We start from the raw sequence: 56,683 nt of genomic DNA on the forward strand, positions 1-56,683 counted from the left end.
GCCAGCATACGGGACTTGGCCAAATCAAATCGTTCCTGTTCATCGGCCAAAATGACATTGCGGGCCTCGCGAGCCAGCAAGGCCGATTTGCTACCCAGGTTGGAGACCTGGGTTAACAGGGACACTTGCCTTTCCGTGTTCTCCTGATTGAACTGGTTCAGCGCATGGATTTGGTAAACAGCAAACACACTCAATGCAAGCAAGGCCGCAATGGGTATGCCCATGACAATACCGAGCCGAACATTCAGGCTGGTATTGATGATCTTGTTCATAAAAGTGGAGGACATAATTGTGTGCTCATGGAAGGGCTTGAATATTCACGCCGATGGTCAAAGTACCAATCGCTTTGCCGCCATCCATCACTGGAACGGACACCTGCGAAACCACAGCGCCAGAGCTTTCGTCCTTTTTCGCACGGGCAATGTAATCATCTCCTTTTCCAGCGGCCCATGCCTTCACAAACTTGGGTTCATCGCCTTGCCAGTAGTCCGATGTCATGGAACTGATTGCCACATTGGCCCCTTGGTTGTCAGTCAAGATGGTTTCTGTGAAATAGGGTTTTGCCTGTTCGGCGGCCAACAGCGCCTTGGAAACCGGGCTTTCCATCATGGCTTTGCCCTCAGCCAAGCCACCCGATGCAGCAATCCATTTGCTGTCCATGGCTTTGATCGCGTCCAGGGTCAGTCCTTGTGCGTTTTGTGCTTTCACTGCGGCGATCACCTCTGGCTTGGCTGCAATCGCTTTGATTTCCGGAAGCACGTCATTTGCGGTGCCTGCAAACACGGCGCTGCCTGTGGTCAAAATAAGAGTGGCCAAACTGGCCTTTGCGAAAGACTGGAATCGGTTCATTTGCTGTGCTCCATGCGACTGAGCTTGGGGTCTCAATCGGTTGTTTGTTGAATTTTTTCCACCACACGGGGGATGTATCTAGGTTAAGGAGTTGATTCGCAATGCAATTTGTCGATAAGCAGCGTGAATAGGCCTTACTAAAATTCGTTGGTTCAAATGGAGGGGGGGCTACTAGGGTAAACCCTTGCATCTGATTGAGGCTCGACTCAACAGTTGCGCAGATCAAGCGTTGGCGCTATGTTTGAGCTGGTAACAATTGTTGCGCAAACAAAAAAGGGGAAAAAATGAAGAAAATGATGCTCGCTGCTTCGGCAGTTGTGGTTCTGGCAGGTTGTGCCGCTGGCGGTATGTTTGGCCCAGCCCCTAAAGATGGTGAGTTGGCCCAGCCCACCGATTACAAATCATGGCCTGTTTTCCTGGCCGGAATCGAGAAGCCCACAGGGCACATTCGTGACATTTACATCAACCCCACTGGCGCAGCAGCCAAGAAAGGTGAGGCATTTGCCAATGGCACGGTCAGCGTGATGGAAATTTACAAGGCCACCAAAACTGGCGACAAAATGACCAAAGCCGGACTGGAAAAAGTGTTCGTGATGTACAAGGGCAATAACTGGGGCAGCACTGCACCAGAAGGCATGAAGACAGGCGATTGGGTGTACGCTGCATTTGAGCCAAATGGCCAGCCAGCCAAAGTGGATTACGCCACCTGCCGTGGCTGCCACCTGCCTTTGGCCGACAAAGACTACATTTTCCACTATGACAAGTACTTTGACACCCGCAAAAGCGCCCAAATTCTGGACGGTCATGCTGGCAAGGTAGCCATGTCTGTTGAAGAGGCCCACCTGGCAGCCCTGGTGAGCAAATAAGTCACCAGGTAAACCACTGACTCTTTTCGTACAATAAAAGCCACCCAAGTCGGGTGGCTTTTTTGTTGGGGTATTCCATGCGCGTTTTGCGAGTTGCTTTGTACACTTTGTGTGTGCTTGCCCTGTTGGGTCTGGGCGCATTGGTTTTCCTGTTGAAGACCCACCCCACAGTTCGGTTTCCGGAATCATTGGAAACAAAGACCTCCGAGAGCGTGCGAACTTTGTTTCTGGGTACATCGTCCATGGCATGGACCGATGGGCAGAGTACCTGGCTAGTGGACGGTTTTTTCTCGCGGCAACCGCTGGGTAACGTTGTTTTTACCCGCCTGACTGTTGATGAAATGCAGATCAACGCAGTGACAGCGGAAATGTTCAAACGCCTGAACATGCCCAGTGCCTTGAGTGGCATTGTGGTGGCGCACTCGCATTACGACCATTCCATGGATGCTCCATTTCTGGCCAAGCAATTTGGTGCAAAGGTGGTGGGTTCTGAATCCACCTGGCAAATTGCCAAAGGGCAAGATTTGCCCGCAACGCAAATGGAGCTTGTGCCGGGCAGAGGTCGCGTGAAGCTGGGCGAATTTGAGATTGAATTGATTCAGTCTGCGCACGCCCCCACTGGCTTCACCGGCGGGTTCAATTCAAAACCTGTGTTTCTGCCCGCCCACGCCCTGCAGTTCAAAGAGGGCATCAGCTATTCATTCGTGGTGTCCCACCCTGGCTTGGGGCCTGGGCCGTTCGCCCTGATTCAGCCCAGTGCAGGTTACGTTGAAGGCCAGAACAAGGGCATTGCAGTGAAGCATGTGTTCTTGGGCATGGGTGGTTTGGGCAAATTAAGCGAGGCCTATATCGAGAAATACTGGCAGGAAATGGTGATGAATACCGGTGCCAGCAATGTGTACTTGATTCACTGGGACGACTTCACCCAGCCCTTGATGAAACAAGGGCAATCGCAGGCCCTGAAACCCATGCCCAAGCTGCTGGATGACCTTGAAAAATCGCTTGAATTGTTAAAAATGTTTTCAAAACGCGATGGCGTGAACTTGCAGGTGTTGGATGCATGGCAAATGGTTTATTTTTAATCACACCAAAATTTAATTGCGCGCATACTAAAGCAGCATGCAGCGTGGCATGCGTCACCAGCGCCAGTCGCTGAAATGTAAGCAACTATGTCAAACCCAAGCAGTCGGCACATTGAATTAAACAAGAAAACCTTCGCCGATCTGTTTCACCACGAAGTCACGGCCTGGTTGGTGTTGGTGCTTTCCATCGTCATCACTGCACTTGGCTGGTGGTTGTCCAGTCAGGCCATTGAAAAACGCGCCAATGACCGGTTCTCATTCGAGGTTCGCGACGCCCAGGAGCGCATTCAGAACCGCATCGATCAATATCAACAAATATTGCGCGGCGGTGTGGCATTCATTGATTCTCACGCCACGGTCAATCGAGGGCATTGGCAGGTGTATGTGTCGTCGCTGGACCTGACACACAAGTTGCCCGGTGTGCAAGGTTTTGCGTTTGCGCAGCGCGTGAATTCCGGTGGCTTGCAACAACACGAAAACCAGATTCGCGCGGAAGGCTATCCAGCCTATTCAGTGAATCCTCCGGGCGATCGCGAGGTGTACTTTCCGATTATTCTGATTGAGCCTTTTGATGAGCGCAACCAACGCGCCTTCGGCTACGACATGTTTTCTGAACCTGTTCGCCGCGAGGCCATGCTTCGCGCAATGGATACCGGCCAGGCCACTGTGTCGGGCCTGGTGCAGTTAAAGCAGGGCGATGAGCGCAACCCGGCAGCTGGCTTTCTCATTTACCTGCCCGTGTACTTCAAAGGCGCTGATCTGAGTTCGACCGACGCACGTCGACAGGCCATTCGCGGATTCGTGTACAGCCCCTTCATTGCGGCTGATTTGATGCAAAACGTGTTGGGCAATGAAAAAATTCCCCTGCACTTCCAGTTGTATGACACGGAAAAAATGGACCTGGGTTCGCTCATTTATGATTCCGCAATCGGGGTTCAAGCGCGTACAAAATCCGAGATGTTTTCGCATGTTCATGCAGTGACAGTGCCGCTTGAACTTTCTGGAAGAACATGGACAGCACGCTTTGAGAGCACGCCCGAGTTTGACCGCGATGTTCACAATTCACTGCCTGATCTGATCCTGTTTGCGGGAGGTGCCATTGATTTGCTGTTGTTTCTCACCATTTATGCCCTGATCCAGCAGCGCAAACGTCAAAGTGCTAGCAAGGCAAAAAGCCAGTTTTTGGCCAATATGAGCCATGAAATTCGAACCCCGTTGAATGCCATACTTGGATTCAATACCTTGCTGGGCGAGCAGGTCAAAGATCCGCAAACGAAAGAGTATGTCAAGCAGGTTCAGGAGGCCTCGGAACAATTGCTGGCCATGGTCGAGGATGTTTTAAGCTTTTCACAGATTGAGGCGGGTTCGATCAAAATCGAAAATATCGAATTTGATTTGCATGAAAGAATTCGCAAAACTTTGCGCCTGTTCACCGCCAAAGCGCAGCACAAAGGCTTGCAGCTGGAAGTCGACATTGATCCGATGACACCGTTGCTTGTGAAAGGCGACCCGGCCCGCTACGCGCAGGTGTTGTCCAATTTGTTGAACAACGCAATCAAGTTTTCTGACCGCGGACAGATTCGGGTGAAAGTGCAGGTCGATCAGCTGGATGCACAAAAGGCGGTGATTCGCACGGAGGTGCATGATGAAGGCATTGGTTTTGATGTCAGTGAATTCGAGCGCCTGATTCGACCCTTTGAGCAGGCAGACAACACCGCCACTCGTCGGTTTGGCGGCAGTGGCTTGGGCCTGGCCATTTGCAAACGCTTGACCGAGTTAATGGGTGGGGAGCTGTTTGTGACCTCTGTGCCTGAGAAAGGCAGCGTGTTTGGTTTTACGCTTCGTGCGCAGCTTGTTTATCCCGACCTTGGCGTTGCAGACACGGCATCACCTGAAAACGCTGTTTCCCTTCAAGGGAAAAAAATATTGGTGGTCGAGGACAACAAGCTGAATCAACACGTGATCAAAGCCTTGCTTTTGAAAATGCAGGCCGACGTGGTGGTGGTAGACAACGGCCAAATGGCCGTTGATGCGGTGCTTGTGGACTCCGCAATCGACCTGGTGTTGATGGACATTCACATGCCGGTAATGAACGGCATTGATGCGGCCATTGTCATTCGCCAGCTACCGGGCCCTGCCAGCCAATTGCCGATTGTGGCATTGACGGCTGGCGCGTTGCCCGAGGACGAGCAGGCTTGTATGGATGCAGGCATGAATGCCTTTTTGACCAAACCGGTGGACGTTCCAAAATTGCGTCGGGTGTTGGCCAGTGAGCTATTGACCACGCACTGAAAAAGCAAACATACCCACCAGCATGGCCGCAATAAAAATCAAGCCATCGCTTGCCAGGCTGGCTGCCGCAACCACAGCTGGGCCTGGGCAAAAACCGCCAATTCCCCAGCCAGCACCAAACAACATCGCCCCCAGCAGCAGTTTTTTGTCGATTTGCGTGTTGGTGGGCAAGTTCATGGGCAGGCCCATCAGGCTGCTTTTCAGTCGCCTGGCCAACAAAAACCCGGGCAAGCCCAATGCGATTGCACCGCCCATCACAAACATCAGCGAGGGGTCCCAGGGCATGGAAAGGTCAAGAAAACCGATAACCTTCGCCGGGTTGGCCATGCCCGAGACAATCAAGCCCCACCCAAAGACCAAACCCGCCAGGCCGCTTGCCAAGGCGAAAGCCGTGTTGTTGTTTTTCATGATTCGGCGTCCCTTAAATTGAATGCATGACCACAGAGGCCACCACGAAACCGGCGGCCATGAAAACACACGTGGCCACCAAAGAGCGCAGTGACAGGCGTGAGAGCCCGCATACGCCATGCCCACTGGTGCAACCAGAGCCCAACCTTGTGCCGTAACCCACCAAAAGCCCTGCTACAACCAGCGCGGCGGTGCCGCGCGGGCTTTCAAATTCAAAACTGCCCACTGCGGCTTGGTAAAGCCAGGGGGCTGCGACCATGCCCAGCACAAAGGTAAGCCGCCACAGCGTTTCACCACGTTGTGGTTTCAGCAAACCACCCACGATACCGCTGATGCCAGCCACGCGGCCCGTCAGCAAAATCAGCATGACTGCAGACAGGCCAATCAACAGGCCGCCGAACAGGGCCGGGTAGGGCGTAAAAGCGTCCCAATTAACAGTAAGCATGGTGAACCCAATTAAATATGATTACTCGCTCATATTATCATGTGCATCAAATAATCACCAGACAGGCAGTGGGTTACAATGCGGCGTCTGTCTTGCTGCCATCGCCCCATGTCCTCTTTGGAAAAAGATTCCCACGCCTTGCTGAATATTGCCCAACCTTCATCGACGGTTGCAGTGATTGGTGCGGGCATTGCCGGCAGCAGCGTGGCACTGGCGCTTTGCAAACTGGGTGTGCAAGTGCATCTTTATGATTCAGCCAGCGGGCCAGCGGCGGGGGCTTCAGGCAACTGGGTGGGTGCATTTCACCCGCACATTACCCGTGGCGACTCACCGTTGTCGCAATTGACGCGTTTGGGGTTTGATTACACCCTGCGGGCGCTCGAAGATTTGACTGACAAAGGTTTGCTGGAAACAGGTGTCGATTGGGACACCCCAGGCCACTTGCAAACCGTGCCAGCTGAAGAAGCCGACCGAATGCGCGAAACCCTTGAGTTGTTGAATTTTCCGCACACCCTGGTGCGTTGGGCGCAGCCCAATGAATTGTTACCGACAGCTTTGGGTGGCCTGTATTTTCCGCAGGGCGGCTGGGTAAAACCAGCCCGGTGGGTAGAGGCCAATTTGCAGGCCTGTGGCGAATTGCTTCACACGCATTACAACAGCAAAGTGACCGACATCACGCCGTTGCAAGCGCAGTACTCAGCGGTGGTGGTGTGCGTGGCTGAAAATGCACTTGAACTGGCACCAATTCCCGGCGCCAGAGCGAACACGGTAAAAGGGCAAATCAGCAAACTGCGGTGCCCTGTAAAGCCGGGCGTGGTGTTGTCGGGTGAAAGTTATGCCATTGCCCCGGCAGCTGACGATTGGTTGGTGCTGGGGGCCACCTACGAGCGGCCTGTGCTGCACATGAACCCTACTGCCGAAGCTGATGCGTTGAATATGGGCAGGTTCAAAGCAGCATTTCCTGAATTGCCACTTGGCGAGTTTCTGGACCACCGCTGCGCCGTGCGTTCGGTGTGGCATGATCGCCTGCCTGCCATTGGCCCTGTGCCAAACAGGCCAGGGTTGTTCATGAGCACAGGATTCGGATCACGGGGTTTGTTGTGGGCGGCTTTGGGTGGGGCGATTGTGGCTGGCCACTGCATGGGCCAGCCGCTTGAGTCGAAACTGCTGGGAAAAATTACGCCCCGCGCTGCGAAGGCGTAATTCCAGGCAAACTCAAGACGCCTCTTTGGTGGCCTTTGGCTTGGCCTTGCTTGCTGGTTTGGCCGCTGTTTTGCCTTTGGTGGCACCGGGTTTTTTCTCGGCTTTCGCTTCGAACTCAAAACCAATGGCTCCGTCGGGTTTCTTCACCAAAAACGCTTTGAAAGCACGGCGGGTTTTCGACGACACAAACCGTGTCAGCAAATCAGTTTTTCCATCGAGCAGCAGTTTTTCCATTTGTTCACGGTCAATGGGTTGCTGCAGAATCACTTTGCCTGAACGGAAGTCGCAACTCTTGTTCGGCCCTACCGATTTCTCGCACACATAGCTGGTGGCTTGTTCATACACATTGGATGCACACTTGGGACATGGCCCCAGGCGGGTTTCACCGGAAAAATCAACCGGCTCGCCATTGTCATCGTCTTTGGCTTGGCCAAAGTCGAACTCAAGTTTGTGTTCGTCATTCAGCTTCAGTACGGCGGCAAATGGGCGGCCCATTTTGCTGCGGAAACCGTCGAGCATGGGCAGTTCCCGGTCTTGAAGCAGTTTCTCCACCTCGTCCACTTCAAACTGGCGACCACCCGGCACTTTGGAAATCGAGAATTCGCATTTTGTGCAGGCAAAGCGGCGGTAGTTCTCTTTCACCACGCTGCCGCAACTCGGGCACGGTGTCACCAGTGTGGCGTAGTCGCCGGGAATGGTTTCTTCCGTGTAGTTTTTTGCACGATCAACAATGTTCTGCGTAATCTTGGCGATTTCCTGCATGAACTGCTCGCGCGACAACTCGCCCTTTTCCATCAGTGAAAGTTTGTACTCCCACTCGCCTGTCAGTTCAGGCATGGTCAGTTCTTCAACGTCCAGGCCGCGCAGCAGCGTCAGCAGCTGGAATGCCTTGGCGGTGGGCACCAGCGCGCGTTCTTCACGCACCAGGTACTTCTCGTTGATCAGGCCTTCAATGGTGGCTGCACGGGTGGCTGGCGTGCCCAAACCCTTGGTGCCCATGGCATCGCGCAGTTCTTCTTCCTCAACCAATTTACCTGCGCCTTCCATCGCTGAAAGCAAAGTGGCTTCACTGTAGCGTGCAGGTGGTTTGGTGCTCAGGGTGTGCACATCAATTTCGTCGGTGCTTACTTTCTCGCCGGCATCCACGGCCACCAGGCTGTCATCGCCCGCAGCTGCTGCAGCGCGGCCATAAATAGCCAACCAGCCCGGCTTCACCAGTACCTTGCCTTCGGTTTTGAAGGGGTGACCTTCTACAGTGGTAATGCGTGTGGTCACATTGAATTCCGCTGGCGGGAAAAACACCGCCAGGAAACGCTTCACCACCAGGTCGTACAACTTGGCTTCGGGTTCGCTCAGGTTTTTCGGTACCTGCAGGGTAGGAATAATCGCAAAGTGATCTGAAATCTTGCTGTTGTCGAACACCCGCTTGTTGGGCTTGACCCAGCTGTTTTTCAGAATTTGCTCACAGAAGGGGCCATAAGCGCCAGCAATGTGGCCGTGGTCCAAACCCACAAAGCTTTTCAAGGTTTGGTTCACTGTGCCCATGTAATCCTCGGGCAGTGCTTTTGAATCGGTACGTGGGTAAGTCAGCACCTTGTGCTTTTCGTACAGCGCCTGGGCCAGGCCCAATGTGTTCTTGGCTGAAAAACCGAAACGGCTGTTCGCTTCACGTTGCAGGCTGGTTAAATCGAACAGTTGCGGTGCAATTTGGGTGGTGGGTTTGCTTTCTTCTTCCACCGTGCCGGGTTTGCCATCACAGGCCGCCACAATGGCTTTGGCCTTGGCTTCGTCCCACAAGCGATCTGCGCGCTGTTCGGGGTCTTCTGCTTTTTTGAAGTCGCGGTCAAACCACTTGCCTTCGTAGGCACCGGCTTGCGCACCAAAACTGGCGCGAATCTCGAAATAAGTGCGTGGCACAAACTTGCGAATTTTCTCTTCACGTTCTACAACAATGGCCAGGGTGGGGGTTTGCACCCGGCCCACGGTGGTCAGGTAAAAACCACCTTCCTTGCTGTTGAATGCAGTCATGGCCCGTGTGCCATTAATGCCCACCAGCCAGTCCGCTTCTGAACGACAGCGCGCAGCGTCGGCCAGCGGCATCATGTCAGCGTCGCTGCGCAGGCTGGAGAATGCCTGGCGAATTGCGGCAGGTGTCATGGATTGCAGCCAAAGGCGTTCAACAGGCTTGCTGCTTTTGGCGTATTGGGCGATCAAACGGAAGATCAGTTCACCCTCGCGGCCCGCGTCACATGCGTTGATCAAACCAACAACGTCTTTTCGCTTGATCAGCTTGTTCAACACCTTCAGGCGCGATTCTGTCTTCGCAATCGGGTTCAGGTCGAAATGTGTTGGCAACACGGGCAGGTTGGCAAAACTCCATTTGCCGCGTTTCACCTCAAACTCGTCGGGCGCCTTGATTTCCACCAAATGGCCCACAGCCGAAGAAAGCACGTATTCGTCGCTTTCGAAATAATCGTCGTGTTTGGTAAACCCACCCAGGGAGCGCGCAATGTCGGCGGCCACAGAGGGTTTTTCCGCGATGATCAGTTTTTTGGGGTTTTCGCTACTCAATTGGTCCAACTCGTCGGTGTGTGTAATTTCAAGGCCTTGTGCGCCGAAGTGTAAGTGTCAGTCCTTCAACAAATCAAGGCTTTCTCTAGAATCTTCAATTCTGGTGTTGCAACAGCCTTTTTTAAAATACACCATTTGAACGCACCCAACGGTTGCCGCTCTCCCCCAAGACAAGACCCAATAGCTCCAGCTCGGTCAATGCGGCCAACGTTGTTTCGGTGTCCAAACCCAATTGTCGGGCCAGTGTGTCTGAATGCACTGCGTCGTGGCCAAGGCACTGAAACACGCGGCTCAGTTCTTCATCCAGTTCAACGTCAGTGTCCATGCTGTAGTTCATTGCAATGTGGCAATCGCTGTCATCTTCTTGCAACACCACAGCTGTTTTGAACGCGGGCAGGCTGGCTTGCACTTCATCCAGCAACTCCTGGGCGGTTTCTATCAGCATGGCGCCTTTTTTGATCATGTCATGGCAGCCTTTGCTTTGGCTGCTGTGAATGGATCCCGGGATTGCGCCCACGGTGCGGCCCAGTTCACTGGCCACTCGGGCTGTGATTAACGAACCGGAACGCATGGCCGCCTCGACCACCAACAATCCATCAGCAAGGCCAGCAATGATCCTGTTTCGGCGCGGGAAAAAACCTGCCTGTGGCGCTGTGCCGGGCGGGTACTCCGACAGCACCAAGCCGCCCTGCTGAATAATTCGCTGCTTTAAACCAGCATGGTGCGCAGGGTAAACCTCGTCAGGTCCGCAACCCTGCACGGCAATTGTGGCGCCTTGCGCTTCCAGGGCGCCAGCGTGCGCCGCGCCATCGATGCCTTCAGCCAGGCCGCTGATCACCACCCAGCCCGATTGGGCGAAAGCCTTGCCAAAGCCTTGTGCATTTCCAAGGCCGGTGCGTGTGGCATTTCTGCTGCCCACCATGGCGATGCCCCGGGCGTTGAGCAACTCCGGCCGACCTTCGCCAAACAAAATCAGGGGTGGGTCTTTCAGTGTCAGCAGGCCTTGAGGATAAGCAGGGCTGTGAATGCTCACCCAAAACCGTTTGTTGCTTTGCAGCAACCAAGTGCAGGCCAGTGCATGCCAAAGCCGAACGGCCTCGCACGGGGCGGGTAAACTGTGGTCAGGGCCTTGTTGGGCCAGTTCGTAGCGGGCACGAGCCTTGATTGTGGTGTTGTACGCCAGGTTCATGGCGTTGAGCAGCTCACTCATGCACGGCGCCAAGCAACAAGTGATGGAATTTGCGAACTATTTTTGCCACAGAAGGTATATCCTTTTAGTGTTGACTGTGAAGGTTTTTTGAAAGCATGGCTTTACTCCCAATTTTGCGTTATCCGGATCCGCGCTTGAAAACGGTTGCCACCCCCGTCACCCAGTTTGATGACGCGCTTGTCAAGCTGACCCAAGACATGGCAGAAACCATGTACGACGCCCCGGGCGTTGGCTTGGCCGCGACGCAGGTGAATGTGCACAAACGAATCATCGTGATCGATGTCACCGATGACAAATCGGGTCTCACCATATTTATCAACCCTGAAATCATCGACGCCAGCAAAGAATGCAAGGTGTACGAAGAAGGTTGTTTGTCGGTGCCCGGCATTTACGAGAAGGTTGAGCGCCCGGACACTGTCAAAGTGCGCGCCCAAAACGTGAAAGGTGAGTGGTTTGAAATTGATTGCGACGAATTGCTTGCCGTGTGCATTCAGCATGAAATTGATCACCTCAATGGCAAGGTGTTTGTTGAATACCTCTCGCAGCTGAAACAAACCCGCATCAAAACCAAGATGAAGAAGCAAGACAAGCTTCAAACCGCTTGATTGCTAACTCCCCTATGAATCGAACCCTGAATGTGGGTTTCGCTGGCACGCCCGAGTTTGCCCGGGTTGCGCTGGCGAAGCTGATTGCCGCTGGCTACCCGGTGCACCTGGTGCTGACCCAGCCCGATCGGCCTGCTGGCCGCGGCATGAAACTACAGGCCTCGCCTGTGAAACAACTGGCACTGGAACACGGCATCCCCGTGTTGCAACCCCTCAGCCTGAAAAAAGGCGAGGAAGCCGAACACGCGCTTCAGGCCTTGAAAACTGCAGTGCATGGCCAGCCATTGGATGTGTTGGTTGTGGCCGCTTATGGGCTGATTTTGCCGCAGATTGTTCTCGACGCGCCCCGCCTGGGTTGCCTGAACATTCATGGCAGTTTGCTGCCGCGCTGGCGCGGTGCCGCACCCATTCAGCGCTGCATTGAAGCGGGCGACACAGAGACCGGCGTGTGCATCATGCAAATGGAAGCCGGGCTGGATACAGGCCCTGTGCGCCTGTGGCGGGCCTTGCCGATAGAACACACCGACACCACCAGTACCCTGCACGACAAATTGGCCGAGTTGGGCGGTGATTTGCTGGTCGAGGCGCTGGATTCACTTCAGGCAGAAACATTGCCCCTGGTTCCACAACCAGAAGTGGGGGTAACTTATGCCGAGAAAATTACAAAAGCCGAGGGCCTGATCAACTGGGCCCGCAGTGCCGTTGAACTTCAGCGTACACTGCGTGCCTTCGACCCATTTCCCGGCGCAAACACAGTGTGGGGCGGTGAACCCCTGAAATGTTTTGATCCTGAAACTGTTGCACTGGCCGGCCTGATGGGTAAACCGGGCGAAGTGTTGTCCGTTGATTCCAATGGCCTAGAGGTGCAATGCGGGCAAGGCGTGCTGCGCGTTCGCACGCTGCAGAAAGCAGGCGGCAAGCGTCAGCCGGCGCAGCAGGTGGCGCAGGCTTTGGGTTTGCAGGCCGGAAACCAATTGGGCGAATCAGTCTCCAACTAAGGCAAGGTTGGCCGCGCAAATCTTGAAATTGCGCGAAAAAGCCTTATTTTCAAGTTGTCGAATCAACAGGCCGCTGATCGGCCAGGATGAGCAAGATCATGTTTAACTGGATGAAAACCTTCATGTTGATGGCGGCCATTACCGCCCTTTTCGTGGTGCTGGGTGGCATGGTGGGTGGCCGTGGCGGCATGCTGCTGGCTTTGGGCTTTGCCCTGGTGATGAACTTTGGTGCGTACTGGTTTTCCGACAAAATGGTTTTGCGCATGTACAAAGCCAAAGAAGTGGATGCCAGCAATGCCCCCGAGTTTTACAACATGGTGGCTGAACTAGCGCAGCGCGCTGACATGCCCATGCCGCGTGTTTACTTGATCAATGACAGCGCCCCCAACGCATTTGCAACCGGGCGCAACCCGGAAAACGCCGCAGTGGCCGCAACCACGGGTATTTTGCAGGTGCTTTCTGCGCGAGAGTTACGGGGCGTGATGGCCCATGAGCTGGCCCATGTGAAGCACCGCGACATTCTGATCTCCACCATTTCCGCCACCATGGCAGGTGCTATTTCAGCCTTGGCCAACTTCGCCCTGTTTTTCGGTGGACGCAACGAAAACGGCCAAGCGATGAATCCGATAGCCAGTATTGCTTTGGCTATTTTGGCACCCTTGGCAGCGTCGCTCATTCAAATGTCAATTTCCCGCGCTCGCGAATACGAGGCCGACCGTGGTGGCGCTGAAATTTGCGGTGACCCGGCCGCCCTGGCCAGCGCCCTGGACAAAATTCAACGCTATGCCAAAGGCATTCCGTTCCGTACCACCGAAGCGCACCCGGAAACCGCTCAAATGATGATCATGAATCCCCTGTCAGGCCGAGGCGTTGCCAGCCTGTTTTCAACCCACCCACCCACTGAAGAACGCATTGCCCGCTTGATGGACATGGCCCGCACTGGCGGTCCGCGTTGAAGCCGGTTCACAGCACACCGCCCAAGCTGACGGAAGCCAGCTTGGCATTTGCCCTGCTGAAAGCGGCAGCAGTCATGACCCGGGTACTGCGGGAGGGCCGCTCGCTTGACGAAGCGCTTGCGGCTGAAACCAAGGGTGTCAAAACCCCGCAGGCCTTGGGTGCCATTCAAGATCTGGCTTACTTCGGTATGCGCAATCTGGGCCGCGGGCAAGTGCTAAGCCGCCTCATCAGCGGCAAAGCGCTTTTGAACCCTGAGCCCTTGAATGAATTGATGGCTTTGGGTTTTGGTTTGCTGTGGGAGGACAAAAACCCCAAGTACCCCGCACACACCGTGGTCGATCAAATGGTGTACGCCTGCACGGGCAGCGAGCAGTTTGCACGTGCCAAAGGGCTGGCCAATGCCTGTTTGCGCAATTTTCTGCGCGACTCAAACACCTGGCGAAGCAAGGCCCTTGAAGATCCTCTGGCGCAGCACAACCTGCCCGCCTGGTGGGTTGAAAAGCTGAAGACCAGCCATCCACAACAGTGGCAAACCATGTTGGCCCAGTCGCAAAGCCACCCACCCTTGGTGGTGCGTGTCAACACACGAAGCAGTTCGGCGAATGCCTATGCCGATCAATTGAATGCTGCTGGCATGGAAGCCCGTGTGATCGGCGAGCAGGCCGTGTTGCTGGCCAAGCCGGTGCCGGTGTCTGCCCTGCCCGGTTTTGACTTGGGCCAGGTGTCGGTACAAGACAGCGCAGCGCAGCTGGCCTCGCAATTGTTGAATCCTCAAAACGGCCAGCGCATTCTGGACGCCTGCGCAGCACCAGGCGGAAAAACCGGACACTTGCTTGAGTTGGCCGACATTGAACTGGTGGCGCTTGATTCCAGCCCGCAGCGCTTGGGTCGCGTCGAAGACAATATTCGCCGCATTGCACCCACCCTGAACGGTCAATGGGATTTGCGCCTGAAGGTGGCGCAGGCCGAGTTGCTCGATACTTGGTGGGACGGCGTACCTTTTGACGGTATTTTGGCCGATGTGCCATGCACGGGTTCTGGCGTGGTTCGTCGCCACCCCGACATTCCGTGGTTGCGCAGACCGGACGATATTGCCAAGTTGTCGCAGATACAACACAAAATACTGAATGCCTTGTGGTCTACCCTAAAGCCGGGCGGTACACTTTTGCTGGTGACCTGTTCCATCTTTCCTGAAGAGGGGCCCCTGTTGGCAAAAGCATTTCTAGACAATCATTCCGATGCCCTGGCGCAAACTGCGCCCGGCTGGGTGTTGCCAGTTGCACCGGCCAACCCCGACCAAGGCTTTGATGCATCTCCTGACGGGTTCTTTTACGCCAAATTTGAAAAATCCCTAACCGCTTGAGGATGTGCCTTGAAATTTAGCCAGGCCCGTTCCTCGTCATGGACTTACGTTTTGCATGGGCTGTTGGGCCTGGTGCTGCTGTGCGTCCTGACCATGGGGTGGGCTCAGCTTGATTCTTCAACACGGGTTACTGCTGTCAAGTTAGAACCCAGCAAGGCGCCGGCGGCAGCAGCATGGAATCTGGCTGCAGAGTTTGAAATTGAGTTGGGCCACAAGCTGCGTGAGGCCGTTGACCGTGGTTTGCCCTTGCAATTCACGGTCGACTTTCAGTTGATGCGTTCTCGCTGGTACTGGGTTGACGAAGAAGTGGTCAGCACCACTTACCCGCTGAACCTGTCATACAACGCCCTCACCCGCACTTACCGTGTGGTCACTCCCAACAACACCTACAACACCCCCACACTTGAAGACGCCATGCAGCACATGACCAAGGTGCGAGACTGGGCGGTGATTCCCCGGGATCGAATCGAGATTGGGCAGCCTTATACCGCGCAGGTGCGCTTTCGCCTGCTGCTGACTGAACTGCCGAAGCCATTTCAAATCAGCGCCCTGGTCAACAGCGAATGGGATTTGTCGTCCGAGTGGCTCACCTTTGAGTTCACGCCCAAGCGCGAGGCCTGGAAATGAATCCCTGGCTGGAAAATACCCGATGGCTGCGTTACACGCTGCTGATTCTGGGTAGCCTGGGTGGGGTCTTGCTGTTTCTGCTGGCCTCGGCTTCGTCGAACACTGATTTTTTCGAAAACAATTACCCCCTGCTGATTACTTTGAACGGCATCATTGCCGCAGGCTTGTTCAGCATTTTGGCTTTGCTGATCGTGCGCATGGTTCGCAGGTACCGCGCGGGTGTTTTTGGCTCGCGGCTTATGTTGCGCATGTCGCTGTCGTTCGCACTCATGGGTTTGATCCCCGGCTTTGTGCTGTATCTGGTTTCAGTCCAGTTTCTGGCCAAAAGTATCGACAGCTGGTTCGATGTGCGGGTGGATGGCGCATTGGAATCGGGTTTGAATTTGGGTCAAACCGCGCTGGACAGTTTGATCAATGAGTTGGCCTTGAAAGGGCAGTCCATTTCAATTGAGCTCTCGCGCGCCACGCCCAGCGAGCAATTGCTTGAACTGCCCCGGCTACGTGACGCTGCCAATGTGCAAGAGCTCACCTTGCTGTCTGAGACCGGACAAATTTTAGGCAGTTCAGGTGGTCAACTTGATAGCCTGTTGCCCAGCTTGCCCACGCAGGTGATGTTGCGCCAGGCATTGATGACACGCCCTTTCCAGCAAATTGAACCAGACCCCGACGATCCCGATGGAAGGCTGTACATGCGTGTGGTGGTGCCCATTGCGCCACCCTTGACCAGTTTTGATCTGGGTCAGCGTTATGTGCAAATTATGCACCCGGTGCCCACCACCCTTTCGCAGCGGGCCAATGCGGTGCAAAGCGTGTATCGCGATTATCAAGAATTGCAGTTGTCGCGTTCGGGTTTGCGAAAAATTTACGGCATTACGCTCACGCTTGCTTTGTTGCTCACCGTGTTTGTTTCGGTGGCTGCTGCGTTCTGGTTGTCTTCGCGTTTGTCGTCGCCCCTGCTTTGGTTGGCCGAAGGAACGAAGGCACTGGCCAGTGGTAACTTCAAAACCATGCAGCCCGTGAATGCCGACGATGAACTGCGCGAGTTGGTGGATTCATTCAACACCATGACCCGGCAGTTGTCGGAAGCGCAGCGCCGTTTGCAGGCCAATCAAAATCAACTGGCGGCCAACAATGATTTTTTGCAAAGCCTCTTGACCAGTTTGTCTGCTGGCGTGCTGGTGTTGGACCACAAGCTGCGCTTGAAAATGTACAACGACGGCGCGCTTCGAATTTTTGATCGATCCCTGGCTGAAAACCAGGGCCACCCGCTGGATGACATGCCCGGCCTGGAAGGTTTTGCCATGGCGGTTCGCGCCAGCGTGGCCGACAACCAGGGCAATGAGGGTGAGGAAAGTGGTATTTGGCAAAAGCAGCTTGAAATTCCGCGCGCGTTCGATTCGCAAAGCTCGAAATCGATTCTGGTTCGGGGCTCTCGATTGCCCGGCGAAAAGGCGGGTTATGTGCTGGTGTGCGACGACATTACCGCACTGATTTCAGCGCAACGCACAGCAGCCTGGGGCGAAGTGGCGCGTCGCCTTGCGCATGAAATTAAAAACCCGCTTACCCCGATCCAGTTGTCAGCCGAGCGTTTGCAAATGAAGTTGGCCAGCAAACTGCAAGAACCGGAGTCCGGAATTTTGCAACGTGCCACCCGCACCATCGTGAACCAGGTTGAATCGCTGAAACGGTTGGTGAATGACTTCCGCGATTACGCGCGTTTGCCCCCGGCTGATTTGAAGCCACTGGATTTGAACGACTTGGTGGTCGATGTGTTGGCGCTGTACGATGTGCATGTGGGCATTGAAGAGCAGGCAGAAAACCGCTTCGTTCCAAAATTGACTGAAAAATTGCCGCTGGTGGCAGGAGATTCGTCGCAGTTGCGCCAAGTGATTCATAATTTGTTGCAAAATGCATTAGACGCGTGTGTCGATTGTGATCAACCCAAAGTTGAAGTTCGCACCGAGGGTTTGAAAGCCCCCGAAGGTGAACATGAACATTTGGTCGGTGTGAAGTTGGTGGTGGCTGACAACGGCCCGGGTTTTAACCCTGACTTGTTGGCCAAGGCCTTCGAGCCTTACATCACCACGAAAACCAAAGGTACCGGTTTGGGTTTGGCAATTGTTCGAAAAATTGCAGACGAGCACAAAGCGCGAATTGCCATTAGAAACAGGGTAGATGCACAAGGGCGGGTTGTTGGTGCGGCGGTGGAATTAACCTTCCCCGTATTGCAGGACACTTTGAACAATGCCGAACATAGTCAGGCCGCATAAAGAAGGAACTTTCTAACCATGGCGACCATTCTCGTTGTTGATGACGAAATTGGAATTCGAGAACTCTTGTCCGAGATTCTCGGTGACGAAGGACATGCTGTGCTGCTTGCCGAAAACGCAGGTCAGGCGCGTGCGTTGCGTGACCAAGAGCAGCCCGACCTTGTGTTGCTCGACATCTGGATGCCGGACACCGACGGCGTCACCTTGTTGAAAGAATGGTCGGTCAAGGGCCTGCTCACCATGCCGGTAATCATGATGAGTGGTCACGCCACCATCGACACAGCCGTTGAGGCGACACGCATTGGCGCACTCGATTTTCTGGAAAAACCCATTTCACTGCAAAAGTTGTTGGGCGCCGTTGAAAAAGGTTTGGCTCGCGGAAAAATGGTGCAGTCAGCCCGTGCGTTGATGCAGTCACAGCCCAAATCCAATGGTGCCAGTGGCCTTTCAAGCAATGCAGGTGGAGCACCCGCTGCTGCACCGGGCGCCATGGCGGCAACACCCGATTCAAGCCCCTTGGGGCAGGCCTTGGCTGAATTGTCCACGCTTGATCTGGATGCGCAGTTGCGCGATGCCCGTGATTCATTTGAGCGCATTTATTTTGAGTATCACCTGCGCCTTGAAAACGGCAGCATGACGCGCCTGGCCGAACGTACCGGCATTGAGCGCACGCACCTGTATCGCAAACTCAAGCAGCTGGGCGTGGAAGTGGGCCGCACTGCGCGCAAAAATATCGCATGAAAATCATCATCGTCGGCGCCGGGCGTGTGGGGGCCAGCCTCGCTGAAAGCCTGGTGTCCGAACACAATGACATCACCCTGATCGATCCAGACCCCAAGGTGCTGGCTGATCTTCAAGACCGCTACGATTTGCGCACCATTGCCGGCAACGGCGCTTTGCCGCGCGTGCTGAAACAAGCCGGTGCGGAAGACGCTGACATGCTGGTGGCTGTCACCCGCAGCGACGAAACCAATTTGGTGGCCTGCCGAATGGCTGCACTCATGTTCAATGTGCCTCGCCGAATTGCCCGTGTGCGTTCGCCAGAGATGATGGAACAAGCGAGCCTGCATGGTGATGAAGGTTTCAATGTAGACCATGTCATTTGCCCCGAGCAAAGCGTGACCAATCACATTGAGCGCCTCATTGAATTTCCCGATGCATTGCAGGTGCTCGACTTTGCCGATGGCAAAGTGACTCTGGTGTCGGTGCGTGCGTATGCGGGCGGGCCTTTGGTGTCACACCCGATTGAAGACATTCGCAAACACCTGCCCAAAGTGGACGTTCGCATTGTGGCTTTGTTCCGCGAAAACCAGCCCGTGGCCGTTGAGGGCTACACGATGATTCAACCGGGCGACGAGGTGTTTTGCCTCTCGGCCACGGAACATGTGCGCACGGTGATGTCCGAATTGCGGCGCATGTCCAAACCGGTCACCAAGGTGATGATTGCCGGTGGTGGCAACATTGGTTTGCGCCTGGCCCGCAGCCTTGAAGAAAATTACCAGGTCAAGGTGATTGACGCTGACCGCAAGCGTTGCGAAGACCTGGCCAATCAACTGGGTTCGCGCACCTTGGTGTTGTATGGCGATGCCACTGATGAAGACTTGCTGGCCGAAGAAAATGTGCAAGACGTGGACACCTTCATTGCATTGACCAACGACGACGAGAACAACATTATGTCGTCGCTGTTGGCCAAGCGCATGGGTGCACGCCGGGTAATCGCCCTGATTCAGCGCAAGGTGTATGCCGAGCTGGTGCAAGGCGGGCAAATTGACATCGCACTGGCCCCTTCAAACGCCACACTCAGTGAATTGCTCAAGCACATACGCCGGGGCGATGTGGTGGCCGTTCATCGACTGCGTCGCGGTGTGGCAGAAGCCATTGAATCGATTGCGCATGGTGATTCGAAATCCTCGAAGGTAGTTGGCCGCACCATTGAAAAAATCGACATGCCCAAAGGGGCTGTGATTGGTGCCATTGTGCGCGGTGACAAAGTGATCATGGCGCACCACGACACGATGATTGAGGCCGAGGATCACATCATTACCTTCGTAGAAAACCGCAAGCTGGTGCCGCAGGTGGAAAAACTGTTCCAGGTCGGCGTGGGGTTCATCTAAAGTGGCGCGTGCAGCATGAGGAACTCGCTTTTTCCAGTGCTCGGTGTATTGGGCTTTGCGGTGGCCTTGTTCTCGGTGGCGTTTTTGGTGCCACTCACCTACGCTTTTCTGACCGGGGAGCCCACGGTACACGCGTTTGCCACGGGTTTTTTAGTCACTTTTGGCATTGGCATTACCGCGCATGTATTAACCCGTCGCTTTCGCCGCGAACTTCAACCCCGCGATGGTTTTCTGTTGGTGTCTACAGTGTGGTCGGGCTTGCCCGCGTTTGCCACCATTCCCATGGTGTTGTTCTTCGATGACCTCAGCGTTACAGATGCCTATTTTGAAATGGTGTCTGCGCTAACCACCACAGGCGCGACTGTGCTGAGTGGTCTGGACGACATGCCAGCCAGCATCAATATCTGGCGGCACTTGTTGTCGTGGATGGGTGGCATGGGTATTCTGGTTTTGGCGGTGGCCATTTTGCCATTGCTGGGTGTGGGCGGTTCGCAGGTGTTCAAGGCCGAAACACCCGGGCCGATGAAAGACAGCAAGTTGACCCCCCGAATTACAGAAACCGCCAAGTCGCTGTACATGGTGTACTTCGCTTTGTCGGTGGCTTGTGCCATCAGTTACAAGCTGGCTGGCATGACCTGGCTGGATGCATTTTTGCACACCGGTACCACGGTGTCCCTGTCCGGGTTTTCATCGCATGATGCAAGTTACGCCTATTTCGATTCCGCAGCCATTGAGATGGTGGCCGTGGTGTTCATGATGATTGCGGCGGTGAACTTTTCGATTCATTTTCTGGCCTGGCGTGGTAAATCATTTCGACCGTACGCCAATTGCCCGGAAGCCAAATGGTTTTTGATGCTGATGGTTGGCGCGGTGTCCTTGATCACCATGTACCTGTTGGCGCATCAGGAATACACCACCTTCAGTGAAGCCTTCCGGTATGCACTTTTCAACACCGTGTCGGTTGCCACAACCACCGGATATGCCAACACCGACTATGGGCAGTGGCCGCTGTTTGCACCCTTGTTGATGATGTTTCTCAGCATGTTCGCCACGGCAGCCGGTTCCACCGGGGGTGGCATCAAAATGTTGCGCGCGGTTATTCTGTTCAAGCATGCCATTGGTGAACTTTCACGCATTCTGCACCCGCGCGCCATTAACCCGGTGCGAATTCGCGGTTCAGCTGTGAGTTCTCAGGTTATTTTTGGTGTGCTGGCCTTCATGCTGATGTATGGCATGAGCGTGATCACCATCACCATGCTGTTGATATTTACGGGCATTGATCCTGTGTCGGCACTGACCACAGGTATTTCCATGATCAATAATCTGGGCCCGGCCTTGGGTGAATTTGGACCTGTCGACAATTATGCTGCGCTGGGCAATTTCCAGACCTGGGTGTGCTCTTTTGCCATGCTGCTGGGGCGCCTGGAAATGTTCACCATTCTGGTGCTGTTCACACCAGCCTTCTGGCGCAAATGAAAACGCATGTATTTCTGGTTTCGGGTCGCAATCCGCAAGTGCGAGCCAAGCGAATTGAGGCATTGCTTTCCGAGCAGGCGAGTGCTGGCAAAATCACCTTGATGGCCAGCACGGAAATTTTTTCAGTGGCATCGGTTGAAGCACAGGCTGAATTGTTCGGGCTGGACGCCGAGCGCAAGGCGCGGGGCATTCATGTGCTGCGCTTAAGCCCCGGTTGTTTGTGTTGTTCCTCCAAATTGGTGCTTACAACTCACCTTGCTCGCACTTTAAGATTGAACCAACCCGATGTACTGTTAGTCGAACTGGAAAGCCAAAGTCACCCGGAACAAGTGTTAGAGTTGTTGAACGAGCCTCAATGGAACGACTGGTTTGCCGATATCACATTAGTGGAGGAAGTTGCGTAAGGGGTTAGACGCCCAAGGCGTGGCCTTGAAATTGCTAGATAGATCACCATATTCAACCTGAAAGTATTATTTGGAGGTTTGCGATGTTAATGATGATTGATAGCCCCTTTTACTGCGTGGTGGATTTGGTCATGAGCGAGGGGCAACCCAGCCTTGGCATTGAAATCGTGGACAAGAACAATCAGCGCGAACTGTTTTTGCAGGGCGATGCGGCTGAAAAATTCCGCGAAGAGGTGAAATACCTCGCCGCCCAAGAACCCGATATCGACGACATCGAAGCTTTCATCGAAAGCTACAAGCCCTGGATGCAGCATCCAGTGACTTTGCACTAATTTATCCCGCACAAAGCCTCTGTCAGTTTGGCAGGGGCTTTGAATCAAATTGCTTCATGCAAAACGCGGTTTGGCGTAAGTTTCTTTACTCAACATCAAGCTTAGAATCGATGTGCCCACCCACGCAGCAAGAACCAGCATACACACTGTCATGCCAGCTTTTGAATAGGCACCGGTGATGTTTTCTGCGGCCGCATAGTGATCAAGAATTGCACCCAGTACCGGTTGCTGCACCAGCGGGCCGACCATCACACCCAGGTTCACAATACCCACCGCGGTAGCGCCCAAATGATGGGGCACCGATTCTTTCACGTAACCAAAACTAAGCACCATGGAGCCGCCACCAAAGGCTGTAGCCCACAGCAAAACCGAGACCACTGCAATGGGTAGATCAGGCTTGAATCCCAGAATGATGAAGCCGCTGATTGAGAAAATTGCACCCAGGAAATAGGGTAGTTTGCGCTGTTTCAGTTTGTCGGACAGTGCCCCAAAAAACAGGCTGCCCGCAGCAAATGCGATCAGCATGCCGGTGACAATTAGCGACGCTTCTTTGACGCTGAGCCCATGCCAGGTGGTGATGTAAGGAACACCCCACAGGCCCGTGAACGTTAAAATGGCGCCGCACACGCCGCTGGGTATCCAGAAAATCAACCACACCGCAGGGAACCGAAGGGTGTGGCCCAATGCAGTGAGCAGGGGCAGCGTCACTTCATTCTCGGGCCGCTTGGCGACATGATTTTTGTAGCCGCGGTACGAAGGCATGTCGCGCACATAGATCCAGATGAGCAAGCCCAGTATCAACGCGATAATTCCGCTTGCGCCCATCACCATGCGCCATCCGAAAAGGTCGCTTAAAGCACGCAGCGGCACGCCGGCCAACACTGCACCCATGGTGCCAACAGCCAGGCTGACGCCCGACATGCTGGCGAAACGCGCTGGCGAAAACCACTGGGCCACCAGCATCAGCATGGAAACCCAGGCCACTGCAACCGAGCCACCCACAAGGCCACGCCCCACTGCCGCCCAAGCCAGTGTGGGAGCAAAGCCGAACATCAGTGCGCCAATACCGCCGAGTATGCAGCCAGCGGTCAGAATTTTTCTTGGACCAATTCGATCGACCAACAGGCCCACCGGTATTTGCATGGCGGCATAGAAATAGAAGTAAAACGCAGAGAGGTTACCCAGCGCTGCGCGGCTGAGGTCGAACGTGGCGCTGAGTTCTTCGGTGAGCACGCCCGGTGTAACACGTTGGAAAAAACCGAACAGGTAAAACGCGGCGGCCAAGCCCCAGATGATGAACGACATCAACAAGGGGGGCGGGGAAAGATGATTGGGTGACATGGTGTTGTTCTTGTGAATACTGCGGGCAGTGTCGCATGGGGGTGAGTTTGTGCCACTTGGGTGTAACCCGAGGGGGCTGAAGCTGAACTTGAAGGGGCGCCTCGGTGGTTTCTTGTCAACTCAGCGTGTGTTACTTGTGCCGCATGTCACTGGTGACTTTGGATCTGAACTTGAAGGGTCGCCGCTGCCCGAAAACTTGGCATATCGTCTTGTCAGCTTGAGTCTGCACTAAGCCAAGCCCTCCAAAAGTAACGGTCGGGTCTTGGCTTTCGCGCCAGGGCGCGATCGTTAGTCTCGGCGCGCCAAGCCGGCAAGTTTTCTGACTGGTCATCGTGCGACCCATTGCAAGTTCAGCTCCGCGTCACCGTCGGCTGGGTCTGTAGCCCAATCGGCGGCGGTGTTTCGATCGCCTCGCCTTCAAGAAAACCTGCCCTTGCGTGCCGAGCAGGGCCGGTGTTGCCCAGTATGGGCGACAGAGAACGGACCCGACCCGCTGTTTAGGAGGGTCGTTCTCAGGCATCGTGAGGCTCAGCAAGGGGAGTACAGGTTTTCAGGCGAGAGATTGAAATTCGCGCCGAGTGGGCTATTAACGAGCGGTCGATAAGCGGAATCCAAGCCGATCGGGCAGTTAACCGGCAGGCGAGAGATCGGAACACAAGCCGATCGGGCCAAAAAGTTGGGCGATTTAAACCAGCACGGTGTTGTTCCACGCCGCCATTGCCAGCGCTGCACGCTGCTCAACCACCTTGGCCACATTGCCAACACCATCAAGCCCTGCTGTCAGCCAGGTGCCGCCCACGGCTTGCACTGCCTTGATTTCGCGCCACTGTGGCATGTTCTCCAGCGTCACACCGCCTGTGGGCACAATGCGTGCTGCGGCCAGTGGGGCAGTAATGCCTGCCAGTGCCTTGGGTCCGCCTGCTGCCATGGCGGGGAAAAACTTGAGTAATTCAAACCCCAACTCCAGCCCTCGCATTATTTCAGAAGCGGTGGCCGCACCGGGCACCCAGGCGTAGCCCTTCTTCAGTGCATGGTCAGCCAGCGTCTCGGTCAGGCCCGGTGAAATGAAGAGCGTTGCGCCCAGGTCGGCGCTTTGGTCAAATTGCGCAGGCGTTAATACCGTGCCCGCAGACAGGTTCATTTCCGGAAAGCGCTTGGCAATTTCGCCCAAGGCTTGCAGTGCCACCGGGGTGCGCAGTGTAATTTCAATCTGCGTAATACCGCCCGCACACAGGCCTTCGGCTATTTCAAGGCCCTGCTTTAAATCATCTATAACCACAACAGGCAACACGCCTTGGCGCAGCCAGTTTTTTGTTCGTTCCAAGCGAGTGTCCGGGGTGTTCATGGGTGTTCCTTGATTCATTGGGGAAACAGGTTGCTTGCGCCTTCTTCGGCGCTGCTCACGGTGTTGCGCCACACCTGAAAATATCCTCGGCCGTGGCTGACAGCCTGTGCGGGTTCGGCCATGGGTTCACGGCTGCTGAGGTCGGCTGTGGTGTTCAACACGCCTTCATTAGCATCCACCCGCACCACATCGCCATCGCGAAGCCGCGCAATGGGCCCATCGGCTTTGGCTTCGGGGCACACATGAATGGCGGACAGTACTTTGCCCGATGCACCACTCATGCGGCCATCGGTGACCAGCGCCACTGGCAAGCCTTGATCTTGCAGAATGCCAAGAATGGGTGTGAGTTTGTGCAGTTCAGGCATGCCATTGGCACGCGGGCCTTGGTGGGCCAGCACCACCACAACGGGTTCGGTAAACTCACCCTTGTTGAAAGCGTCAATCACTTGATGTTGGTCAGTGAATACACGGCAGGGCGCTTCTACAAATCGATGTTCTTTTTTGACGGCCGATACTTTGCAAACTCCGCGGCCCAGGTTGCCTTTCATCAGGCGAATGCCGCCATCGGGCTGAAAGGGGTTGCTGTGGGGGCGCAGCACTTCGGTATTGCGCGATGCACCCGGTTTGCGCGTTGAAAATACTTCCGTGGTAGGTAACACTTCGGCCACGGTGTCGGCCATGGGGGTGCCCCACACAGTGGGCGCTTCACCGTCGACATAGTCGCCGTCAATCAGCGTAGCCAGCAAACCTGCGGTACCGCCTGCGGCCTGAAATGCGTTTACATCTTCAGTGCCGTTGGGGTACACGCGGGTTAACAGCGGCGTGACGCTGGAAATGGTTTCCAGGTCGGTCCAGTCAATCAAATAGCCAGCCGCACGGGCCACGCTAATCCAGTGAATGGTGTGATTGGTGGAACCTCCCGAGGCCATCAGGCCCACCAGTGCGTTCATCAGGCAGCGGGAATCTACCAGTGTGCCCAGTTTCAATGCCGGGTTGCGTGTGGCGCTTTCAATGGCGCGTACGCTTTCACCGATCAGTGCCTGGCGCTGTGGGCTGCTGGGCGGCTCGAACGCACCACCGGGAAACTGCAAACCCATGAAATCCAGCATCAGCTGATTGGAATTGGCCGTGCCATAAAAGGTGCAGGTGCCAGGGCTGTGATAAGCCTTTTCTTCAGACTGCAACAGGGTTTCGCGCGAGGCTTTGCCTTGTGCGGCCAGTTGGCGGGTTTTGGCTTTTTCTGAATTGGACAAGCCTGTTTCCATGGGGCCTGCCGGGATAAATACAAACGGCAGGTGGCCAAAGCCAAGCGCACCGATGAGCAAACCCGGTGCAATTTTGTCGCACACGCCCAGCAAAATGGCGCCGTCAAATACATCGTGTGACAAGCCCACACAGGCAGACAGTGCGATTACATCGCGTGAAAAAAGCGACAGTTCCATGCCCTCGCGGCCTTGGGTGACACCGTCGCACATGGCCGGTGTGCCGCCCGCCACTTGAGTGGTTGCGCCCATTGCGCGTGCGTGTTGGGCAATCACTTCAGGGTAAACCGCAAATGGCTGATGGGCCGACAACATGTCATTGTATGCAGTCACAATGCCCAGGTGCGGTGACTTGTGTAAGGAAATAACTCGCTTGGTGCTGCTGGGGAAAATTGCTGTGGTGTGGGCCAGGTTGGCACAGCCAACAGCAGTGCGGTTTTGTGGGCCTTGTGGCAGGTTGTTCAAATAGGCTGTGCGCGTGGCTTTGGAACGTTGTTCAATGCGTTCGCGAAGCGCAAGCAGTGTGGGATGTAGTGTGGTTGCCATTGCACAGACCTTGATGAGATTGCTTGTAGACTCCAGGCGTTTGTAACATAATTACAAAAAATTATCAATTAATGTAATCGACTTGATCGAGATGAACGGATCCAAAAATGACTGACAATTCTCCCTTGCCCGTTGGCGCTTTCACCTTTGTGCTGCATGGTGCAGGCGGCGATCTGGCCAAGCGCAAAATTATTCCGGCACTGGCGCATTTGGCCAAGTCGGGTTATTTCTCTGCCGAGTCCAGAATCATCTTCGCACAACGCGAGGTATTAACGCCAAACGAGGCTTTGGCGCAGGTGGATACTTTTCTGAAAGCGGCAGGCGACGAGGCGGCCCGCGAATCTATTCCTGCCTTGCTGCCTTACTTGCACACCTTGCAGGTGGTGTTGGGCACGCCTGAATCGTGCCGCGCCATGGCCAATGCCGTGGCGGGCAGCCCGGAACCTGTGGTGCACTATGCCGCCCTGCCTTCTTCCCGTTTTATTGATTTGATCAATTGCATTCCAACGGTGCGTGATCCTGAAAAGCTTCGCCTGGTGCTTGAAAAGCCTTTGGGTTTTAACGCGAAAGAATCTGCCTTGATTGAAGAAGCGGTGGCCGCCAAGCTGGATGAATCGCAGGTGTACCGCATCGACCATTACCTGGGCAAACAGGCAGTGCAAAACATGTTGGCCTTGCGATTGGGCAACCGTATTTTTGAGCCACTGTTAACCCGCGAACATGTGGCCTATGTACAAATTACAGTGGCTGAAGATTTGGGCGTTGAAGACCGTGCCGGTTTTTATGAACATGCTGGTGCGCTGCGCGACATGGTTCAAAGCCATATTTTGCAGTTGCTGGCCATTGTGGCCATGGAGCCCCCGGTTAGCCTGGAGGCCAATTCCCTGCGCGATGAAAAACTGAAGGTGCTGCGTTCATTGAAAGTGCCCCAAATTACGGGCATTCCGGAGATTGTGGTGGGTCAGTATGGCGAAGGTTATGTGAAGGGGCATCCCGTACCCAAGTACCGCAATGAGAAGGGCGTGGCAGCCAATTCCACCACAGAAACCTATGTGTCGTTTCGCACCGAAGTGCAAACCTGGCGCTGGGCGGGTGTGCCTTTTTTGGTGCGCACGGGCAAACGCATGCCGCGCCGTTTTGCAGAAATCGTGATTCAGTTTCGCGATGTGCCCAAACCTTTGTTTGAACCGGTCGGTGGGCAGTGGGTGGGCAACCAGTTGGTGATTCACTTGCAGCCCGAAGACAAACTTGAATTGAAGTTGCTTGCAAAAACACCGGGCGAGCGGGAACGTTTAAAACCTGTCTCGCTGGATCTGGACTTTTTCAATACCTGGCGCATTCCCGTGCGTGATGCTTACGAGCGTTTGATCACTGACATTCTTCGTGGTCGCCTGGGCCTGTTTTTACGACGGGATGAGGTGCAAACCCAGTGGCAATTCGTGGACCGTATTTTGAATGATTTGAAAAGCCACGGCATGGAACCTGTGCCTTACACCAGCGGCACGTACGGGCCTTCATCGGCCACCGCCATGGCTTTGCGGGCTGGCGCGTTGTGGTCGGAGGACGGCTTGTGATCGAGGACAAAGATTCCCCGTTGCGGGAGGACATTCGCCTGCTGGGCGCGCTGCTGGGTGAAATTATTGCTGAGCAACAAGGTTTGACCGTGTTTGCAGCCATTGAAGAAGTGCGGCAACTGTCGGTGCAGTACCGTCGGTTTGACGACAATGCGGCACGTGCCAAGCTCGAGGCACGGCTTGAGGCCTTGTCGCAAGACGAAACCATTTCTTTGATACGCTCGTTTTCGATTTTTTCAATGTTGAGCAACATTGCCGAAGACTGCCACTTGATTCGCCGCAACCGCGAGCATGAACTTGCAGGCATGCCAGCACGCGAGGCCAGCCTGGATTACACCATTCCCGAGCTGGACCGGGTTGGTGTCAACCGCGATGCGGTGCTTGCTCGTTTGAAGCAAACCGAATCGGTGCCTGTGTTGACTGCACACCCCACCGAAGTGCAGCGCAAAAGTGTGCTGGATGCGCAGCAAAGCATTATTGCGTTGATTCGCCACCGCGATGAAATTCGTTTAACGCTGGAGGAAAGCAAGGCCTGGCGGGATGAACTGAAAGCCGCAGTGCAGCGCCTGTTTCAAACACGCCTGCTTCGCCGGAACAAGCTTAGCGTAATCGATGAAGTGAACAACGCGCTGGCTTACTTTGATTCCACCTTTTTTGCGCAGGTGCCGCAAGTGTACAGGCGCTTGCAAAGCCTGTTGAATTTGCCAAGCACCGACAATTTTTTACCGGTGAATGAAGACCCCTTGGGCAAGGTGCTCACCGTGGGTTCATGGATTGGCGGGGATCGCGATGGCAACCCATTTGTAACCGCGCAGGTGCTAGACACCACCTTGAAAATTCAAAGCCGCAAAGTGCTTGAGCATTATTTGGCCGAGGTGAATTGCCTGATCCGCGAATTCAGTGTGACCGATTACTTCTTGAAACCCAATCCGCCACTGACCGCTTTGGCGAACACCTCAGGCGAAGACTCTGCACACCGCCAGGATGAAACCTTGCGCCGCGCTTGTGTGGCAATTCGAAACCGCGTTCAGGCCACGCTGGTTCAGTCGCAACAAGGCGAAAGCGTGGCGCTGGCCTACCTGAATGCAGCGGATTTGCTTGCAGACTTGAATGTGATGTACCAGGCCTTGAGTGACAACGGCATGCAACGTATTGCCGAGGGGCGTTTGGCCTTGTTGGCGCGCAAAGTGAAAGTATTTGGCTTCTCGCTGATGGCACTTGACCTTCGCCAAAACAGCGATGTGTTTGAAGAAGTGGTGGACGATTTGTTCAGGCAATCAAGCTTGGGGCAAATTAATTACCTCGCCTGCAGCGAAGACAAACGAATTGATTTGCTGTGCGCCGAACTGCGCACGCCGCGTTTGCTGTTCAGCAATTCTTTGCAGTACAGCGAACGCACCCATTCGGAAATGGCAATTTTTAGAAAAGCCAAATTGGCGCATCAAATACTCGGTGCTTCGGCCATTCAGAATTGCATTATTTCCAAAACCGCGTCGGTTAGCGACCTGCTGGAGTTGGCGGTGCTTCTGAAAGAGGCGCATTTGCTGAATGTGGCCCAAGGTGAATTGGCGGTCAACATAGTGCCGCTGTTTGAAACCATTGGCGATTTGCAAGCGGCCCCTGCAATTATGGCGCAGCTGTTTGATATTGCAGAGTACCGCGCCTTGGTGGCTTCACGCGGGCATGTGCAGGAAGTGATGCTGGGTTACTCTGACAGCAACAAGGACGGTGGTTTTGTGACATCGGGCTGGAGCCTGTACCAAGCCGAAATTGGTTTGGTGGATGTGTTTGCAAAACACGGCATTAAAATTCGCCTGTTCCATGGCCGTGGGGGTTCGGTGGGCCGTGGCGGTGGTTCCAGTTACCATGCCATTCTGGGTCAACCGCCGGGTGCGGTGGATGGGCGAATTCGCCTGACTGAACAGGGCGAAGTGATTGCTGCCAAATACGGCATTGAATCGCTGGGCAGGCGAAACCTTGAGGTACTTGTTTCTGCAAACCTGATGGTGTCTGAGCACACTGAACTGACGCGCGAAGTGCCTGCCAAGTACCTGGAATTGATGGCGCAGTTGTCGGAACACGCATTCAATGCCTATCGTGATTTGGTCTACAACACCGAAGGATTTTTGGCGTACTTCAAACAGTCCACAGTCATTTCTGAAATTGCCAGTTTGAACATTGGCAGCCGCCCTGCTTCACGCAAGGCCGATTGGACCATCGAAGACTTGCGCGCTATTCCGTGGGTGTTCAGTTGGGCGCAAAGCCGCGTGATGTTGCCAGGCTGGTATGGTTTTGGTACGGCTGTGGCTGCCTTGCGCAACAGCTTGGGCGATGCCGACTTGCAACAACTTCAAGCCATGGCCAAACAATGGCCTTTCTTTAACACGATGCTGTCAACCTTGAACATGGTGTTGGCCAAAGCCGACATGGCGATTGCATCGCGCTACGCAGCCATGGTGGAAGACCCGGCGCTGCGAGAAAAAATATTCGGCAGCATTGCTGCCGAGCATGCGCGCGCTGTGGAAGGGCTGTTGTGGTTGACTGGACAAGATGAATTACTGGCCGACAACCCATTGCTTAAACGCTCCATCGAGGCACGTTTTCCTTATGTGGATCCATTGAACCATGTGCAGGTGGAGTTGCTGCGCAGGCACCGGCAAGGCGAGGCCGACGAACGGGTGGCGCGGGGTGTACATTTGTCAATCAACGGCATTGCCACTGGTTTGAGGAACAGTGGTTAGCAGGGAGTGAATTGTGGAAACCATACACATTGCCGACTGGAACGAGTTTGTTGCCTTGACTTCAGAATGCGATGGCTGGGCATTTCGGGGTTTGCAAGACGCGGACTGGCCCCTGCTCAGTTCCTTGTCGCGATACCTTCAGAATTATGTGCCCGACAAAGCATCCTGGCGGTCGCGTGAAGAACGCGCCTTTCGAATTTTCCGCCGCAAAGCACACAACTATTTACCCGATGCCAGTGTGCTCGACGACGACATTCGCTGTCTTGCATTGATGCAGCACCACGGCGCACCCACGCGCATGCTCGACTTCACCAAGTCGCCTTTTGTGGCCGCATTTTTTGCATTGGAACGAGCAGTAAAAAATTCGGCGGTGTTTGCGCTGGACACACCACGCCTTTGGATGGCCACGCCCATCAACAATGCCACCCTGCACCGCGACATGATCGACCCGCGTATTCCCGGTAACTTTGATCGTTATTTTGCGACGAACGCCAACGACATCATGTGGGTGGGCGAGCCCGACCAAATGGACAGGCGGCTGGTGGCGCAATCGGGTACTTTTGTGGTGCCGGGTGTGCTGGACAAACCGATTGATGAAATTATCCAGCAGTACGAAACCGGCCCGGCGATGTTGCGCAAATTTATTTTGCCAGCCGGCATTCGCAAAGAGGCCATGCTGGCCCTGTACCGAATGAACATTACCCACGCCACCTTGTTTCCAGACCTGGATGGTTTGTCGCGCTCAATTTCCTATGAGCTTGAAATTACCTGGCCGGGGCATGTGATGGCCGCAAAAAACAACGGCTAATTTCACTGGCGGTTTTCCTGCCTGTATTCCTCAAGCTTGTTGCCACGATACACCTGCTTGAAAAACACAGGGGTGAGGAAGGTGGTCACAATGCCCATTAGCACCAGTGTTGAAAACATGGTGGGGCCGATAAAACCGTTTTGGTAAGCAATGCCGGCCACCACCAATTCCATCACGCCACGGCCATTGAGCACGGCACCCAGGCCCAGTGCCTCACGGTGGTCCATGCCCACCATCAAGCCGCCCAACCAGCCCGCGAATAGCTTGGTGACAATCGACACCACGATGACAATCAGGGGGAATTCCCACTCGGTCAGACTGACCAATTGCAATTCAAGCCCGAGGTAGGCGAAAAATATGGGCGCGAGAAAGCCGTTGGTGATGGACCCTAAGGTGCTTTGCAGATCCTTGTAGCGCGAGGCGATGAAGTGTTTCTTGTCGAGAAATAGTGCACCAAAAAATGCACCGATCACGAAATGAAATCCCAAGGCTTCACTGATGGTGCCAAACACCAACACAAACACAATCACGATACCAAACAAGGCTTCGGGACCAAACACTTTGATCATCGACTCTGGCAAGGCTTGCACATTCACATTGCGTTTTTCAAGCCAGCTTAGTAACTGATTCAGCCCCACAACCACCAGACCCATGGCCATCAGTTTCAATGTGGCAATGCCCACGGCGACGCTGGCGTCACCCAGGGTGAGTGTTTCAGGCAGGTTCAACACAATGCCCAAAATAAACAATGCAGCCACGTCGTTCACCACAGCAGTGGCCAGCGAGAACTTCGCGATGGGTGTGTGCAAAATGCCAAGGCTGTCCATCAGTTTTACGGCCACAGGCAATGCGGTGATTGAAATGCACAGGCCCAGAAAGATCATGCGCATGATGTCTTGCCCGAATGCGGCAGCCACCAATACGCCACCCCCGAAAGGAATGAGAAAGCTGATGGCAGCCAACATCAGGCCACGGCCTTTCATCGCGCCCACAATGTCAGAGAACTGCATTTCAAGGCCAGCATTCAGAATAATCAGGAACACGGCCAGTTCAGTAACACCTGCCAAGGCTTGGTTGGGTTCAATCAAACCCAGAATGGCCGGGCCTAATAACACACCAGCCAGAATTTCGCCGATCAGCTCTGGTTGGTTGTAGCGCGCAAACAGGCGGCCAAACAAACGGGCAACCACGATGAGCAATAAAAGGCTTGATAGCAGCGACATGGCGAGGCAAATAAAACGATGGCGATCGAGTTTACCATCGGCAAGCCTAGGGTTAACTCTGGGGTGTGAATGTGATCAAATGTGGCGTCTGATCCATTCAAAGTCGTGAACATGCCCAACTCAGAAAAACACCTTGAGGAAACCTGCATCACCAGTACACGGGTGTTTGACGGTCATTTGATGAAAGTGAACCAGGACCGGGTTCGCCTACCCAACGGCGAGGAATCAGTGCGCGAATACACTGTACACCCCGGTGCTGTGGCCATTATTCCCATACTGGACGACGGTCGTTTTGTGATGGAAAGGCAGTTTCGCTACCCCCTGCATCGTGTGTTTCTGGAATTTCCGGCTGGCAAAATTGATCCCGGTGAAGACCCCGTTGCCACTGCTCACCGGGAATTGCTGGAAGAAACCGGATATGTGGCGCAAACGCTGGAATACATCACCACCATTCACCCGGTGATTTCCTATTCAACTGAAAAAATTGAGTTGTATGTGGCGCGGGGCCTGACCTTGAAGGAAAGGCAACTGGACCACAATGAGTTTCTGGATGTGGTGCTGGTTGAGCCTGCCGAGTTAATGCGACAAATCAAGGCGGGTGAAGTGAGTGATGTCAAAACGATTATTGGGGCGTTTTGGGTGGCACAAACCTGAAGTCGCACAAGGGGTGTTCTTGCGCAATGGTTTGCTTGCGTTGCAGCTGCAAACCCCATTGGGCTGCCATTTGGTAATCAAGGCTGCATGCGGCATGGCGGGTTAGTTCCGGAACGCCCTGCTGTTTGAAGTAATTGGCCAGCGGGCAAACTGTGACATCGAAAGCAACGGTGCTGTTGTCGGCGTGAACAGTGCGCGCAAATGGCTTGGTGAACATCACCGCGAACATAAGATCAGTCAGCAAGCGTGCACGTTTCAGCGAGTTCGCGGTTCGCAAGCGCGACAACTTGAACCCCAATTCAATTGGTGGGCCAAACAACTGCCAGTTGATGGTTTCAATCAGTTGGCCAGCCTCTGCTGGTTTCATTCCATTCTCCAGCGCGGCGCGGTACAGCGCCAAGTCCCATTCCATGTATCGAACAATCAGGCCCAAGCCAAGCGTGTGTGGCGGGCGAGAGTTTTTCAGTTCAAGTTGAATGCGTTGCGCAGTCTGCCACACTGGCGCAGGCACTGCCGGTTTGGCGCGTTGGCCAAAGGCATGGTTTGGAAAATAAAACCGCAGTGCGGCCAGCAGGTTCATGGCCTGGATTTAGAACTGAAGGTCGCGCACATACGGATTGCTTCGGCGTTCCTGGCCAAAGCTGCCCTCTGGCCCGTGGCCGGGAATAAACACCGTGTCGTTGCCCATGGGCCACAGGCGGTTGCGAATACTGTCGATCAGGGTTTCATGGTCGCCACCGGGGAAGTCGGTGCGGCCCATGCTGCCCACGAACAAAACATCGCCCACAAAGGCACGTTTGGCTTGTTCTGAATGAAACACCACATGGCCTGGTGTGTGCCCGGGGCAGTGGCGAACATTCAGGGTGCAATTGCCAATTTGAACGGTGTCGCCATCGGCCAGCCAGCGGTTGGGTTTGAAAGGCTTGCTCAAGGGGAAGTTGAACATGCGGCTTTGATCAGCCAAGCGGTCAATCCAGAACTGGTCACCTTCGTGTGGGCCGATGATGGGCAGGTTCAGTTGTGCGGCCAGTTCTGCCACCCCACCCGCATGGTCAATGTGCGCATGGGTCAGCCAAATGGCTTGTAGTTCAAGATTGCGGTCTGCAATTGCCTTGGTCAGTTTATCAAGATCACCACCCGGGTCGATGATCGCCGCCTTGTTGGTTTCGCTGCACCACACGATGGAACAGTTTTGTGCAAACGGCGTGACAGGGATGGTGAGGTACTGAAGCATGTTGCAAGGCTTTGGGTTGGCGTGGAGATATAGTAGTGAAATTGTGCAGGTGATTCAAACAAACAACATTCAATTCAACTGAGAGAGGGGCTTGGATTTTATGGGGACACAGGCGTATCGCGGTTTGCTGCTTGTATTGGCAGTGGCATTTGCTGTGGCATTTGCCTTGGTGTGCATTCCACCGTTTATTGAAAACCCCGACATTATTGGCGCGTTCGCGGGTGGTTTTGTGAATCCGTATGCATCGGGTTATGCAATCGATATTTTCTTCACCTGGGCCGTGTTGGCCGTGTGGGTGATGTACGAAGCCAAGGTGAAGGGCATTCGCCACGGCTGGGTTGCCTTGCTGCTGGGCGTGGTGCCCGGTGTTGCCACCGGGTTTGCGGTGTACCTGCTGATTCGCTTGAAGCAGGAAAAAGCAGGCGCTTGAAGTTAAACCAGTAGTGGGTGATCGGCCATGTCGTGGTTTACATCGGCATGGCCTTGTTCATCTTTGCGCACAGCGATAACAACATCGCGTAGCTTGGCGTCGGCGGGCAATTTGTAATAATCAATCGCAATTTTCGGTGCATCGATATTCTCGATTCGCCCGGCGTCAATTTCAGCCAGGTAGTCGGTGTAGCTGATTACTGCCTGGTTTTCGAAGTAGCCCACCATGCGGTGCGCGGTTTTTGGAAAAAATACATACAGCACGAAATAGAAGTGCCAAAACACCAGTTGGGCAAAAAGTACCAACAGCCGTTCGCCCATGCTGGGTTTTGCAATCTCGATGAAAATCATCAAATGCATGCGTTCGTTTTCGGCTTCTTCAAGCAGGGTGCGAATGGTGGGGCCATAGCCGGTTTTCATTTTCCGCAAGCTTTTCAGGTGAATCCACATGCCGGCCACCATGCCCGGTACGCCGGCCACGGTTTCCAGAATTACCGCGCGGTGCCCATAGCGCTTGGCAAAGAAGGTGTCCGCAAACCAGCGAAAAAACATGGTGAGTGATTTGGCGAAACGGTCTGAGAAATCTTTGGGTGTGGGCTCTTGAGGCAATGCTTCCATGTGCTCTACTCCTGAGGTGTGACGACAGCGCTTTGATTTACTTTTTGAATCAGTCTACGCCTGTTGACGTGGGTGGGCTAGCCCCGGGTAATGACAGGCGGGACCTCATTTTTGCCTTTGACAGGGGAATTTGGATACTGCTAACTTGGCCAAATAAATTCTGGCTTAACGTAAGTAGAGCCGAAAGGTTGGGATAAAAATGAAGAACGATTTAATTCAGAATTTGACGGAAAGCTTTGAAGGGCACGCTCAGGCAACTGAGAAAGAGTTGTCTGACATTATTTATGAACAAACTGGCGGCAGTGAAAATTTCGCGTTGATACGAAGCAAAGGAGATACCGCATTGTTTGGTAAAAATACCAAAGCAATGAAAGCCCAATGGAAAGTACCTGATAATCGCCCTTTGGCTGATTTCGCACCTACTATCATTTTGAAGGCCAAAGACTTTGCCACCGAAATTACCATTCATAATGCCCGTGAGCAGACGATGAGCCAAGAGCAAGAGATATCTCGTGAGCATGTCACCAACAACGAGGCTGTTCGGCAAACATTGCTCAGTCGAGGGATTCGGCCAGAGAGTCTTCCGCCAGCCGAAGATGTAAAGAAAGTAGAACGTCGACTTACCTCAGCGGAAAGGAACGCAATCATCAATCCTGATGCGTTAGAGGAATGACGGTTTGATCCATTGCGGTTACAAATCTTGGGGTAATCAGATCACTGGTCATTGGCAAGCCCTTCCAACACCTCCCGTGCCGCTCTTTCCCCGGCCTGTAATGCGCCTTCAATGTAACCCGCCCATTCGGTGGCGGTTTCGGTGCCGGCCCAGTGAATGGTGTGGTGCGGTGTGCGAATCCACTCCCCGTAATGAGTCATGACCCCCGGGGGCGCGAACGCCCCGTAACAGCCCTTGGACCATTCTTCTTGGGTCCAATCCTCATCCACGTAATCCACCGGATTTAATGCCTGTTCACCGAAATGCTCTGCCAGCATATCGACAACGTGCTCGCGGCGCTGTTCCTTGCTTGAATCGCCAATATGCACTGCATGGTCTGCCTCGAAAAAACCGGCAATCAAACCGAGTGGGCTGTCGGGCGGCGACACATCAAAGCAGGGTGATGCGGGCTTGTCGTCTCGAACAATGCTGCCGTTAAACCCCTGCTGTCGCCAAAAAGGTGTGGGGTAGGCCACCCAGAACTTGATCACGCTGCCCATGTTGACCCGGTTGTGTAATGCAGCTTGTGCACTGGGTAGTGGCGGCGTGATGTTGATTCTATTCATCAAGGTTGGCGGCACGGCAACAATGACGCGCTTGGCGCGGTATTGGGCCAGGCCGGTAGCTACCACTGCCTCGGTTGAACTGACATCAATCGAGTGCACCGCTTCATTCAGGTGCAAATGGTCACCCAGTTCTTGAGCCATGTTTCGCGCGATTTGGTGCACGCCACCATGAAACAGCAAATTTTGCCCACCACCTTCGTCAGCGGAAATCATGGCCTCAAGCCCGCCACCGCCTTTGAGATACACCAGAAAAAACAGCATGGAAACCTGTGGGGCTTCCGCGCAAAACACCGATGCGCAGATGACACGAATCAAGGCACGCAAGCGTTCTGACCCGGTGGCTTTGCAAAGCCATGCTTCCACGGACAATGAATCCAGTTCACTGGAGTTGACGCTATTCCATGGATCGGCGTCATTCACCGTGGACAGCAGGTGGTTCAATTTGCGCAACAACAAATACGCCTGAATTTTCTCGCGCAAGCTCAGTAGTTGTGTGAAATCTTCTCCGTTGACCACGCCCTGTTTGCCCGCCATGGAGAGCACCGATTTGCCTTTCAAAAAAGTTGGGTAACGTCCAATACCCATGGTGTCTGCTAGGGCAAACAATCGAGTTTGGCTGGGGGCCAACCACATGCCACCCAGGTCAATGTCCAGCCCGGCGATTTGGCCGTGCTTGGTGCGCCCACCTACTCTGTCTCGGGCTTCAAGCACCAGCGCGTTTTTGCCGTGGCTTCGAAGTGTGCGTGCAGCATTCAGGCCGCTGAACCCAGCCCCAATCACAATCGCATCCCACAGGGAATTCACGCCCGCTCCTTCAGCGCTTTGCAATGGCTCAGCAGCAGGCTGACACCCAGATTCAGTGTTTTCTTGCAGACAGACTGATTGCGAGTGCTGAGGTATTGAACAATGACACCGTCCATCAAGGCCAGGCCCATGCGGGCAATTTGTGTGATCTCTGTTTTCGAAATGCGGCCGCAATCCAGTTTGGACACGGCATCTGCCAGTTGCTTGATGTAGCCCTCATATTGCATTTTGGCAATCTCGCGCGATTCAGCACGCGCAAGTGCCGACAAGGTGAGTTCCATGTGGGCGCGTTGGCGATCGGGGTCGCGCACCGTGTGTTCAAAATAGGCTTTCGCCATGCTGGTAATGGCGTCTTCAATTGTGGCGCAACCTTGAACCGCGCGTTCGACCACTGCGTACACATCAGCTTGTAAAGCCAAATGCAAGGTCATCATGAGTTCGTCTTTGCCCGAGAAGGCATAGCTGACTGCGGCTGGGTTGATGTTGGCTTCAGCGGCAATGTTGCGAACCGTGGCTTGTTCTATCCCATCGCGGGCGATAACACGCAACAGGGCTTGTTGAAGGCTTTCCCGTTTGTCTTGAAGAGAGACTCGTTGCATGTTTTGCACGCTTGCTGTTATGATTGGCCGAAGCTTAAGTTAAACGATCGTTTAAGTCAAATGTTTAAGAGGGGTGTAAATATGAAACTGACCACCATTGAGCAGGTACAGAAACGCGTGGGCATATCGCCTGCACCCCGAGACTTGAAAGTGATTGATTATGTGGATGAACACGCCTTGCGGTGGTTGTCGCATTGCAGCTTCGCCTTCATCGCTTTGGGTGAAGGCGCAAACATTCGAGTTTCTGCTGCGGGTGGGGCGAAAGGTTTTGTTTCTGCTGAAGGTTCAAAGGCCTTGTCTATTTCACTGGATGCACTGGATAACAGCAGCCTTGTTCAATCAGGCATTTCTTTTGGCGCGCTGTTCATGGTGAGCGGCATGGAAGAAACCCTGCGCGTGAATGGCAAGGTTTCAAGCGTGGCAAACGGCAAAGCCTGCTTCGAAGTTCAAGAGTGCTACTTGCATTGCGCCAAATCGTTCAAGCGTTCCGATTTCTGGATGCCACCATCGATTGGGCAATCGGAAGCAGATGTGGCAGACTTTCTTCAGCAGGCTCAATTTTTGGTGTTAGCCAGCATCAATGCAAGTGGTGAAGCTGATGTTAGCCCAAAGGGCGACCCCGCAGGTTTCATGATCCAAGAGCACGATGGTTATATCTGCTTTGCAGACCGACCCGGCAATCGACGAATCGACAGCTTTCACAATATTCTTGAGCAACCTTCTGTGTGCCTGTTGGTGATGGTGCCCGGCGTTGCGCAGGTGCTTGAGGTGGTTGGTACAGCCGATCTGTGTGTTGATGAAGCCTTGTTGGATCAGTTCGAGGTGCAGGGCAAAAAGCCCAACCTGATTACTCGCATCAAACCCACATCTATGACAATGCTTTCAAGCGAAGCAATTTCCAACTCGGTGTTGTGGCCTGCCAAGGAAAGGCCTGTCGATTTGGTTCCGGCAGACATATTCAAGGCGCACATTCAGCGAAGCAAAGAAAGTTCGATACAGGCAAAGATTGCGCGGGCGGCGGTGTCTTTGCCTGGTGCCATGGAGAAAGGGCTGCAGTTCGATTACAAGAAGAACATGTATTGACTGCTTGAATTTAAGCCTGCGCCACCCACTTTCTATACTGCCTGGTTCTGAAGAAGGTGCCGAATTGTTGTTGCAGCAATGCAAAGGCCGGGCTTACATTTGCGTTTGGGTCCCGACCAAGGCTGACCCTGTTTAACTGGTGCTTCACCATGGCCATGTAAGCCAGCGACGCCAGCACTTTGTTGTTCCAGGTAATCGGGCGCAGTTCGGGCACGCTGGCCTGGCCTTGTTTCCACTCTTCAGGCAAATTGGGGTTGAGTGCCAATGCGGTGGCAATGCCCACCAGGCTGATGCCCTCGGTGGTCAGCACTTGCTCGGCCACGGCTTGGCGGCGAATACCGCCCGTCACCATAATGGGCACGGTGGCCACTGTGGCAATGTCTTTGGCAAACTCAAGAAAATAAGCCTCGCGGGCCAGGGTGCGGCCATCGCGCGCGCTGCCTTGCATGGCAGGTGCTTCATAGCTGCCACCTGAAAGTTCAATCATGTCCAGCCCCAGCGGGTTGAGCATTTGCACCACCGCTTTGGCGTCGTCTTCACTAAAGCCACCGCGCTGAAAGTCGGCCGAGTTAATTTTGACAGCCACTGCAAATTGGCGACCCACCGCAGCGCGAATGCCCTTCACCACATCGACCAACAAGCGTGCGCGGTTTTCGATCGAGCCACCCCATTGGTCCTTGCGCTTGTTCGTAATGGGCGACAAAAACTGGCTGAGCAAATAGCCATGCGCAGCATGAATTTGAACGCCATTGAAACCAAATTGTTCAGCAAGCACAGCGGCTTTAATAAACCGGTTTTTGATGTCGTCGATTTCCCCTGCGGTCAGCTCACGCGGCGGCGTGAACTGTTTGGAAAAGTTGCCCAAGTCCATGGCCACTTCAGAAGGAGCGACAGTGGCTTGCCCCAAGTTGGCTGGCATTTGGCGGCCAGGGTGGTTGATCTGCATCCACACCTGCGCGCCATGCGATTTCGCCGCTTTGGCCCAGCGTTCAAACTGCGCAGCCTGCGAATCGTTTTCCAGCACCACACCGCCCGGGCCTGTCATGGCTTGTCGGTGCACCATCACATTGCCGGTAATCATCAGGCCCACGCCACCGGCAGCCCAAGCACCGTACAGGCGTATCAATTGTTCGGAAGGGGCTTGGTCGGCATTGGCCAGGTTTTCTTCCATGGCGGCTTTGGCCAAACGGTTGGGAAGCTGGGTGCCGTTGGGCAGCGTGAAGGTGTTGAAGAGGCTCATGTGGTTCTCCAGGGTTGCAATGGAGCAAACAATAAGCTTAAAGTGAACTTGAGGGTCAATACCCAAGAGTAAAAAAACTACATGCGGTTGGCGGATATTGACCTTCAAGTCCACTTGAATCTTAAACTGCGAAAGCAAATACCTTTGACAGGACATTACTCCCATGAAAATTGGCGAATTGGCCAAGCGCAGCGGTTTGTCTGCGGCCACCATCCGGTTTTACGAATCCAAGGGTTTGATAACCGCAGTTAGCCGCAAAGCGAATGGTTACCGCGAATATCCGCTGGAGGCTGTTGCAGTGTTGAACATTATCGCCAACGCACAGCAAACCGGTTTTACGCTGGATGAAATTCGACAGGTGATGCCCGGTAATTTGAGCAACTGGAAGCACGAGGAACTGGTGGGCATGTTGAAGAAAAAAGTGGCCGACATTGAAGCCATGGAATTGAAGTTGGCTCAAGGCAAGTCGCAGTTGCAAAACATGATCAAGCTAATCGAAGGCAAGCCCGAGGACATGGATTGCGACGACAATGCCAACCGTATTTTGCGGGACATGGGAATTTTGAAGGCGGGTTAGCCGCGAGCGTTTGGTCTGCGGCTTTATTAATGCAAACCCAGCTTGGCTATTGCTGCCAATATTCCAATCGCAATGCACACCGAGAATAAATAGCCCAGTACCACATAAACAAACAAACGGCTTGCAACATTGAACCACAGTGGGACTTGCTTGTGCATATCACCGAAGCCACGCACTCTTCTAAAAATGGGTATCGAGATCGCCAGCGAAAAGAGCAGTGTACGTATCCAGCTTGAAGGGAAATATCGATAGGCAGCTGACTCAAACTCGCTGAAATGAGGCGGGCGCACATATTGATCGATCACCGATTGGGGGGTCAACCAAGTCAGTAACGTTAAACTCAATGGCAACATAACCGGGATAATCACGATGCTGAACCCAATGACCCACATGGTAATTTCGATCATCTGCATAGCTGACCTACGCCGGTCGCACTGACCAAATCCATTTTGTTTCCAAATTGATCATATAGAAACTGACCACTGGTTTTGCCTGCCTCTTGTGCAAAGTAGCCACCCGCAGCAGATGCAATCAAGGCAACGCCCCAACCCACCGGGCCGCTAACAACCAGTGCTCCGACTGCAATACCTGCCAGAATTCCGCCTGCGGAGCCAACAATTAAGCCCATTCCGTCTACCCAAAGTAGTTCATTTTTCCTCTGATTGTCTCTGGCGGAAGCAATCTTCCCGCACGCCCCTGCCACTCCAAATCCGGTAAGCAACACGCCGCCAGTTTTCGCAAACTTGCTCAGTTTTGCCATCCGCTCGGCATGCTTGACGAACACTGGCGATGGGTTTACACCCACCGCGCGGTTTTGATACAGCACGTTGAATGAATTCTGCCCACCGTGCATGTGGCGCCCCATCCACCCTAATTTCTTCAGGTAATTGTTCAATATGTCCTGCTGGCGCAACTGGTATTGGCGAGCACTCAACTTACCCGCCAAGCGTTCACTGTTCAATTGCTGCAACTGTCCAATTACACTTCGGTTTTGCGGTCCACTCAAATAACCCAGAACCCCCAAGCCCAAACCTGCAAAGTCGGTGACATGCTGGGTGTCGTTGCTTATCCTGGCCAGAAATTCATACATTCCACGCTCCGCTGGGTCTGCGGGTACAAAGTTGCGAGCGGTATCTATCAGCGCAAACTCACCCCCGCCATTCACCACTTGGCGAATGCGTGCTTTTACAACATTGGGGTTCATGCAAAAAATGGTTTCGGGGTCGTGTGAAATAAAATCAAGCGTGCGCGGGGCGTGGCTGCCCAAGGCCATTCGTGGGTTTTTCACGTTGGGGTTTAGTGCAATCAAGTATTCCAGCAAGGTTGAGAAAATCGGCTCTTGCCCCGGCAAAATTCCATAGCTGTGAGTGATCACGTCGTACAAGGAATGTTGAGGCTGTGGAATATAAAACGCGGGCTTGGTGAGTGACAGTTTTCCGAAGCTGGAATTGAACATCATTAAAGAGGAGAGTTGCCGAATTGGGCATTCAAGCTTTTATGGGAAACACTGTCAAAAAATGCAGATTTGAGTCGCTAAAAGTAGGTAGGCATGAAAGGTTGATTAATTTGGCAAAAGCCACCGCTCCCCAGAATGACATCGCCAGCATCTGGATTACTGGCAATCCACTTGATGAATTCAGTATATTGACGCTTCTTACGCGCCGATCTCTCGCAGCACTTCAGGATGACTAACCGCAACTTTTAGCAGGGTTTTTGCCGCACCAGTTGGGCTGCGGCGGCCCTGTTCCCAATCCTGCAAAGTGCGCGCAGAGACACCTAACAAAGAGGCAAATGCTTGCTGAGACAATCCCATTTTGGCACGCGCTTCTGCCGCTGGAGATAACTCGACTTGGCTTGTACGTGCGGCCTTGCCTTGGCGCATTTGTTTCACAGACTCAAGTAAGTCATCTTGAAATTTTTTCATTTCAGAGTCCATCTTCTACTCCCTTTTTCAATTCAGTTAAAAAGGCGGTCGGAAGCTTATCGAACTTGGCCTTTTTGTACACGATGAGCAGCCAAATTGCCGCTTCAGTCGCATTGAAATAAATTATCCTAGCGCCATCTCGCTTACCTTGGCCAGCAGATGACCAACGAACTTTCCTACACCCACCGCTTCCAGGAATTACGTCGCCCGCATCTGGGTTATTGGCAATCCAGTTGATGAATTCAATACGCTCGATATCTGACCACACATCACTGGCGTATTTTTGAAATATTGGGGTTTCGGCTACGGTCCTCACACACGAGAATATACGGCAATGCCGTATATTTGACAATACCTTGGTAGAGTTAGGGGCTGATATTCGGCCGGAGCGGACATTCAAACCTTACCGTTAACTGTCGGCAATCGGCTAAAAGCGTACAGTTACAGAAGTCAAAAATGGTGGAACAGCCAGAAGTGTGCTATCAACTTAAAATTACATTGTTTACCAGCAAAAATAGTAGCTTTTAGGCCGGATTAATGTATTCGATGGCTATATCAAAGCCGATGTAGGTAGAGTGTTGCAGGAGACGCCGCCGCGATTCGGCACTGCTTCTCTCGGAGCAACGCCGGCGCACTCATTTGGTCTATGTAAGTTGTGCCGATTTACAGACAGCGCCGCACCCATCACAGAAAACATGGGATGAAGATGTTGGCGATAGACTAGACGATGCTTTGGGAGACATGGTGGCCGATTCTTCAAATACTAAAAACTTGCAGCAAGAAGATCTCTTCTATGAAGACAGATTTCTTGAGAGCTGGGCTGGCTCTATCATTACCAATCCGAGCACCGCGATTGTTGAACTTGTCGCCAACTGCTGGGATGCATACGCCACTGAAGTCAGCATAACTTGGCCCGACCCGAAAAATCACCAGCAATTTTCCATCTCTGATAATGGAAAGGGAATGACACATGCAGAATTTGATTATATCTGGCGAGCTCTATCCTATAACCGCATAGCCAAGGGTGGCGATACATCGGCACCGCCTCCTGGTGTAGAAGGTATTCCGCGGGTCGTGTTCGGCAAGAATGGAAAAGGGCGGTTTGCCAGTTTTTGCCTCACAAAAAGCTACCAAATTACGTCAATCAAAGATGGTCAGAAGTTCGTCTGTAAAGTGAGCAGGACACCCAGCAGGCCACTTGTTACCAAACTTGTGGAGTTCATCGATAAAGGTGTGAGCGGACATGGAACGACAATCACAGGTGAAGGTGATATCCGACAAATCAACCTGTCCGTAGAGCAAGTACGTGAACTTCTGGGGGGGCGGTTTCTTGCAAATCCTTCGTTCAAAGTTATTCTAAATGGCACTCCCATTTCATTTGCCGACATCAGCGGGTCGTCTCTTTCTGTTTTAGACGTTGAGGTTCCAGGTTACGGTACGGTCAAGATCTACCACATCGACACGCGAAAAGCCGACAAGACTACGAAGCAACATGGCATCGCGTGGTGGGTCATGAACCGTGCTGTAGGTGAATGTCGTTGGCGTGGTGCTGACGTTGAACGCATTCTCGACGGAAGGACGGAGAAGGCCAAGCGCTTCACCTTTATCGTTCAGGCTGATTTCCTCAATAAGGCGAACGCCGTTAAGGAGGACTGGTCAGGCTTCGTTGAAGAAAATCCAGCGTGGGAGGCAACTAGGCCAATTGTCCAAGACAAAATTCGAGAGATCATTGGCAACACCAGTGCGGCTGAACGCGAGGATAAGCGTATGGCGGTCCTTGACCGAGTGGGGCAGTCGGTCAACACCCTCCCTCTTTTGAGCAAGGATCGCGTCACTGCATTCGTTAACGAGGTTGTGAATATCTGCCCAAACTTCGGAGAGCAGGAGATCGTGCAGCTAGCTAGTATTTTGGCCAAACTAGAGAAGAGCAAGTCACAATATGGTTTGCTAGAAATATTGCATAATCAGGACCCGCACAATCTAGATGCCCTTCACGAAGTTCTAAGCCAGTGGACCATTGGCATGGCAAAGATCGTCCTTGACGAAATTCAAGGTCGCCTTAAAGTAATTAACGAACTACGTATAAAGATTCAAGTTGCGGGTATCGATGAGGTTAAGGAACTCCAGCCACTTTTTGCCAAAGGCTTGTGGATGTTCGGAGATAAATTTGAATCTATACATTTCACGTCCAACAAAGGCATGACAACGGTCATTCGCGAGCTTTTTGACGGGAAGGCTGACAAGGCTTCATTAAACAGACCAGACTTCGTAATCCGTGGTGATAGCAGTACTGGTTTTTACTCCCTTCCATCCTATAACGACGATCATCAAGAGGTGGGTGTGGGTCACCTCGTAATTGTTGATCTCAAGACTACCAAGCTTCCACTCGGGTCCAAGGAAAAGGAGCAAATTTGGAAGTATGTGAAAGAGTTGAAAAAAAAGGGGTATATCCAGCCTGACACACGGGTTGATGGCTTTATTCTTGGGGATCAGATTGAGAGTGGTGAGGGCGGCACCCGCACCGAAGACAACGAGAAAGTGAAGATTCAGCCATTGTTGTACAGCGTCATATTGAGTCGGGCTGAACAACGCCTTCTGAAGCTCTATGAGAAGGTCAAAGAAGCTCCATTCCTTTTGTCGCAGCAAGAAGAGTTGGATAAGTTTATTGAGCCCATAGATGTGCAACAGCTAGGCCTGCTGGAGAGGTAATCCGGGGAGACTCAAACGCCCTTCGCCCACTTGGCTAAAGCCTTTTCAAAAGGTCTTTGCAAAACCTGCCGGTTCAAAAAGAACTTACGCTCATCCTTTGCTAAGCCAGTTACAGCAAAGAGCATAGCCCGCCTTTGCCATGGGTCCATTGAACTAAAGTCCTCCTTTAGCTCACGGACCCAGTCATGAGCATTATTCATACGCGCTGCCAAAATCACCTCGCGCCGAATAAATGCATCGGCGGATTGAAACATAGCTCGCAATTTGTCGAAATGATTAATGTGCTCGTTGCGTGTAAAAGAGCTAATTATCAATAGCCTGAAATACTCGCTTGTTTTGACCTCTGGTTTCTTTAGTAGTTGGAGAAGCTTCGTTCCAATTTGCTTCCAATCCTTCGCGGGAATTGACTGGACTGAGCTGAGGTAGAAGCAGATATTGGCAAAACAAGGACCCAAAGAATCCAGGTTCTCCAATGATACTTTTATAGCTCCGGGGTGGCCGATCTGAGCGAGCCGGCGATAGAACCAGCGCAAGCGAATGTAGTCCACAGGCTCTGCGGAAATGTAGTCTTCGATGACCGTTCTGATAGATTCTTCAGAGATGGAAGCCCAGTCATCGGGCGATACCTGCGCGAACGAGATCGTTTTGTAGGGATCCCCTCCCGAGTATTTTCGAATGATTTTGAGCAATGATCTTTCGTCCGCATTGATCGGGCGATCCTCGATCATCTCTGCGCAAATACGGCGGAACTCACTGGGCTCATAGAATTTGGTCTTGTGTCGTTGCAATGTGAGTCGTTGTTGCTTATCCAAAACGGTTGCGATGGTAGAGAGGGCGGCCCTTGCCTCTCTCTCGTTCTTGCAGAAGACCACCATGTCATCCGCATACCGAATATGACGGATGCCCGCCGACGCCAGGCTGTTATCAACGGGAATCAAGGTGGCCTCTGCTATCAGATGAATCGGATGAGGTCCCACCGGCACACCTCTGGAAACCCCCGCAGTCGTTGACTCAAGTAAGCCGACGATCCACTTTATTGCTTGATTCGGTAGTTCAGCCGCTATCAGTTGATTCTCGACTGTGTGGTGGTACACCTGATTGTAGAAATCAGCGACATCACAGTAAAGGATGTGGCTGTACTTGGCTGCACCACGATCTGCTGCCGTCCAAAAGTTATTCCAAGCGTTTTTGTTACTGTACAGCCCCTCGTCTGGCGTTGGATTGAATCTGTAGCTGAATACACGACGAGCATCCAGTCTTAGATTTTCGATTTGCTGCCCGAATTGATAAACTAGTGCTGAGAGGATGATCGAGTCTTGCGGGTCTAATTGAGTGGCTTGTCTGTAAGAAACTTCATCTTTAGGTACCAAAAATCGGCGACAGCTACCGGCGGGTAAAGAACTGAGGTCAGCTTCTACGATTTGCTGGACAAAATGAGACTTCTCAGCGACCACGGCTTCGATTTCCAGTACTCTGGGAAAAAGGTCTCCGTCCGAGTGCATATGCACGAAGTCAAGAGCCCAAGCAACTGAGGCGGCATCGAGTACCATAACTTTGACCTGTAAGACTTAATTTGTTTTTTCGAAGAATAACAGTGATGTCCGCTTACGCCAATAATACCAATCGATCGTAGGCATGGCGTCAGAGCGCAACCCATACCCCAATGAAAGTAATAAGGCCGCCTACGAATAAAAGAGCCGAGGAGCCGCCTAATAGCCACCAGACTGCTTTTAACTTCTTCTCACGCTCATCATGATGAGGCTTATTTAACAAAGAAAAGTGAAAGAAGAAAGTAATAGCAGGCAGAAACGCAGAGACTAAGAAGCAAGCTAAAGCACCAACAGCGAAACGTTCAAAACCAAGGTAGGCAGGCTTGTCTAATAAGGTCTGAACAAAAGCCAACAAGGCAACTGTAGCCCCACCGCCTAGAATAGACAATCCTTTGGCTCCTTGAGATATCAATCCATGAAGGCGTTCAAGTGCCCGCATGTTTCTATCGTGTGCGAGCTAACGCTCTAATATTCCCCTTTGATCACTGATTTCTTTACTCATTAACAGCCCTTGATTACTAATGATAAGCCCTACTGCATTGAACTCTGGTTGATCTGACTGCACATTGATCCTCGGCCTTGTGCCATCAAAGATAATGCTTGGGCGGCCGCCGCTTCATATAGCTCCAGCGTTTGTTTGTTGACCTTATCGCCAGCATCGAGAATGTTATGCATGCGCCTAAGGCGCGCGTTGATTCTGCGAGCAAGGCGGTCCTCAGTTGTGATGCCGGTCTTTTTTATTTGTCTAAAGACAACCTCAAGATTGAAGAACGGATTTTGTGTGACTAGATCTGATAAAAGATCGGCATTGTCGCTCCGGCGATCCCAGTCTACAAGTCCGTAGACAATCCCCAGATACTTAACGACAACTTGAAGAATGGTGAGCGTATCTCTGTATCCGAGGCAGAACGGGTGCCGCCAAAGTTGATCGAAGCTCTCTTGAGCGAAAAGGCGACTTGCCGTCTGAAGTATTAGCTTGGCTTCCCTTGCTTCAATCTTTGAGTGGTCAGCCCAGAATTCGCTCGTCCCGGCGTCAGCTATCTTCGTGCCGGAAATATTTGTTGCGACTAATAGATTACCGAGATGTGGATCCCCGTGAATGCCGCCTAAGTCATGTATGTAGCGTAATGCATCAGCGTAAAGGCTCCACACCGTGAGGCGGGCCTCAGTAGACTGATTGTGCTTTATCCATTCCTTACCAGAAACTCCAACGATCATCTCCATAACGCAAAATGGATGATTTTCTATCCTGCCAAAGGTGTATGTAGATACGATAAGCGGGTGATTCAGGCCCGCAATCTTTGACGCCTCAGACTGAGCCCGAGTGATACCTTGTCCATTCCAGACCTTGATAGCTACCTTCCGACTGAGTGCTTCGTCGAGTGCTTCGAATACAACTGCATTGGCACCGTGTCCGACTACTCGAAGCAATTGGTAGCCAGGAATTTGCATCGTGCGCCCGTCTATTCGAATTGATGCACCTACAAGTTCGGGTTGGCTAAGTTTCATATTTTCGCTGTCGGCTACACGTTTGGGCATAGTCTTTTTACTAAATAAAGTTTTAATTCACTTACCTGCGCGGCTTTTCGTGCAGGTCTGGTGGAATCAGAGGATAGAACTCAGCTGGGGACTACAATTTGCCATCTCGTTTTGAAATAGCCTCGATTGCACCTTGCGGTAGTTGCGCGTAGAGCTGCTGAATTTCTTTGGGTCTCGTTATTCGATCTTCAACTATGAAGTTGATCATCCGGAAAAGTTGATTCGCAATTTCAGGTGTGTCGTTGATATCTAACTCGCCTGGATGGACTGCGTTGTTGCCGACCACTCGACAAACGTCGAGAGCTTGCTGTACCAGCGAAGGAAGACCCTTTGTTACCAAGGATTTAATATCTTCGTTTATGTTCTTTCCCGCTTCCCCAAGGTGTGGCATCAGCTTCTGAAGGCAAAGGCGGAGTAGTGCTGCAGCACCTCTAGGGGTACGGCTGACAATATCTCTTGCCTCTGAATAATCAGCAAGACATGCTTCCGGCAAATCATGGTGAGGTGGCTCAACTGGGCTTTCGGTTGGAACTATCATTCGGCCGTCGAACCAGAAGCTTCTGTGGCCGCAATGAGCGCACTTAGATGCCGTGAATTCAGTCTTTACCCAATGAGCGTTGGGAACCATTACTGCAAGTTCATGCCATTGCTGCGACGCGTACACACCGCACAGTGGGCAATGGAAATGATCTTTGTCAAATTCAGGTGGATAGTAGGTGGATTTCATCTTCTGAGTTCTAATAATACTTGCGACACAATAACAGCTATGCCCATTTATCTGAGCATCCCTGGCTAATAATTTAATCGGATAATTTCAGACACCATCCAAGCATCGCATGAACTGGGTGAAAAATATATTTAGGTTATTCATGCATGATTGATAAGGATAAAGTTCGTCCTCCAAGAGACAGGAGTAGGGGCATTGTTCGTTTAGTTTCAAAAGTCTGCTTTCGCCTTTAACTCAGATATTTCAGCCATTGTTCCCAATGTCCGCTGCGGCCGAAAACCAGTCAACCTACCTAACTCATTCCTTTCCCGATAGCCTCTTACCAAATTGACCAAAACTCATTTTCATTGGGCTTTCCTGAAAAGCCCAATGAATACGAGATAGGTCGCTGAACCCAAGCCAATAAAAAGTACCGGCAACAGCAAACGTAGCAAAGCAATCGGTAACCAGTCCGACAATGACGCAGGAATGTCGGAATAAAAGAGTTCTATCCGAAAGGTAAAGATCAAGTAGTCGACCCCTAACTTACCGAATGTGACAATAAGCAGAAACAAGGCGGTCTGCTTTACGTGTTGGGCCAATGCACCTGAAAGAAGGGGTGCAACAACAACCAAGGCTTCCAACACGATCAAATTGCCCGATCCGCTGTGGCGAATCTGCAAGTAGTCCAGGCAATACAGCAGTGCCAACAACAAAAAGGCGAGTCCGAAAGCCAACTGTCCACGCTGAGTAGGTGAGTACTTAACGGACATACAAAACACTCTCGGCTTCTTCAAGAATGATTGCTTTGATCGCTTCGGTGGATGGGCTCCCCATGATTCCCCTGCCAATTTTCGCACCCCAACCCCCAAAGCCTACTTTCAGCCCGCCACGCGATCAAACAGATGCTTGGGTCTGCACACTTTCGGATTACCACACGACACAGCGCCAATCTAAGAAGCCCAATAACTAATTATTTGTATAACAGCTAATTGTAATTTAGCTGAAAATCAGATAAATTAAATTTACTCGTAATTCAGGTATTTTGCCATGCAAAATCAAAAGCACATTCTCAACACCAGTGGCCAGCTTGGGCAAATTTTGCAGGCCTCCCGCAAAGCAAACAAATGGTCGCAAGCCGGGCTGGCAAAAAAGCTGGGGCTAAGCCAATCGCGCGTGTCTCATCTTGAATTACACCCTGAGGAACTTAGCTTGGCCCAGTTGATGAATTGGTGCGCGGTACTGGGGCTTGAGTTGTCAATTGGAATGCGTGAAGTTCGGTCATGTCAATCATCAAAAACGGATTGGTAACATGGGTCGCAAATCGCACAGCCAGAGTTTATCCATTTGGTCCAATGGCCAGCGTGTGGGCCTTTGGACCATACCTGCACGCGGCGACATGCAGCTTCAGTATGACCCAGCTTGGCTGGCTTCTGATCTTGGGCGCCCTCTGTCTTTGTCCTTGCCGTTCAACCTCCAGAACCAGCCGATCAAAGGCGACAAGGTTTTAAATTACTTTGATAATTTATTGCCTGACAGCGAAGCAATTCGAAAACGGGTTGCTGAACGATTCAAAACCGGATCAACGGATACTTTTGATTTGCTAAAGGCCATTGGTCGCGATTGCGTGGGGGCTGTTCAACTGCTGGGCGAGCATGAGGAGCCCGAGAACATTGAGACTGTGCAAGGCAAGCCGGTGACGAAAAAAGACATTGAACGTCTTTTGATTGACACGGTATCGCCTGGCGGCTTTGGTAATAACAGCAATGCGCATGCAGACTTGCGCATTTCGATTGCGGGTGCCCAAGAGAAAACTGCCTTGTTGCGCTGGAAGGGCAAGTGGTGTGTGCCGCAAGGATCAACCCCCACCACGCACATACTTAAATTGCCATTGGGCTTGGTGGGGGGGCGGCGTGCTGATTTCACTACCTCGGTTGACAATGAATGGCTTTGCATGACTGTGTTGAAGGCCTATGGTTTGCCTGTTGCAAATGTGGCGATAGAGACATTCGGTGCCCAGCGTGTTTTATCCGTGGAGCGCTTTGATCGAAAAGTTGCACCGAATGGGGAATGGATCATGCGCCTGCCCCAGGAGGACTTTTGTCAGGTGACAGGTGTGCCTCCAATGCTTAAGTACGAGAGCGATGGCGGCCCTGGATTGAAAGTATTGTTCGACACCCTTCGGCGATCCGAGAACTCGGCAGCCGATCTTCGCACCTTGATAGCCAGCCAGGTGTTGTTCTGGATGCTGTGCGCACCCGATGGGCACGCAAAGAATTTCAGTATTCAATTGTTGCCAGGTGGGCGATTCCGCTTGGCCCCGCTTTACGATGTCATGTCTGCTTACCCGGTGTTGGGCAAAGGTCCAAATCAGTGGTCGCCGCAGCAGGTCAGGTTGTCCATGGCATTGCTTGGAAAAAACCGCCGTTACACCATGCATTCAATTGCCCGGCGGCACTTTAATAGCACAGCGCAACAATTGGGCTTTGAGGAGAACATAGAGCCTTTGATTGAAGATTTGCTGGAACGCACACCCTCTGTAATCGAGCGGGTTAAACAGCAGTTGCCCGATGGCTTTTCCGGCCATGTCGCTGAAACTGTATTGGGTGGATTAGAGAAAGCAGCCAACAAACTAAGCGGCAAATCCAGTTTATGAAAACCCTGCTCATCATTTACCACTCCATCACAGGCGGCTCCAAAGCCATGGCCCATGCTGTGGCTGAAGGCGCTGCCACTGAAACAGCAACGCGCACCCTTCTGCTTCACGCCAGTGAAACCACGGCAGATCACGTTTTACAAGCCGATGGCTATGTGTTCATTACCCCCGAAACCTTGGGCAGCATGGCAGGCTTGATGAAAGACTTTTTCGACTGCACTTACTACGCGGTGCTGGACCAAATCAACGGTCGACCTTACACTGCGCTGGTGTGCGCGGGCAGCGATGGCCAAGGTGCGGTGAAGCAAATACAGCGCATTGCCACCGGGTGGCGTTTAAGTGAAATGGCAACACCGGAAATTGTGTGCACGCAAGCACAAACACCGGAAGCCATTCTTGCACCCAAAACCATCAATCCTGAAAATTTACAACGCTGCCGCGATTTGGGCGCGGCCTTTGCAAGTGGCTTGGCCATGGGGCTGTTCTAAGCCTGGTTTCTCTACTCAGTTTCTCCACGCCGGAATTCGCACATCTTTCCACACGGCAAATGCGCGCAGGCCCACGGTAAGCACCACACAGCCAAGCAGGTTGACGTAAGCAGGGTTGCCCAGTTCGCGCAGGCCAATGTAGGCCCAGCCGCCGAAGAAGGCGCAAATGGCATAGGGGCGGTGGTCTGTGAAGGCTTGCGGAATTTCATTGCACACAATGTCGCGTAGCACACCGCCGAACACGCCGGTGATTACGCCCATGAACACGGCCACCAAGCTGGGCATGCCTGCCTGAATGGATGCAAAAACCCCGGCTGCGGTAAACAGGCCCAGCCCCAGGGTGTCGGGCCAGAGAATGGCTTTCTCCGTGAATTTGAAGTGACGTTGCCGCATAAACAACATGGCCACGATGCACAGCACAAACACCGCCCACAGCAATTCAATGTACTTCACCCAGAAAAAGGGCCGTACATCCAGCAGCAAATCGCGCAGAGTGCCACCACCAAAGGCGGCCAGAAATGCCACCACACACACGCCCACGGCATCGAGCCGCTTGCGCGCGCCCGCCAAAATGCCACTGAGTGCGAAGGCCAGTGTGGCCACCACCTCAATTCCCAATTGAATGTTCTGGCTGAATTCGCCGGGGTTGAGTGCATCCATCTTATTGGCCCACCGCTTGCACCGCCGCACGATCGACGATCACGTAATGTTTGCGCACAGGCTCCAGCACTTCGAATACGCCTGTGAACTCCGCAGGAATAACACCCGCATCGCCCGGGCCGAATTGTTCAGCCACACCTTGCGTATTGGTAATCTGGATTCGCCCTTCAATCACATGAAAAAACTCATCCTTGCCCGGTGCAAAAGCAATGCGCCATGCGCCCGTTTCACACGCCCACACACCGGCACAGACACCATTCTGCTCGTAGTGGTTCCAGGTACTGCGTAAAGGGTTGCCCTTTTCCAGCCGGTCTGGCCGGGGGCGGTCGTGTTCAAGTGGTGTGTTGCACTTGGCAAATACAGTCAGGTTGCGGGTCATGAATTGAACTTTGTCTTAAACCGTTGTCTATTGTAATCGCAGCCTGCTCGGCTGCTGGTTTTTTTAACCGAGGGCTTATGTCATGAAGAAGTTCTGGGAAGCCATTGGGCAGTGGTCCGCAGCCTTGTTGTGTAGCGTCATGCTTTACGAAGTCTTTGCCGCATAAAACCCAAGAATCGATTGCGCCTGCAAGGTGTAGAATCTAGGCACGTTCAGCCCGAGGTTTTATTGTGTCTACAGCTTTCCGCGTGTTGTCGTTCATCCCGCCGATGACGCAGCTCAACACGCCCTATCCATCCACCGCCTACATTACCGGCTTCTTGCGCAAGCAGGGCATTGATGCTGTGCAGGCCGATATTGCGCTGGGCCTGGTGCTCAGGCTGTTTTCGCCAGAAGGGCTGGACCGAATTGCCGAGGAAATTGAGCAGTACGAGGAAGTGACCGAGCGTGTGGCGCTGTTTATGGAACAGTTCAGCCGTTACCGCGCCACCATTGCCCCCACCATTCGCTTTTTGCAGGGTAGCGATTCCACCCTAGCCCACCGCATCAACAGCCGCGCCTTTTTGCCAGAAGGCCCACGGTTTGAGGCACTGGATGCGTATGTGGATGACGAGGGCGGCGACCCACTGGCCTGGGCGTTTGGGGCGCTTGGCGCGCAAGACAAAGCTCGCCACCTGGCCACGCTGTACCTGAACGACCTGGCCGATGTGATTGCCGACGCTGTAGACGAACGCTTTGAGTTTGTGCGCTATGCGGAATCGCTGGCGGGCAGCCAAGCCAGTTTCAACCCACTGGCCAATGCTTTGGAGCAGCCCTTCACCCTGATTGATGAAATTGTGGTGGAACTGACCTTGGCTGAATTCAAGCGCCAGCAGCCCCAGCTGGTGTTGCTTTCCGTGCCCTTTCCGGGTGCCGTGTATGCCGCCTTGCGCATGGCGCAGGCCATAAAAGCAGAAAACCCCGAGGTAAAAATTGCCTTGGGTGGCGGCTATGTGAACACCGAGCTGCGTGAACTGGCCGAGCCACGTTTGTTTGATTTCGTAGACTTCGTGACACTTGATTCAGGCGAGCGCCCCCTGCTGTGTTTGATCGAGCATCTGCAAGGCAAGCGTGGCCCGCAGCGTTTGGTGCGCACTTTCACTCGTAACGCTGAAGGTAAGGTGCAATACACGAATTGGGCTGAACCCGATGTGCCGTTTGGCGAGGTGGGCACCCCCACTTGGGACGGCCTGCCATTGCACAGCTACCTTAGCCTGCTGGACATGCTCAACCCCATGCACCGGCTGTGGAGCGATGGGCGCTGGAACAAGCTGACTGTGGCCCATGGCTGTTACTGGAAAAAATGCAGCTTCTGCGATGTGTCGCTCGACTATATTTCCCGCTATGAAAACGCCACAGCCACCGAGCTGGTGAACCGCATTGAACAAATTGTGGCGGAGACCGGGCAAACCGGTTTTCATTTTGTGGACGAGGCCGCACCGCCCAAAGCCTTGAAGGCCTTGGCGCAAGAATTGATTGCGCGCAATGTGTCCATTTCCTGGTGGGGCAATATACGGTTCGAGAAATCCTTCACGCCCGAGCTGTGCCAGTTGCTGGCCTACAGTGGCTGCATTGCGGTCAGCGGCGGGCTGGAGGTAGCCTCTGACCGTTTGTTGAACCTGATGAAGAAGGGCGTTTCAGTGGAGCAGGTGGCCCGCGTAACCAAGGGCTTTACCGATGCCGGCGTGTTGGTGCATGCCTACTTGATGTACGGCTTCCCCACCCAAACCGTGCAAGACACGGTGGATGCGCTGGAGTATGTGCGCCAGTTGTTTGCAGAAGGCTGTATTCAATCGGGCTACTTTCACCGCTTTGCCTGCACGGTGCATTCACCGGTGGGCAAAAACCCGGAAGAATATGGCATTCAGTTAAAGCCGCTGCCCCAAGGTACATTTGCCAAAAACGACATTGGTTTCATCGACCCCACTGGGGTTGACCATGCCGCCTTGGGCGAGGGTTTGAACCGCGCGCTGTACAACTACATGCACGGCATTGGGCTGGACCAGAACGTGCGCAGCTGGTTTGATCAAAAAGTGCCCCGCCCCACGGTGCAAAAAAACTTCATTGAGCAGGCGTTGTACGGAAAAACAGCCAAAACAGCTTAATATTGACAGTATGTAAAATTCAAAGGCGGCACCATGAGTTTAAAAACCCTGTTGATGCCCATGATCACCCAGCACCGCTTTGCACGCAGCACCCTGCTGGCCCAACGCGCCAAAGCCGAAAAAGCCCGGCTGGCGTCTGGTCGCCCTCACGAGGTTTATTACTTTCACCAGGTGGATGACCCCTACAGCCATTTGTTGGCCCAAGCTTTGCCCCGTTTTTTGGCTCGTTACCAGGTAGAACTAAAGCCGCATGTGGTCAGCCCCCCGCCCGATTCCGCAGCGCCTGAGCGGGACAAGCTGGTGGCCTACAGCCGTGTTGATGCTGCCTTGCTGGCGCAGCGCCATGGTTTGAATTTCACCGACCCGGGCAAACAACCCGAGGCTGATCGGGTTCAGCAGGCAACGCACACGCTGGTGGGGGCCATCGGAATGGGGCAATTTGCTGAATATGCCGCCTTGGTGGGACAATCGCTGTGGGCTTGGGATGAAACTCAAATTCC

The 56,683-nt window shown here is 53.3% G+C and carries 56 protein-coding genes (2 of these 56 running past the window's edge); 29 read left to right on the forward strand and 27 right to left on the reverse strand.

Annotated features, from left to right (window positions below):
- A protein-coding gene (locus FCS97_RS02990; RefSeq protein WP_138516437.1) for a methyl-accepting chemotaxis protein crosses the window boundary here: on the reverse strand, positions 1 to 287 show its 5' end (the start). Its footprint begins 1,360 nt before the window's first position; 287 of the gene's 1,647 nt are visible here — the first part of the coding sequence; it begins with the start codon at positions 285 to 287; the stop codon falls past the left edge of the window.
- Between the two features lie 10 nt (positions 288 to 297).
- Complete coding sequence (locus tag FCS97_RS02995; RefSeq protein ID WP_138516439.1) at positions 298 to 849, reverse strand: hypothetical protein; 552 nt, start codon at positions 847 to 849, stop codon at positions 298 to 300.
- A gap of 284 nt (positions 850 to 1,133) precedes the next feature.
- Between FCS97_RS02995 and FCS97_RS03000 the strand changes: the two genes are divergently transcribed.
- From FCS97_RS03000 to FCS97_RS03010, 3 genes are all read left to right on the forward strand, one after another.
- Complete coding sequence (locus FCS97_RS03000; protein WP_138516441.1) at positions 1,134 to 1,715, forward strand: cytochrome P460 family protein; 582 nt, start codon at positions 1,134 to 1,136, stop codon at positions 1,713 to 1,715.
- Positions 1,716 to 1,792: 77 nt separating this feature from the next.
- Entirely contained in the window at positions 1,793 to 2,797 is a 1,005-nt protein-coding gene (locus tag FCS97_RS03005) for an MBL fold metallo-hydrolase (protein ID WP_138516443.1), read from the forward strand.
- A gap of 87 nt (positions 2,798 to 2,884) precedes the next feature.
- On the forward strand, positions 2,885 to 5,089 hold the full coding sequence (locus FCS97_RS03010) for a CHASE domain-containing protein (protein WP_138516445.1): 2,205 nt from the start codon (positions 2,885 to 2,887) through the stop codon (positions 5,087 to 5,089).
- Here the strand turns inward: FCS97_RS03010 and FCS97_RS03015 are convergent.
- Both FCS97_RS03015 and FCS97_RS03020 read right to left on the reverse strand, forming a co-directional pair.
- On the reverse strand, positions 5,072 to 5,497 hold the full coding sequence (locus FCS97_RS03015) for a DUF6691 family protein (RefSeq protein WP_138516447.1): 426 nt from the start codon (positions 5,495 to 5,497) through the stop codon (positions 5,072 to 5,074). The genes FCS97_RS03010 and FCS97_RS03015 overlap by 18 nt on opposite strands.
- Before the next feature lie 13 nt (positions 5,498 to 5,510).
- Positions 5,511 to 5,942, reverse strand: coding sequence for a YeeE/YedE family protein (locus tag FCS97_RS03020; RefSeq protein WP_138516449.1), 432 nt, complete (start codon positions 5,940 to 5,942; stop codon positions 5,511 to 5,513).
- A 108-nt stretch (positions 5,943 to 6,050) separates the two neighbouring features.
- Between FCS97_RS03020 and mnmC1 the strand changes: the two genes are divergently transcribed.
- Positions 6,051 to 7,145, forward strand: a complete 1,095-nt coding sequence (gene mnmC1 / locus FCS97_RS03025) for an FAD-dependent 5-carboxymethylaminomethyl-2-thiouridine(34) oxidoreductase MnmC1 (protein WP_171035145.1) — start codon at positions 6,051 to 6,053, stop codon at positions 7,143 to 7,145.
- 12 nt (positions 7,146 to 7,157) lie between these two features.
- On the opposite strand, the gene FCS97_RS03030 is transcribed toward mnmC1, so the two are convergent.
- Positions 7,158 to 9,716 (reverse strand): DNA topoisomerase III, encoded by a 2,559-nt coding sequence (locus FCS97_RS03030; RefSeq protein ID WP_138516453.1) that lies wholly within the window; start codon positions 9,714 to 9,716, stop codon positions 7,158 to 7,160.
- Positions 9,717 to 9,837: 121 nt separating this feature from the next.
- The gene (gene dprA / locus FCS97_RS03035; protein ID WP_138516455.1) at positions 9,838 to 10,926 is read right to left on the reverse strand and encodes a DNA-processing protein DprA; all 1,089 of its coding nucleotides are present in this window, start codon (positions 10,924 to 10,926) and stop codon (positions 9,838 to 9,840) included.
- A 95-nt stretch (positions 10,927 to 11,021) separates the two neighbouring features.
- On the opposite strand from dprA, the gene def reads away from it, so the two are divergent.
- From def to FCS97_RS03090, 11 genes are all read left to right on the forward strand, one after another.
- On the forward strand, positions 11,022 to 11,531 hold the full coding sequence (def, locus tag FCS97_RS03040) for a peptide deformylase (protein WP_138516457.1): 510 nt from the start codon (positions 11,022 to 11,024) through the stop codon (positions 11,529 to 11,531).
- A 26-nt stretch (positions 11,532 to 11,557) separates the two neighbouring features.
- Positions 11,558 to 12,529: a methionyl-tRNA formyltransferase gene (gene fmt / locus FCS97_RS03045; RefSeq protein WP_246065998.1), complete on the forward strand. Its 972-nt coding sequence runs from the start codon at positions 11,558 to 11,560 to the stop codon at positions 12,527 to 12,529.
- Positions 12,530 to 12,627: 98 nt separating this feature from the next.
- Entirely contained in the window at positions 12,628 to 13,485 is an 858-nt protein-coding gene (htpX, locus tag FCS97_RS03050; protein ID WP_138516461.1) for a zinc metalloprotease HtpX, read from the forward strand.
- Positions 13,482 to 14,849, forward strand: a complete 1,368-nt coding sequence (rsmB, locus tag FCS97_RS03055; RefSeq protein ID WP_138516463.1) for a 16S rRNA (cytosine(967)-C(5))-methyltransferase RsmB — start codon at positions 13,482 to 13,484, stop codon at positions 14,847 to 14,849. The genes htpX and rsmB overlap by 4 nt, the downstream gene beginning before the upstream one ends.
- Before the next feature lie 9 nt (positions 14,850 to 14,858).
- Positions 14,859 to 15,476 (forward strand): DUF4390 domain-containing protein, encoded by a 618-nt coding sequence (locus FCS97_RS03060; RefSeq protein ID WP_138516465.1) that lies wholly within the window; start codon positions 14,859 to 14,861, stop codon positions 15,474 to 15,476.
- Positions 15,473 to 17,746, forward strand: coding sequence for an ATP-binding protein (locus tag FCS97_RS03065; protein WP_138516467.1), 2,274 nt, complete (start codon positions 15,473 to 15,475; stop codon positions 17,744 to 17,746). The genes FCS97_RS03060 and FCS97_RS03065 overlap by 4 nt, the downstream gene beginning before the upstream one ends.
- 18 nt (positions 17,747 to 17,764) lie before the next feature.
- A complete protein-coding gene (locus FCS97_RS03070) occupies positions 17,765 to 18,487 on the forward strand; it encodes a response regulator (protein ID WP_138516470.1) in 723 nt (240 codons plus the stop codon).
- Positions 18,484 to 19,860, forward strand: coding sequence for a Trk system potassium transporter TrkA (trkA, locus tag FCS97_RS03075; RefSeq protein WP_138516473.1), 1,377 nt, complete (start codon positions 18,484 to 18,486; stop codon positions 19,858 to 19,860). The genes FCS97_RS03070 and trkA overlap by 4 nt, the downstream gene beginning before the upstream one ends.
- 15 nt (positions 19,861 to 19,875) lie before the next feature.
- Entirely contained in the window at positions 19,876 to 21,336 is a 1,461-nt protein-coding gene (locus tag FCS97_RS03080; RefSeq protein WP_138516474.1) for a TrkH family potassium uptake protein, read from the forward strand.
- Complete coding sequence (locus tag FCS97_RS03085; protein WP_138516476.1) at positions 21,333 to 21,740, forward strand: GTP-binding protein; 408 nt, start codon at positions 21,333 to 21,335, stop codon at positions 21,738 to 21,740. Before FCS97_RS03080 ends, FCS97_RS03085 begins: the two co-directional genes overlap by 4 nt.
- A gap of 83 nt (positions 21,741 to 21,823) precedes the next feature.
- Entirely contained in the window at positions 21,824 to 22,072 is a 249-nt protein-coding gene (locus FCS97_RS03090) for a BTH_I0359 family protein (RefSeq protein ID WP_040511986.1), read from the forward strand.
- Between the two features lie 54 nt (positions 22,073 to 22,126).
- Here FCS97_RS03090 and FCS97_RS03095 read toward each other — a convergent pair whose 3' ends face one another.
- From FCS97_RS03095 to edd, 3 genes are all read right to left on the reverse strand, one after another.
- Complete coding sequence (locus FCS97_RS03095) at positions 22,127 to 23,413, reverse strand: MFS transporter (RefSeq protein WP_138516478.1); 1,287 nt, start codon at positions 23,411 to 23,413, stop codon at positions 22,127 to 22,129.
- A gap of 685 nt (positions 23,414 to 24,098) precedes the next feature.
- Positions 24,099 to 24,758 carry a bifunctional 4-hydroxy-2-oxoglutarate aldolase/2-dehydro-3-deoxy-phosphogluconate aldolase gene (locus tag FCS97_RS03100; RefSeq protein ID WP_171035146.1) on the reverse strand — a complete coding sequence of 220 codons (660 nt, stop codon included), beginning with the start codon at positions 24,756 to 24,758 and terminating at the stop codon, positions 24,099 to 24,101.
- A gap of 14 nt (positions 24,759 to 24,772) precedes the next feature.
- The gene (gene edd, locus FCS97_RS03105) at positions 24,773 to 26,566 is read right to left on the reverse strand and encodes a phosphogluconate dehydratase (RefSeq protein WP_138516482.1); all 1,794 of its coding nucleotides are present in this window, start codon (positions 26,564 to 26,566) and stop codon (positions 24,773 to 24,775) included.
- A gap of 107 nt (positions 26,567 to 26,673) precedes the next feature.
- On the opposite strand from edd, the gene zwf reads away from it, so the two are divergent.
- Genes zwf through FCS97_RS03120 form a run of 3 tightly spaced genes read left to right on the forward strand, consistent with a single transcriptional unit; the run spans position 26,674 to position 31,689 of the window.
- Positions 26,674 to 28,140, forward strand: a complete 1,467-nt coding sequence (zwf, locus tag FCS97_RS03110) for a glucose-6-phosphate dehydrogenase (RefSeq protein ID WP_138516484.1) — start codon at positions 26,674 to 26,676, stop codon at positions 28,138 to 28,140.
- Positions 28,137 to 30,881, forward strand: coding sequence for a phosphoenolpyruvate carboxylase (ppc, locus tag FCS97_RS03115; RefSeq protein ID WP_138516486.1), 2,745 nt, complete (start codon positions 28,137 to 28,139; stop codon positions 30,879 to 30,881). The genes zwf and ppc overlap by 4 nt, the downstream gene beginning before the upstream one ends.
- Positions 30,882 to 30,894: 13 nt before the next feature.
- A complete protein-coding gene (locus FCS97_RS03120; protein WP_138516488.1) occupies positions 30,895 to 31,689 on the forward strand; it encodes an FRG domain-containing protein in 795 nt (264 codons plus the stop codon).
- 2 nt (positions 31,690 to 31,691) lie between these two features.
- On the opposite strand, the gene FCS97_RS03125 is transcribed toward FCS97_RS03120, so the two are convergent.
- The gene (locus FCS97_RS03125) at positions 31,692 to 32,912 is read right to left on the reverse strand and encodes a cation:proton antiporter (protein WP_138516490.1); all 1,221 of its coding nucleotides are present in this window, start codon (positions 32,910 to 32,912) and stop codon (positions 31,692 to 31,694) included.
- Between the two features lie 111 nt (positions 32,913 to 33,023).
- On the opposite strand from FCS97_RS03125, the gene FCS97_RS03130 reads away from it, so the two are divergent.
- Entirely contained in the window at positions 33,024 to 33,566 is a 543-nt protein-coding gene (locus FCS97_RS03130) for an NUDIX domain-containing protein (RefSeq protein ID WP_138516493.1), read from the forward strand.
- Here FCS97_RS03130 and FCS97_RS03135 read toward each other — a convergent pair.
- Entirely contained in the window at positions 33,535 to 34,146 is a 612-nt protein-coding gene (locus FCS97_RS03135; protein ID WP_138516495.1) for an L-2-amino-thiazoline-4-carboxylic acid hydrolase, read from the reverse strand. The two genes, FCS97_RS03130 and FCS97_RS03135, sit on opposite strands and share 32 nt — an antisense overlap.
- Before the next feature lie 9 nt (positions 34,147 to 34,155).
- Entirely contained in the window at positions 34,156 to 34,800 is a 645-nt protein-coding gene (locus tag FCS97_RS03140) for an MBL fold metallo-hydrolase (protein ID WP_138516497.1), read from the reverse strand.
- A gap of 100 nt (positions 34,801 to 34,900) precedes the next feature.
- Between FCS97_RS03140 and FCS97_RS03145 the strand changes: the two genes are divergently transcribed.
- Positions 34,901 to 35,230 (forward strand): DUF2834 domain-containing protein, encoded by a 330-nt coding sequence (locus tag FCS97_RS03145; RefSeq protein ID WP_138516499.1) that lies wholly within the window; start codon positions 34,901 to 34,903, stop codon positions 35,228 to 35,230.
- A gap of 2 nt (positions 35,231 to 35,232) precedes the next feature.
- Here FCS97_RS03145 and FCS97_RS03150 read toward each other — a convergent pair whose 3' ends face one another.
- Complete coding sequence (locus FCS97_RS03150; RefSeq protein WP_138516501.1) at positions 35,233 to 35,847, reverse strand: alternative oxidase; 615 nt, start codon at positions 35,845 to 35,847, stop codon at positions 35,233 to 35,235.
- A gap of 199 nt (positions 35,848 to 36,046) precedes the next feature.
- On the opposite strand from FCS97_RS03150, the gene FCS97_RS03155 reads away from it, so the two are divergent.
- Positions 36,047 to 36,520, forward strand: a complete 474-nt coding sequence (locus FCS97_RS03155; protein WP_212746432.1) for a DNA damage-inducible protein D — start codon at positions 36,047 to 36,049, stop codon at positions 36,518 to 36,520.
- A gap of 41 nt (positions 36,521 to 36,561) precedes the next feature.
- On the opposite strand, the gene FCS97_RS03160 is transcribed toward FCS97_RS03155, so the two are convergent.
- Both FCS97_RS03160 and FCS97_RS03165 read right to left on the reverse strand, forming a co-directional pair.
- Positions 36,562 to 37,929, reverse strand: coding sequence for a flavin monoamine oxidase family protein (locus tag FCS97_RS03160; protein ID WP_171035147.1), 1,368 nt, complete (start codon positions 37,927 to 37,929; stop codon positions 36,562 to 36,564).
- The gene (locus FCS97_RS03165; protein WP_138516505.1) at positions 37,926 to 38,528 is read right to left on the reverse strand and encodes a TetR/AcrR family transcriptional regulator; all 603 of its coding nucleotides are present in this window, start codon (positions 38,526 to 38,528) and stop codon (positions 37,926 to 37,928) included. The genes FCS97_RS03160 and FCS97_RS03165 overlap by 4 nt, the downstream gene beginning before the upstream one ends.
- Before the next feature lie 81 nt (positions 38,529 to 38,609).
- On the opposite strand from FCS97_RS03165, the gene FCS97_RS03170 reads away from it, so the two are divergent.
- Complete coding sequence (locus FCS97_RS03170) at positions 38,610 to 39,611, forward strand: pyridoxamine 5'-phosphate oxidase family protein (protein ID WP_138516508.1); 1,002 nt, start codon at positions 38,610 to 38,612, stop codon at positions 39,609 to 39,611.
- Between the two features lie 10 nt (positions 39,612 to 39,621).
- On the opposite strand, the gene FCS97_RS03175 is transcribed toward FCS97_RS03170, so the two are convergent.
- The gene (locus tag FCS97_RS03175) at positions 39,622 to 40,851 is read right to left on the reverse strand and encodes an NADH:flavin oxidoreductase/NADH oxidase family protein (RefSeq protein WP_138516510.1); all 1,230 of its coding nucleotides are present in this window, start codon (positions 40,849 to 40,851) and stop codon (positions 39,622 to 39,624) included.
- Positions 40,852 to 41,014: 163 nt separating this feature from the next.
- Here FCS97_RS03175 and FCS97_RS03180 point away from each other — a divergent pair, with 163 nt between their 5' ends.
- Positions 41,015 to 41,428, forward strand: coding sequence for a MerR family transcriptional regulator (locus tag FCS97_RS03180; RefSeq protein ID WP_138516512.1), 414 nt, complete (start codon positions 41,015 to 41,017; stop codon positions 41,426 to 41,428).
- 26 nt (positions 41,429 to 41,454) lie between these two features.
- On the opposite strand, the gene FCS97_RS03185 is transcribed toward FCS97_RS03180, so the two are convergent.
- The 4 genes from FCS97_RS03185 to FCS97_RS03200 form a co-directional block, all read right to left on the reverse strand.
- Positions 41,455 to 41,841, reverse strand: a complete 387-nt coding sequence (locus FCS97_RS03185) for a hypothetical protein (RefSeq protein ID WP_138516514.1) — start codon at positions 41,839 to 41,841, stop codon at positions 41,455 to 41,457.
- A complete protein-coding gene (locus FCS97_RS03190; protein ID WP_138516515.1) occupies positions 41,832 to 42,887 on the reverse strand; it encodes a hypothetical protein in 1,056 nt (351 codons plus the stop codon). Before FCS97_RS03190 ends, FCS97_RS03185 begins: the two co-directional genes overlap by 10 nt.
- A gap of 195 nt (positions 42,888 to 43,082) precedes the next feature.
- Positions 43,083 to 43,364: a helix-turn-helix domain-containing protein gene (locus FCS97_RS03195; protein WP_138516517.1), complete on the reverse strand. Its 282-nt coding sequence runs from the start codon at positions 43,362 to 43,364 to the stop codon at positions 43,083 to 43,085.
- Positions 43,354 to 43,668 carry a transcriptional regulator gene (locus FCS97_RS03200; protein ID WP_138516519.1) on the reverse strand — a complete coding sequence of 105 codons (315 nt, stop codon included), beginning with the start codon at positions 43,666 to 43,668 and terminating at the stop codon, positions 43,354 to 43,356. Before FCS97_RS03200 ends, FCS97_RS03195 begins: the two co-directional genes overlap by 11 nt.
- A 323-nt stretch (positions 43,669 to 43,991) precedes the next feature.
- Between FCS97_RS03200 and FCS97_RS03205 the strand changes: the two genes are divergently transcribed.
- Positions 43,992 to 46,061 carry an ATP-binding protein gene (locus FCS97_RS03205; protein ID WP_246065785.1) on the forward strand — a complete coding sequence of 690 codons (2,070 nt, stop codon included), beginning with the start codon at positions 43,992 to 43,994 and terminating at the stop codon, positions 46,059 to 46,061.
- Positions 46,062 to 46,072: 11 nt separating this feature from the next.
- Here FCS97_RS03205 and FCS97_RS03210 read toward each other — a convergent pair whose 3' ends face one another.
- From FCS97_RS03210 to FCS97_RS03230, 5 genes are all read right to left on the reverse strand, one after another.
- The gene (locus FCS97_RS03210) at positions 46,073 to 47,611 is read right to left on the reverse strand and encodes an RNA-directed DNA polymerase (RefSeq protein ID WP_138516521.1); all 1,539 of its coding nucleotides are present in this window, start codon (positions 47,609 to 47,611) and stop codon (positions 46,073 to 46,075) included.
- Positions 47,612 to 47,702: 91 nt separating this feature from the next.
- The gene (locus FCS97_RS03215) at positions 47,703 to 48,050 is read right to left on the reverse strand and encodes a hypothetical protein (RefSeq protein ID WP_138516523.1); all 348 of its coding nucleotides are present in this window, start codon (positions 48,048 to 48,050) and stop codon (positions 47,703 to 47,705) included.
- A gap of 92 nt (positions 48,051 to 48,142) precedes the next feature.
- Entirely contained in the window at positions 48,143 to 49,150 is a 1,008-nt protein-coding gene (locus tag FCS97_RS03220; RefSeq protein WP_138516525.1) for a protein kinase domain-containing protein, read from the reverse strand.
- Between the two features lie 91 nt (positions 49,151 to 49,241).
- A complete protein-coding gene (locus FCS97_RS03225) occupies positions 49,242 to 49,877 on the reverse strand; it encodes a DUF4145 domain-containing protein (RefSeq protein ID WP_138516527.1) in 636 nt (211 codons plus the stop codon).
- A gap of 344 nt (positions 49,878 to 50,221) precedes the next feature.
- Positions 50,222 to 50,629 (reverse strand): hypothetical protein, encoded by a 408-nt coding sequence (locus FCS97_RS03230; protein WP_138516529.1) that lies wholly within the window; start codon positions 50,627 to 50,629, stop codon positions 50,222 to 50,224.
- 277 nt (positions 50,630 to 50,906) lie between these two features.
- Between FCS97_RS03230 and FCS97_RS03235 the strand changes: the two genes are divergently transcribed.
- From FCS97_RS03235 to FCS97_RS03245, 3 genes are read left to right on the forward strand one after another with little or no spacing between them, the layout of a single operon-like run.
- A complete protein-coding gene (locus tag FCS97_RS03235; protein WP_138516531.1) occupies positions 50,907 to 51,167 on the forward strand; it encodes a helix-turn-helix domain-containing protein in 261 nt (86 codons plus the stop codon).
- A gap of 1 nt (position 51,168) precedes the next feature.
- A complete protein-coding gene (locus FCS97_RS03240; RefSeq protein ID WP_138516533.1) occupies positions 51,169 to 52,512 on the forward strand; it encodes a type II toxin-antitoxin system HipA family toxin in 1,344 nt (447 codons plus the stop codon).
- Entirely contained in the window at positions 52,509 to 53,000 is a 492-nt protein-coding gene (locus FCS97_RS03245) for a flavodoxin family protein (RefSeq protein WP_138516535.1), read from the forward strand. The genes FCS97_RS03240 and FCS97_RS03245 overlap by 4 nt, the downstream gene beginning before the upstream one ends.
- A 15-nt stretch (positions 53,001 to 53,015) precedes the next feature.
- Here FCS97_RS03245 and FCS97_RS03250 read toward each other — a convergent pair whose 3' ends face one another.
- Together FCS97_RS03250 and FCS97_RS03255 are read right to left on the reverse strand one after the other, a co-directional pair.
- Complete coding sequence (locus tag FCS97_RS03250; RefSeq protein ID WP_138516537.1) at positions 53,016 to 53,660, reverse strand: trimeric intracellular cation channel family protein; 645 nt, start codon at positions 53,658 to 53,660, stop codon at positions 53,016 to 53,018.
- A gap of 1 nt (position 53,661) precedes the next feature.
- Positions 53,662 to 54,039, reverse strand: coding sequence for a cupin domain-containing protein (locus tag FCS97_RS03255; protein ID WP_138516539.1), 378 nt, complete (start codon positions 54,037 to 54,039; stop codon positions 53,662 to 53,664).
- 269 nt (positions 54,040 to 54,308) lie between these two features.
- Here FCS97_RS03255 and FCS97_RS03260 point away from each other — a divergent pair, with 269 nt between their 5' ends.
- Positions 54,309 to 56,183, forward strand: coding sequence for a B12-binding domain-containing radical SAM protein (locus FCS97_RS03260; RefSeq protein ID WP_212746447.1), 1,875 nt, complete (start codon positions 54,309 to 54,311; stop codon positions 56,181 to 56,183).
- Between the two features lie 33 nt (positions 56,184 to 56,216).
- On the forward strand, positions 56,217 to 56,683 hold the start of the coding sequence (locus tag FCS97_RS03265) for a DsbA family protein (protein WP_138516542.1). It continues 820 nt past the right edge of the window; the window shows 467 of its 1,287 coding nt (coding positions 1-467); its start codon is at positions 56,217 to 56,219; the stop codon falls past the right edge of the window.

The organism is Limnobacter alexandrii (genome assembly GCF_005871185.1).
In the GTDB taxonomy this organism is placed as follows: Bacteria; Pseudomonadota; Gammaproteobacteria; order Burkholderiales; family Burkholderiaceae_B; genus Limnobacter; species Limnobacter alexandrii.

Excerpts from the sequence above, each read along its gene's own strand:
- FCS97_RS02995 (WP_138516439.1), bottom strand. The coding sequence starts at position 849 with ATGAACCGATTCCAGTCTTTCGCAAAGGCCAGTTTGGCCACTCTTATT.
- FCS97_RS03000 (WP_138516441.1), top strand. The coding sequence starts at position 1,134 with ATGAAGAAAATGATGCTCGCTGCTTCGGCAGTTGTGGTTCTGGCAGGT.
- FCS97_RS03005 (WP_138516443.1), top strand. The coding sequence starts at position 1,793 with ATGCGCGTTTTGCGAGTTGCTTTGTACACTTTGTGTGTGCTTGCCCTG.
- FCS97_RS03010 (WP_138516445.1), top strand. The coding sequence starts at position 2,885 with ATGTCAAACCCAAGCAGTCGGCACATTGAATTAAACAAGAAAACCTTC.
- FCS97_RS03015 (WP_138516447.1), bottom strand. The coding sequence starts at position 5,497 with ATGAAAAACAACAACACGGCTTTCGCCTTGGCAAGCGGCCTGGCGGGT.
- FCS97_RS03020 (WP_138516449.1), bottom strand. The coding sequence starts at position 5,942 with ATGCTTACTGTTAATTGGGACGCTTTTACGCCCTACCCGGCCCTGTTC.
- mnmC1 (WP_171035145.1), top strand. The coding sequence starts at position 6,051 with ATGTCCTCTTTGGAAAAAGATTCCCACGCCTTGCTGAATATTGCCCAA.
- dprA (WP_138516455.1), bottom strand. The coding sequence starts at position 10,926 with ATGAGTGAGCTGCTCAACGCCATGAACCTGGCGTACAACACCACAATC.
- def (WP_138516457.1), top strand. The coding sequence starts at position 11,022 with ATGGCTTTACTCCCAATTTTGCGTTATCCGGATCCGCGCTTGAAAACG.
- htpX (WP_138516461.1), top strand. The coding sequence starts at position 12,628 with ATGTTTAACTGGATGAAAACCTTCATGTTGATGGCGGCCATTACCGCC.
- FCS97_RS03065 (WP_138516467.1), top strand. The coding sequence starts at position 15,473 with ATGAATCCCTGGCTGGAAAATACCCGATGGCTGCGTTACACGCTGCTG.
- FCS97_RS03070 (WP_138516470.1), top strand. The coding sequence starts at position 17,765 with ATGGCGACCATTCTCGTTGTTGATGACGAAATTGGAATTCGAGAACTC.
- trkA (WP_138516473.1), top strand. The coding sequence starts at position 18,484 with ATGAAAATCATCATCGTCGGCGCCGGGCGTGTGGGGGCCAGCCTCGCT.
- FCS97_RS03080 (WP_138516474.1), top strand. The coding sequence starts at position 19,876 with ATGAGGAACTCGCTTTTTCCAGTGCTCGGTGTATTGGGCTTTGCGGTG.
- FCS97_RS03085 (WP_138516476.1), top strand. The coding sequence starts at position 21,333 with ATGAAAACGCATGTATTTCTGGTTTCGGGTCGCAATCCGCAAGTGCGA.
- FCS97_RS03090 (WP_040511986.1), top strand. The coding sequence starts at position 21,824 with ATGTTAATGATGATTGATAGCCCCTTTTACTGCGTGGTGGATTTGGTC.
- FCS97_RS03095 (WP_138516478.1), bottom strand. The coding sequence starts at position 23,413 with ATGTCACCCAATCATCTTTCCCCGCCCCCCTTGTTGATGTCGTTCATC.
- FCS97_RS03100 (WP_171035146.1), bottom strand. The coding sequence starts at position 24,758 with ATGAACACCCCGGACACTCGCTTGGAACGAACAAAAAACTGGCTGCGC.
- edd (WP_138516482.1), bottom strand. The coding sequence starts at position 26,566 with ATGGCAACCACACTACATCCCACACTGCTTGCGCTTCGCGAACGCATT.
- zwf (WP_138516484.1), top strand. The coding sequence starts at position 26,674 with ATGACTGACAATTCTCCCTTGCCCGTTGGCGCTTTCACCTTTGTGCTG.
- FCS97_RS03125 (WP_138516490.1), bottom strand. The coding sequence starts at position 32,912 with ATGTCGCTGCTATCAAGCCTTTTATTGCTCATCGTGGTTGCCCGTTTG.
- FCS97_RS03130 (WP_138516493.1), top strand. The coding sequence starts at position 33,024 with ATGCCCAACTCAGAAAAACACCTTGAGGAAACCTGCATCACCAGTACA.
- FCS97_RS03135 (WP_138516495.1), bottom strand. The coding sequence starts at position 34,146 with ATGAACCTGCTGGCCGCACTGCGGTTTTATTTTCCAAACCATGCCTTT.
- FCS97_RS03140 (WP_138516497.1), bottom strand. The coding sequence starts at position 34,800 with ATGCTTCAGTACCTCACCATCCCTGTCACGCCGTTTGCACAAAACTGT.
- FCS97_RS03145 (WP_138516499.1), top strand. The coding sequence starts at position 34,901 with ATGGGGACACAGGCGTATCGCGGTTTGCTGCTTGTATTGGCAGTGGCA.
- FCS97_RS03150 (WP_138516501.1), bottom strand. The coding sequence starts at position 35,847 with ATGGAAGCATTGCCTCAAGAGCCCACACCCAAAGATTTCTCAGACCGT.
- FCS97_RS03155 (WP_212746432.1), top strand. The coding sequence starts at position 36,047 with ATGAAGAACGATTTAATTCAGAATTTGACGGAAAGCTTTGAAGGGCAC.
- FCS97_RS03165 (WP_138516505.1), bottom strand. The coding sequence starts at position 38,528 with ATGCAACGAGTCTCTCTTCAAGACAAACGGGAAAGCCTTCAACAAGCC.
- FCS97_RS03170 (WP_138516508.1), top strand. The coding sequence starts at position 38,610 with ATGAAACTGACCACCATTGAGCAGGTACAGAAACGCGTGGGCATATCG.
- FCS97_RS03175 (WP_138516510.1), bottom strand. The coding sequence starts at position 40,851 with ATGAGCCTCTTCAACACCTTCACGCTGCCCAACGGCACCCAGCTTCCC.
- FCS97_RS03180 (WP_138516512.1), top strand. The coding sequence starts at position 41,015 with ATGAAAATTGGCGAATTGGCCAAGCGCAGCGGTTTGTCTGCGGCCACC.
- FCS97_RS03185 (WP_138516514.1), bottom strand. The coding sequence starts at position 41,841 with ATGCAGATGATCGAAATTACCATGTGGGTCATTGGGTTCAGCATCGTG.
- FCS97_RS03190 (WP_138516515.1), bottom strand. The coding sequence starts at position 42,887 with ATGATGTTCAATTCCAGCTTCGGAAAACTGTCACTCACCAAGCCCGCG.
- FCS97_RS03195 (WP_138516517.1), bottom strand. The coding sequence starts at position 43,364 with ATGGACTCTGAAATGAAAAAATTTCAAGATGACTTACTTGAGTCTGTG.
- FCS97_RS03210 (WP_138516521.1), bottom strand. The coding sequence starts at position 47,611 with ATGGTACTCGATGCCGCCTCAGTTGCTTGGGCTCTTGACTTCGTGCAT.
- FCS97_RS03215 (WP_138516523.1), bottom strand. The coding sequence starts at position 48,050 with ATGCGGGCACTTGAACGCCTTCATGGATTGATATCTCAAGGAGCCAAA.
- FCS97_RS03220 (WP_138516525.1), bottom strand. The coding sequence starts at position 49,150 with ATGCCCAAACGTGTAGCCGACAGCGAAAATATGAAACTTAGCCAACCC.
- FCS97_RS03225 (WP_138516527.1), bottom strand. The coding sequence starts at position 49,877 with ATGAAATCCACCTACTATCCACCTGAATTTGACAAAGATCATTTCCAT.
- FCS97_RS03230 (WP_138516529.1), bottom strand. The coding sequence starts at position 50,629 with ATGTCCGTTAAGTACTCACCTACTCAGCGTGGACAGTTGGCTTTCGGA.
- FCS97_RS03235 (WP_138516531.1), top strand. The coding sequence starts at position 50,907 with ATGCAAAATCAAAAGCACATTCTCAACACCAGTGGCCAGCTTGGGCAA.
- FCS97_RS03240 (WP_138516533.1), top strand. The coding sequence starts at position 51,169 with ATGGGTCGCAAATCGCACAGCCAGAGTTTATCCATTTGGTCCAATGGC.
- FCS97_RS03245 (WP_138516535.1), top strand. The coding sequence starts at position 52,509 with ATGAAAACCCTGCTCATCATTTACCACTCCATCACAGGCGGCTCCAAA.
- FCS97_RS03250 (WP_138516537.1), bottom strand. The coding sequence starts at position 53,660 with ATGGATGCACTCAACCCCGGCGAATTCAGCCAGAACATTCAATTGGGA.
- FCS97_RS03255 (WP_138516539.1), bottom strand. The coding sequence starts at position 54,039 with ATGACCCGCAACCTGACTGTATTTGCCAAGTGCAACACACCACTTGAA.
- FCS97_RS03260 (WP_212746447.1), top strand. The coding sequence starts at position 54,309 with ATGACGCAGCTCAACACGCCCTATCCATCCACCGCCTACATTACCGGC.